The organism is Hydrogenobacter hydrogenophilus (assembly GCF_900215655.1).
GTDB classification, from domain to species: Bacteria; Aquificota; Aquificia; order Aquificales; family Aquificaceae; genus Hydrogenobacter; species Hydrogenobacter hydrogenophilus.
The window spans coordinates 1-56,151 of the sequence record NZ_OBEN01000007.1 but is presented as its reverse complement, the minus strand read 5'-3'; the positions used below and the strand labels follow the sequence as shown (position 1 = coordinate 56,151).

The 56,151-nt window shown below is 41.4% G+C and carries 62 protein-coding genes and 1 tRNA gene (1 of these 63 only partly in view); 34 read left to right on the top strand and 29 right to left on the bottom strand.

Annotated elements, in window-relative coordinates; genetic code table 11:
• The 4 genes from rlmN to CP948_RS06445 all read left to right on the top strand — a co-directional run.
• Nucleotides 1–852 carry the 3' portion of a dual-specificity RNA methyltransferase RlmN gene (rlmN, locus tag CP948_RS06460; protein WP_096602559.1) on the top strand. It extends 183 nt beyond the left edge of the window, so only the last 852 of its 1,035 coding nucleotides appear in the window; the start codon falls outside the window, past its left edge; its stop codon occupies nt 850–852.
• Nucleotides 853–859: 7 nt separating this feature from the next.
• Nucleotides 860–1,825 (top strand): flippase-like domain-containing protein, encoded by a 966-nt coding sequence (locus CP948_RS06455; RefSeq protein ID WP_096602557.1) that lies wholly within the window; start codon nt 860–862, stop codon nt 1,823–1,825.
• Entirely contained in the window at nt 1,797–2,792 is a 996-nt protein-coding gene (gene lpxK, locus CP948_RS06450) for a tetraacyldisaccharide 4'-kinase (RefSeq protein WP_338033537.1), read from the top strand. Before CP948_RS06455 ends, lpxK begins: the two co-directional genes overlap by 29 nt.
• A tRNA-Lys gene (locus CP948_RS06445) sits at nt 2,755–2,827 on the top strand. The genes lpxK and CP948_RS06445 overlap by 38 nt, the downstream gene beginning before the upstream one ends.
• Before the next feature lie 511 nt (nt 2,828–3,338).
• On the opposite strand, the gene pyrF is transcribed toward CP948_RS06445, so the two are convergent.
• Genes pyrF through CP948_RS06415 form a run of 5 tightly spaced genes read right to left on the bottom strand, consistent with a single transcriptional unit; the run spans nt 3,339 to nt 6,225 of the window.
• The gene (gene pyrF / locus CP948_RS06435; protein ID WP_096602555.1) at nt 3,339–4,007 is read right to left on the bottom strand and encodes an orotidine-5'-phosphate decarboxylase; all 669 of its coding nucleotides are present in this window, start codon (nt 4,005–4,007) and stop codon (nt 3,339–3,341) included.
• Nucleotides 4,000–4,608, bottom strand: coding sequence for an imidazole glycerol phosphate synthase subunit HisH (hisH, locus tag CP948_RS06430; protein WP_096602627.1), 609 nt, complete (start codon nt 4,606–4,608; stop codon nt 4,000–4,002). Before hisH ends, pyrF begins: the two co-directional genes overlap by 8 nt.
• Before the next feature lie 6 nt (nt 4,609–4,614).
• Nucleotides 4,615–5,454 carry a cytochrome c biogenesis CcdA family protein gene (locus CP948_RS06425; protein WP_096602553.1) on the bottom strand — a complete coding sequence of 280 codons (840 nt, stop codon included), beginning with the start codon at nt 5,452–5,454 and terminating at the stop codon, nt 4,615–4,617.
• Between the two features lie 2 nt (nt 5,455–5,456).
• Complete coding sequence (locus CP948_RS06420) at nt 5,457–5,972, bottom strand: TlpA disulfide reductase family protein (RefSeq protein WP_096602551.1); 516 nt, start codon at nt 5,970–5,972, stop codon at nt 5,457–5,459.
• Between the two features lie 16 nt (nt 5,973–5,988).
• Nucleotides 5,989–6,225, bottom strand: a complete 237-nt coding sequence (locus CP948_RS06415; protein WP_096602549.1) for a tetratricopeptide repeat protein — start codon at nt 6,223–6,225, stop codon at nt 5,989–5,991.
• A 16-nt stretch (nt 6,226–6,241) separates the two neighbouring features.
• On the opposite strand from CP948_RS06415, the gene CP948_RS06410 reads away from it, so the two are divergent.
• A complete protein-coding gene (locus CP948_RS06410) occupies nt 6,242–7,507 on the top strand; it encodes a nicotinate phosphoribosyltransferase (RefSeq protein WP_096602547.1) in 1,266 nt (421 codons plus the stop codon).
• On the opposite strand, the gene CP948_RS06405 is transcribed toward CP948_RS06410, so the two are convergent.
• The gene (locus CP948_RS06405; protein ID WP_096602545.1) at nt 7,455–8,213 is read right to left on the bottom strand and encodes a ChaN family lipoprotein; all 759 of its coding nucleotides are present in this window, start codon (nt 8,211–8,213) and stop codon (nt 7,455–7,457) included. The two genes, CP948_RS06410 and CP948_RS06405, sit on opposite strands and share 53 nt — an antisense overlap.
• 39 nt (nt 8,214–8,252) lie before the next feature.
• Here CP948_RS06405 and CP948_RS06400 point away from each other — a divergent pair, with 39 nt between their 5' ends.
• Nucleotides 8,253–8,492 (top strand): hypothetical protein, encoded by a 240-nt coding sequence (locus CP948_RS06400; protein WP_096602543.1) that lies wholly within the window; start codon nt 8,253–8,255, stop codon nt 8,490–8,492.
• Nucleotides 8,489–9,544 (top strand): histidinol-phosphate transaminase, encoded by a 1,056-nt coding sequence (gene hisC / locus CP948_RS06395; protein ID WP_096602541.1) that lies wholly within the window; start codon nt 8,489–8,491, stop codon nt 9,542–9,544. The genes CP948_RS06400 and hisC overlap by 4 nt, the downstream gene beginning before the upstream one ends.
• Here the strand turns inward: hisC and argH are convergent.
• Entirely contained in the window at nt 9,537–10,913 is a 1,377-nt protein-coding gene (gene argH / locus CP948_RS06390) for an argininosuccinate lyase (protein WP_096602539.1), read from the bottom strand. The two genes, hisC and argH, sit on opposite strands and share 8 nt — an antisense overlap.
• Nucleotides 10,862–11,194, bottom strand: coding sequence for a DUF2325 domain-containing protein (locus tag CP948_RS06385; protein WP_096602537.1), 333 nt, complete (start codon nt 11,192–11,194; stop codon nt 10,862–10,864). The genes argH and CP948_RS06385 overlap by 52 nt, the downstream gene beginning before the upstream one ends.
• A 111-nt stretch (nt 11,195–11,305) precedes the next feature.
• Here CP948_RS06385 and ygfZ point away from each other — a divergent pair, with 111 nt between their 5' ends.
• A complete protein-coding gene (ygfZ, locus tag CP948_RS06380) occupies nt 11,306–12,205 on the top strand; it encodes a CAF17-like 4Fe-4S cluster assembly/insertion protein YgfZ (RefSeq protein ID WP_096602535.1) in 900 nt (299 codons plus the stop codon).
• On the opposite strand, the gene cfiA is transcribed toward ygfZ, so the two are convergent.
• From cfiA to thiO, 4 genes are all read right to left on the bottom strand, one after another.
• On the bottom strand, nt 12,202–14,160 hold the full coding sequence (gene cfiA / locus CP948_RS06375; protein ID WP_096602532.1) for a 2-oxoglutarate carboxylase large subunit: 1,959 nt from the start codon (nt 14,158–14,160) through the stop codon (nt 12,202–12,204). The genes ygfZ and cfiA overlap by 4 nt on opposite strands.
• 30 nt (nt 14,161–14,190) lie before the next feature.
• Nucleotides 14,191–15,609 (bottom strand): acetyl-CoA carboxylase biotin carboxylase subunit, encoded by a 1,419-nt coding sequence (accC, locus tag CP948_RS06370; RefSeq protein ID WP_096602530.1) that lies wholly within the window; start codon nt 15,607–15,609, stop codon nt 14,191–14,193.
• A 13-nt stretch (nt 15,610–15,622) separates the two neighbouring features.
• Nucleotides 15,623–16,042: an OsmC family protein gene (locus CP948_RS06365; RefSeq protein WP_096602528.1), complete on the bottom strand. Its 420-nt coding sequence runs from the start codon at nt 16,040–16,042 to the stop codon at nt 15,623–15,625.
• A gap of 65 nt (nt 16,043–16,107) precedes the next feature.
• Nucleotides 16,108–17,151: a glycine oxidase ThiO gene (thiO, locus tag CP948_RS06360; RefSeq protein WP_096602526.1), complete on the bottom strand. Its 1,044-nt coding sequence runs from the start codon at nt 17,149–17,151 to the stop codon at nt 16,108–16,110.
• 15 nt (nt 17,152–17,166) lie between these two features.
• Between thiO and CP948_RS06355 the strand changes: the two genes are divergently transcribed.
• Nucleotides 17,167–17,613, top strand: a complete 447-nt coding sequence (locus CP948_RS06355; RefSeq protein ID WP_245810105.1) for a hypothetical protein — start codon at nt 17,167–17,169, stop codon at nt 17,611–17,613.
• The gene (pheA, locus tag CP948_RS06350) at nt 17,567–18,658 is read left to right on the top strand and encodes a prephenate dehydratase (protein ID WP_096602524.1); all 1,092 of its coding nucleotides are present in this window, start codon (nt 17,567–17,569) and stop codon (nt 18,656–18,658) included. Before CP948_RS06355 ends, pheA begins: the two co-directional genes overlap by 47 nt.
• Here pheA and CP948_RS06345 read toward each other — a convergent pair.
• Nucleotides 18,641–19,507: a DUF58 domain-containing protein gene (locus CP948_RS06345; protein WP_096602522.1), complete on the bottom strand. Its 867-nt coding sequence runs from the start codon at nt 19,505–19,507 to the stop codon at nt 18,641–18,643. The two genes, pheA and CP948_RS06345, sit on opposite strands and share 18 nt — an antisense overlap.
• Nucleotides 19,479–20,339 (bottom strand): slipin family protein, encoded by an 861-nt coding sequence (locus tag CP948_RS06340; RefSeq protein WP_096602520.1) that lies wholly within the window; start codon nt 20,337–20,339, stop codon nt 19,479–19,481. The genes CP948_RS06345 and CP948_RS06340 overlap by 29 nt, the downstream gene beginning before the upstream one ends.
• A gap of 69 nt (nt 20,340–20,408) precedes the next feature.
• Between CP948_RS06340 and thiS the strand changes: the two genes are divergently transcribed.
• From thiS to fsa, 4 genes are read left to right on the top strand one after another with little or no spacing between them, the layout of a single operon-like run.
• Nucleotides 20,409–20,615: a sulfur carrier protein ThiS gene (thiS, locus tag CP948_RS06335; protein WP_096602518.1), complete on the top strand. Its 207-nt coding sequence runs from the start codon at nt 20,409–20,411 to the stop codon at nt 20,613–20,615.
• A 27-nt stretch (nt 20,616–20,642) separates the two neighbouring features.
• Nucleotides 20,643–21,446, top strand: coding sequence for a thiazole synthase (locus tag CP948_RS06330; RefSeq protein ID WP_096602516.1), 804 nt, complete (start codon nt 20,643–20,645; stop codon nt 21,444–21,446).
• On the top strand, nt 21,443–22,768 hold the full coding sequence (gene hemG / locus CP948_RS06325; RefSeq protein WP_096602514.1) for a protoporphyrinogen oxidase: 1,326 nt from the start codon (nt 21,443–21,445) through the stop codon (nt 22,766–22,768). The genes CP948_RS06330 and hemG overlap by 4 nt, the downstream gene beginning before the upstream one ends.
• 20 nt (nt 22,769–22,788) lie before the next feature.
• Complete coding sequence (gene fsa, locus CP948_RS06320; RefSeq protein WP_096602625.1) at nt 22,789–23,442, top strand: fructose-6-phosphate aldolase; 654 nt, start codon at nt 22,789–22,791, stop codon at nt 23,440–23,442.
• On the opposite strand, the gene rseP is transcribed toward fsa, so the two are convergent.
• Complete coding sequence (gene rseP / locus CP948_RS06315; protein WP_096602512.1) at nt 23,439–24,734, bottom strand: RIP metalloprotease RseP; 1,296 nt, start codon at nt 24,732–24,734, stop codon at nt 23,439–23,441. The two genes, fsa and rseP, sit on opposite strands and share 4 nt — an antisense overlap.
• A 66-nt stretch (nt 24,735–24,800) precedes the next feature.
• Here rseP and CP948_RS06310 point away from each other — a divergent pair, with 66 nt between their 5' ends.
• From CP948_RS06310 to CP948_RS06250, 13 genes are all read left to right on the top strand, one after another.
• Nucleotides 24,801–24,998 carry a hypothetical protein gene (locus tag CP948_RS06310; RefSeq protein WP_096602510.1) on the top strand — a complete coding sequence of 66 codons (198 nt, stop codon included), beginning with the start codon at nt 24,801–24,803 and terminating at the stop codon, nt 24,996–24,998.
• Nucleotides 24,999–25,226, top strand: a complete 228-nt coding sequence (locus CP948_RS06305; protein ID WP_096602508.1) for a hypothetical protein — start codon at nt 24,999–25,001, stop codon at nt 25,224–25,226.
• Entirely contained in the window at nt 25,227–25,478 is a 252-nt protein-coding gene (locus CP948_RS06300; RefSeq protein ID WP_096602506.1) for a hypothetical protein, read from the top strand.
• On the top strand, nt 25,479–25,709 hold the full coding sequence (locus CP948_RS06295; protein ID WP_096602504.1) for a hypothetical protein: 231 nt from the start codon (nt 25,479–25,481) through the stop codon (nt 25,707–25,709).
• 80 nt (nt 25,710–25,789) lie between these two features.
• Entirely contained in the window at nt 25,790–26,230 is a 441-nt protein-coding gene (locus CP948_RS06290; protein WP_096602502.1) for a prepilin-type N-terminal cleavage/methylation domain-containing protein, read from the top strand.
• A 43-nt stretch (nt 26,231–26,273) separates the two neighbouring features.
• Nucleotides 26,274–26,669, top strand: coding sequence for a pilin (locus CP948_RS06285; RefSeq protein WP_096602500.1), 396 nt, complete (start codon nt 26,274–26,276; stop codon nt 26,667–26,669).
• Entirely contained in the window at nt 26,666–28,567 is a 1,902-nt protein-coding gene (locus CP948_RS06280) for a protein O-mannosyl-transferase family (RefSeq protein ID WP_096602498.1), read from the top strand. Before CP948_RS06285 ends, CP948_RS06280 begins: the two co-directional genes overlap by 4 nt.
• Nucleotides 28,564–29,151, top strand: a complete 588-nt coding sequence (locus CP948_RS06275) for a hypothetical protein (protein ID WP_096602496.1) — start codon at nt 28,564–28,566, stop codon at nt 29,149–29,151. Before CP948_RS06280 ends, CP948_RS06275 begins: the two co-directional genes overlap by 4 nt.
• Nucleotides 29,148–30,206, top strand: a complete 1,059-nt coding sequence (locus tag CP948_RS06270) for a glycosyltransferase family 4 protein (RefSeq protein ID WP_096602494.1) — start codon at nt 29,148–29,150, stop codon at nt 30,204–30,206. The genes CP948_RS06275 and CP948_RS06270 overlap by 4 nt, the downstream gene beginning before the upstream one ends.
• Complete coding sequence (locus tag CP948_RS06265; protein ID WP_096602492.1) at nt 30,203–30,910, top strand: polyprenol monophosphomannose synthase; 708 nt, start codon at nt 30,203–30,205, stop codon at nt 30,908–30,910. Before CP948_RS06270 ends, CP948_RS06265 begins: the two co-directional genes overlap by 4 nt.
• A complete protein-coding gene (locus tag CP948_RS06260; protein ID WP_096602490.1) occupies nt 30,897–31,631 on the top strand; it encodes a class I SAM-dependent methyltransferase in 735 nt (244 codons plus the stop codon). Before CP948_RS06265 ends, CP948_RS06260 begins: the two co-directional genes overlap by 14 nt.
• On the top strand, nt 31,628–32,686 hold the full coding sequence (locus tag CP948_RS06255; RefSeq protein WP_096602488.1) for a glycosyltransferase family 4 protein: 1,059 nt from the start codon (nt 31,628–31,630) through the stop codon (nt 32,684–32,686). Before CP948_RS06260 ends, CP948_RS06255 begins: the two co-directional genes overlap by 4 nt.
• Nucleotides 32,683–33,846, top strand: coding sequence for an MATE family efflux transporter (locus tag CP948_RS06250; RefSeq protein WP_245810104.1), 1,164 nt, complete (start codon nt 32,683–32,685; stop codon nt 33,844–33,846). The genes CP948_RS06255 and CP948_RS06250 overlap by 4 nt, the downstream gene beginning before the upstream one ends.
• On the opposite strand, the gene CP948_RS08990 is transcribed toward CP948_RS06250, so the two are convergent.
• The 10 genes from CP948_RS08990 to CP948_RS06205 are packed head-to-tail and all read right to left on the bottom strand — an operon-like array spanning nt 33,819 to nt 44,539.
• Nucleotides 33,819–34,469 (bottom strand): hypothetical protein, encoded by a 651-nt coding sequence (locus CP948_RS08990; protein ID WP_245810103.1) that lies wholly within the window; start codon nt 34,467–34,469, stop codon nt 33,819–33,821. The genes CP948_RS06250 and CP948_RS08990 overlap by 28 nt on opposite strands.
• The gene (locus tag CP948_RS06245; RefSeq protein ID WP_096602486.1) at nt 34,466–36,232 is read right to left on the bottom strand and encodes a type IV pilus secretin PilQ; all 1,767 of its coding nucleotides are present in this window, start codon (nt 36,230–36,232) and stop codon (nt 34,466–34,468) included. Before CP948_RS06245 ends, CP948_RS08990 begins: the two co-directional genes overlap by 4 nt.
• Nucleotides 36,229–36,447 carry a hypothetical protein gene (locus CP948_RS06240; protein WP_096602484.1) on the bottom strand — a complete coding sequence of 73 codons (219 nt, stop codon included), beginning with the start codon at nt 36,445–36,447 and terminating at the stop codon, nt 36,229–36,231. The genes CP948_RS06245 and CP948_RS06240 overlap by 4 nt, the downstream gene beginning before the upstream one ends.
• Nucleotides 36,444–37,136: a type 4a pilus biogenesis protein PilO gene (locus CP948_RS06235; protein WP_096602482.1), complete on the bottom strand. Its 693-nt coding sequence runs from the start codon at nt 37,134–37,136 to the stop codon at nt 36,444–36,446. The genes CP948_RS06240 and CP948_RS06235 overlap by 4 nt, the downstream gene beginning before the upstream one ends.
• Entirely contained in the window at nt 37,120–37,776 is a 657-nt protein-coding gene (locus CP948_RS06230; RefSeq protein WP_096602480.1) for an ATP-binding protein, read from the bottom strand. Before CP948_RS06230 ends, CP948_RS06235 begins: the two co-directional genes overlap by 17 nt.
• Nucleotides 37,773–38,648 (bottom strand): type IV pilus biogenesis protein PilM, encoded by an 876-nt coding sequence (locus CP948_RS06225; protein WP_096602478.1) that lies wholly within the window; start codon nt 38,646–38,648, stop codon nt 37,773–37,775. The genes CP948_RS06230 and CP948_RS06225 overlap by 4 nt, the downstream gene beginning before the upstream one ends.
• Nucleotides 38,645–41,206 (bottom strand): pyruvate, water dikinase, encoded by a 2,562-nt coding sequence (gene ppsA, locus CP948_RS06220; RefSeq protein ID WP_096602476.1) that lies wholly within the window; start codon nt 41,204–41,206, stop codon nt 38,645–38,647. Before ppsA ends, CP948_RS06225 begins: the two co-directional genes overlap by 4 nt.
• A gap of 2 nt (nt 41,207–41,208) precedes the next feature.
• The gene (glyS, locus tag CP948_RS06215) at nt 41,209–43,194 is read right to left on the bottom strand and encodes a glycine--tRNA ligase subunit beta (RefSeq protein WP_096602474.1); all 1,986 of its coding nucleotides are present in this window, start codon (nt 43,192–43,194) and stop codon (nt 41,209–41,211) included.
• Complete coding sequence (locus tag CP948_RS06210; RefSeq protein ID WP_096602623.1) at nt 43,195–43,764, bottom strand: tetratricopeptide repeat protein; 570 nt, start codon at nt 43,762–43,764, stop codon at nt 43,195–43,197.
• Between the two features lie 40 nt (nt 43,765–43,804).
• A complete protein-coding gene (locus CP948_RS06205) occupies nt 43,805–44,539 on the bottom strand; it encodes a ferredoxin reductase (protein WP_245810102.1) in 735 nt (244 codons plus the stop codon).
• A gap of 43 nt (nt 44,540–44,582) precedes the next feature.
• Between CP948_RS06205 and CP948_RS06200 the strand changes: the two genes are divergently transcribed.
• Complete coding sequence (locus CP948_RS06200) at nt 44,583–45,269, top strand: SIR2 family NAD-dependent protein deacylase (protein ID WP_096602469.1); 687 nt, start codon at nt 44,583–44,585, stop codon at nt 45,267–45,269.
• On the opposite strand, the gene CP948_RS06195 is transcribed toward CP948_RS06200, so the two are convergent.
• Nucleotides 45,256–45,714 carry a TIGR00725 family protein gene (locus CP948_RS06195; RefSeq protein ID WP_096602467.1) on the bottom strand — a complete coding sequence of 153 codons (459 nt, stop codon included), beginning with the start codon at nt 45,712–45,714 and terminating at the stop codon, nt 45,256–45,258. The genes CP948_RS06200 and CP948_RS06195 overlap by 14 nt on opposite strands.
• A gap of 79 nt (nt 45,715–45,793) precedes the next feature.
• Between CP948_RS06195 and CP948_RS06190 the strand changes: the two genes are divergently transcribed.
• From CP948_RS06190 to CP948_RS06165, 6 genes are read left to right on the top strand one after another with little or no spacing between them, the layout of a single operon-like run.
• Nucleotides 45,794–46,885: a type IV pilus twitching motility protein PilT gene (locus CP948_RS06190; protein WP_096602465.1), complete on the top strand. Its 1,092-nt coding sequence runs from the start codon at nt 45,794–45,796 to the stop codon at nt 46,883–46,885.
• Nucleotide 46,886: 1 nt separating this feature from the next.
• Nucleotides 46,887–48,110 carry a type II secretion system F family protein gene (locus CP948_RS06185; RefSeq protein ID WP_096602463.1) on the top strand — a complete coding sequence of 408 codons (1,224 nt, stop codon included), beginning with the start codon at nt 46,887–46,889 and terminating at the stop codon, nt 48,108–48,110.
• Between the two features lies 1 nt (nt 48,111).
• The gene (gene tilS / locus CP948_RS06180; RefSeq protein ID WP_096602461.1) at nt 48,112–49,062 is read left to right on the top strand and encodes a tRNA lysidine(34) synthetase TilS; all 951 of its coding nucleotides are present in this window, start codon (nt 48,112–48,114) and stop codon (nt 49,060–49,062) included.
• A gap of 30 nt (nt 49,063–49,092) precedes the next feature.
• Nucleotides 49,093–50,970, top strand: coding sequence for an ATP-dependent zinc metalloprotease FtsH (ftsH, locus tag CP948_RS06175; protein ID WP_096602459.1), 1,878 nt, complete (start codon nt 49,093–49,095; stop codon nt 50,968–50,970).
• Nucleotides 50,971–50,974: 4 nt separating this feature from the next.
• Nucleotides 50,975–52,261, top strand: coding sequence for a 3-isopropylmalate dehydratase large subunit (leuC, locus tag CP948_RS06170; RefSeq protein WP_096602457.1), 1,287 nt, complete (start codon nt 50,975–50,977; stop codon nt 52,259–52,261).
• On the top strand, nt 52,245–52,700 hold the full coding sequence (locus CP948_RS06165; RefSeq protein ID WP_096602455.1) for a Mut7-C RNAse domain-containing protein: 456 nt from the start codon (nt 52,245–52,247) through the stop codon (nt 52,698–52,700). The genes leuC and CP948_RS06165 overlap by 17 nt, the downstream gene beginning before the upstream one ends.
• Here the strand turns inward: CP948_RS06165 and CP948_RS06160 are convergent, their stop codons facing one another.
• The 3 genes from CP948_RS06160 to argS are packed head-to-tail and all read right to left on the bottom strand — an operon-like array spanning nt 52,701 to nt 56,011.
• Nucleotides 52,701–53,753, bottom strand: coding sequence for an SPOR domain-containing protein (locus CP948_RS06160; protein ID WP_096602453.1), 1,053 nt, complete (start codon nt 53,751–53,753; stop codon nt 52,701–52,703).
• Nucleotides 53,750–54,343 carry an SPOR domain-containing protein gene (locus CP948_RS06155; protein ID WP_096602450.1) on the bottom strand — a complete coding sequence of 198 codons (594 nt, stop codon included), beginning with the start codon at nt 54,341–54,343 and terminating at the stop codon, nt 53,750–53,752. Before CP948_RS06155 ends, CP948_RS06160 begins: the two co-directional genes overlap by 4 nt.
• Nucleotides 54,344–54,355: 12 nt before the next feature.
• On the bottom strand, nt 54,356–56,011 hold the full coding sequence (argS, locus tag CP948_RS06150; protein ID WP_096602448.1) for an arginine--tRNA ligase: 1,656 nt from the start codon (nt 56,009–56,011) through the stop codon (nt 54,356–54,358).
• Between the last annotated feature and the right edge of the window lie 140 nt (nt 56,012–56,151).

Here is a 56,151-nt window from a genome sequence, read left to right as displayed (position 1 = left end):
CATGCTCTTGAGTTCCAAAAAGAGATACCTGCGGAAGATTCTACCAAATACCTTTTTAAAACCAAAGACGGACATACTGTAGAGACAGTACTTATAAGAGAAAGAGATCACCTTACTCTGTGCGTATCTTCCCAAATAGGCTGTGCTGTAGGATGTAAGTTTTGTGCTACCGCAATAGATGGACTTGTGAGAAATCTTAAAACGGAGGAAATAATAGACCAATTCTTGCAGGTTCAAAGGAGGGTCATGCCACAAAGAATAAGAAATGTGGTGTTCATGGGAATGGGAGAGCCTCTTGCTAATTATGAAAATGTCAGAAAAGCTGTTGAGATCATGGTAAGCCCGTGGGGTATAGACCTTTCAAAAAGAAGAGTCAGCATATCCACAAGCGGTCTCATCGCTCAGATAAAGAGAATGTCAAAGGATCCCATTCTGAGAGATATAAACCTTGCTGTTTCTATAAACGCTCCTTACGAAAAACTCAGAGAAACCCTTATGCCCATATCAAAAACCAACGGTCTTTTGGAACTCATCCAGACACTAAAGGATTATCCTTATCCAAAAGGTAGAAGGATCATGTTGGAATACGTGCTCATAAAAGGAATAAATGATACAAAGGAATGTGCTGTTGCTCTTGGAAGGCTCATCGGAAGGCACAAAAATAAGTTTAAGGTAAACCTTATACCTTACAATCCAGACCCAGACCTTCCCTACGAAAGACCCCAGTTGGCACAAGTTTACGAATTTCAGAAAATACTTTGGAGCATGGGTATATCTACTTTCGTTCGACTCAGCAAAGGTATAAGTGTGTTTGGGGCTTGTGGACAGCTCAGAAAAAGAGAAATGGTATAATCCTACTATGTACAAATCCATCTTTTACGGCTCTATCATCACTGTATGCATAATAATTGCAACCGCTCTTTACATACTTAAAAAAACCTTTCCAAAAGACATCATAAGCGTATTCTTCCTTTTAGAAAAGAGATATCTTTTGTTTGCCATGCTGAGTATGTTCTTCTACCATACTTTTGATAACATAAGACTTTTTGTGCTTTCAAGAGCCATGGGTCTTAGGTATTCTTTTTTGTACGGTTATGTAATATCCTTGATAAATACCTTTGGTGCCACTGTCACACCAGCACATGTAGGTGGTGAGTTCATATCCATATACACTCTAATGAGGAAAGGTGGGAGGCTCCACAAAGTTATGAGTGTTGTAACTATGAAGACAATAACCGGTATGTCCTTTTTCATCTTAGCTTTACCTATTACTCTTTACGAAATGTTTAAGAACCCTTCTCAGGCAAAGGATCTTTTTGAACTTATTGCGGTAGTTCTTCTCTTGACAGCCGTAATTTATATATTTTTGAGAGTTTTTTTCAAGAAGAATTCTAACAACGGAAAGTTTATAAGTAAGGTTAAGAACATATTCAAAAGGTATGTAGTAGCTATGAAGATATTCTTAAGGGACAAAAAGATATACATACTTGGAGCAGTAGTTAGCAGTATTTTGCTATATATATGCTTTCTCTTGGTAGGTGTGTTTCTTGTGAAGGCTTTTAATACATCAGCTGACCCACTGAGCGTGTTTTTACATCAGCTTTTATTGGTTTACGCTCTTTTTATAAGTCCTACTCCGGGTGGTAGTGGTGTAGGAGAGCTGGGAGCTCTTTCTGTATTTGCCCCGTTTCTGGAGCCATTGTTGGTTGGAGTGTTTGCTCTCCTTTGGAGGTTTTTAAGTCAGTATCTGAGTGCCATTTTTGGAGGTATTTTGCTATCTATACTTTTGCTCATTGATGCCAAGAAGTTTAAACATGAGGCTTAACTTTTTGGACCTTTTGAACCCTTATAGTTTTGCAGTGATGTTGAGAAACTCCCTTTATGACAGAAAAGTATTCAAGGTGTGCAAGCTTAGTATTCCTGTTATTAGTGTAGGTAATCTGTGCGTAGGCGGTACAGGAAAGAGCAGTCTTGTCAGATACATTGCAGAGCACTTTTCGGAAAAGTTCCATGTGTGCATTCTTTCTAGAGGTTATAAGAGAAAAAGTAAAGGTACCCTGCTCGTATCTCACAGAGGAGACATAAAAGCAAGGTGGGAAGAAGCAGGAGACGAAGCTTTTATGCTCGCTAAGATCCTCAGGAACGTAAGTGTAGTAGTTGATGAGAACAGATGCAGAGGGTCTTCTTATGCCATCAATAAGCTGGGTGCAGAGCTTATCATACTTGACGATGGTTTTCAGCACAGAAAGATGCATAGGGATTTAGACCTCCTTCTTATAAGAGAAAAGGATCTAAAAGACCATCTTTTACCTTGGGGTAGGCTAAGAGAGCCTCTTTCTTCTATTGTTAGGGCAGATGCTATAATCCTGTCTTACCAAGACATAAAAGAGTGGGACATAGAAGTTCCAAAACCTGTGTTTAAACTTTACAGAAGGGAATGGAAGGTTAGGGATATTTGGGGAAATCCGCTAAAAAAAGTAGAAGATTTTGAGTTTATAGCTTTTGCTGGGATTGGAGATAACGAGCAGTTCTTTAACACATTAGAGAAGATGAGGATAAAAATACTCAAAAAGATTTCCTTTAGAGATCATTACCATTATAAAAATTTTGAGATCTCATCAAAACATCTTTACATAACTACCCTTAAGGATGTGGTAAAGCTTCCACCTTATGAAAACATTTATTATCTTGATTACTCCGTGGATGTTCCGGGTTTGTTAGATTTTGTTGAGCATGCTATAATTAAATTTAATAGGGCTGGTAGCTCAGCTGGCAGAGCAACGGACTCTTAATCCGTGGGTCGCGGGTTCGAATCCCGCCCAGCCCACAGTTGCCAGGTACCATCTTTGAATACATAAGCCTTACCTATCTGTGTCTCTTTTATGTTCAACCTTCTTATCTTGGCATAGTCCTGTGGCGCACTCAAGAACTTCTTTAAGTGCTCTTCCTCATCAAAAAAAAGGTAAGTGCTTCCCACTTGAAGGGCAAAGGCTCTCTGCGGTTTTACAAAAGCACTACAGACGGGACACCTTACACCTTCTGGCAGAATTATGTCGGCACTTGCTTTTCTTAAAGCGTGTAGTGTTATCAATACCATACTGACAAAAGATGCGAGCGTTATTAAAAAAGACACTTTTAAGGCGTGATCACCTTTGAGGAACAAAGACACTACAAAAGACAAAAGGCTCAAAACGGTTAACAGAAGCACTGCGTATATATACCTTGTAGGAACACCTTTCACCGCAAAAAGGAAGATCACTCCAATGTTTACAAATTCCAACAACCTTGAAAGTATAAAAAGCACACCATCAAGTATTGGTACTTCCACGGATCATAATTTAAGCCATCTTTTTGAGTATGTAATCTACTTTTTTTATGGGGTTTTGGTCTTGGACTATGTCTCTCCCTACTACTATTATGTCCGCTCCTTTTTCCAAGGCTTCTTCTAAACTAACAGACCTCTTTTGGTCTGCTTTCCCTCTGTCTAAGCTAACACCAGGCACAACTGCCAAAAACTCTTTTTTTATACTGCTTTTTAAAAAGCTTACTTCTTTTCCTGAACACACAACACCGTCGAGTCCTTCTTCTACGCTCAACTTGGCAAGTCTGTAAACAAACTCCGCAACAGGAATGTCAATTCCTAAATCTGTGAGAAAGTTTTCATCTAGACTTGTCAGGAGGGTCACCGAGAGAAGTTTCATATTTCCCTTAACTTGGTTTGCCATTCTTAGGGCATCTCTTCCACACAGAGCGTGAATAGTAAGATAGTCTGCAGATAAGTCTAAGGAGGATACTACAGCGTTTTTAACTGTATTGGGTATATCATGAAGCTTAAGGTCCAAAAAAAGCTCAAAATTCATCTCTTTTACTGTGGAAGTTATGGCTTTGTGATGGCTTATGAAGAGCTTATAACCCACCTTAAAGATAACAGGGTAGCCTATCAGGGCTTTAAGGATTTCCTTTGCCTTAGCGTAATCCGTATCCAAAGCTATACACAGCTTAGCCATAGACTACCTTTTTGAAGTTTTCAAGAACTTTGAGTCCCAACTTCTGACTTTTCTCTGGATGAAACTGAACTCCAAATACATTTCCATACTCTACAGCAGAAACGAAGTTTATTCCATAGTCAGTCAGTGTAGCTATTACCTCGCCTTTCTTAGGTACTACATGGTAAGAATGTACGAAATAAAAGTAATCTCCATCCTTTATGTTTTCGAAAAGACGGCTGTCTTTTTTCTTCCACACTTGGTTCCAACCTATGTGGGGTACTTTGACAGTAGTAGGCAACAAGACCACATCACCTTCTAAGAGGCCAAAGCCTTCCTCTGTCCCAAATTCATAACTTCTCTCAAAAAGCAGTTGCAAACCAAGGCAGATACCTAAGTAAGGTTTACCTTTTTCTATATGTCTGATCACGGCGGAAAAAAGTCCAGCTTTCTTTAGGTTTTGAACCGCATCTTTGAAAGCTCCAACCCCGGGTAATACTACCGCTTCAGCCTTTGACACTATATGAGGGTCCGAAGTAATCAGAGGTTTAATTCCTACTTTTTCTAATGCTTTGCTAACACTTCTGAGATTACCCATACCGTAGTCTATGAGAGCAGTTATCAAGGTTTAGACTCCCAGAAGTGCTGATATTTCGCTGAGTTTTCCTGTTGTCAGAAGGACACCGAGAATTACAAGTAAAACGCCTCCAATGAGCTCTACTATTCCAAAGAACCTACTGAACTTTTTCACAAAACGCAGAAAGGCAGAAAAAAGAGCCCCTGCCAGTATAAAAGGTAAACCAAGGCCCATGGAAAATACAAAGAGAAGCATGGCACCTTTAGCTACCGTCTCTTGCTGAGATGCATACAGAAGTATAGAACCAAGTACGGGACCTATGCACGGACTCCAGCCAAAGGCGAAAAACACACCTACAAGAAAGGCACCAATTAGGGGAAGCCTACTTTTGGTATCTTTCCTCGTCTGCCTGTATAAAAGTTCGTGGAGTCCAAAGAGGTATAGAAACATACACACAAGCAGAATACCTATAAGATCAAAAAATAACTTCTGAGAGATAAAACCCAAAAAGTAAAGACCAGTTATCAAAGACCCTAATCCTAAAGCTTCTTTTAAGAAGTTTTCTCTTAGAAAAACTCCAGCAAAGTGAAGACCAAAGAATACTACCACCGCACCACCCAACTTTGCTATGAGCGCTTGGTAGTCTCTCAGCACCTGACCTATAGCGCTTGCTCCTGCTCCAAGCAAGGTAAAAACCAAGGAAAATCCTAACACAAAGAGTACGGATGCAAAGAGTATGTGCCAGTTAAAGCCTTCCTTTTGTTCTTTTACTTCCTGTGCACCCATACCGGATATGTAAGAGAGGTATCCAGGTATTATAGGAAGCACGCAAGGCGAAAGGAAGGCAAGAACACCTGCTGTAAAGGCCAGAAAGAAAGATACCTCAAACATGGTTAGCACCTCTTATCAGGACCGAGTAGTTTTTCTACATCTTCCTTGACTTCTCTATAGACTCCAAGTTTTATCTTGTAGAGCTTTCCATCCTTGTCTATCAAATAAGAAGTGGGAAGACCTATGAGCTTCACATTATCATTTCCTTCAAGGATCAAAAAGGAGGGTTTTAGCTTCTTTAAATAATCGTCCCTTGCGGTGCTGTTAGTATCCATGCTTACCGCTAAGATAACAAATCCGTACTTTTTGCAATCCTCATAAACCTTTTGAAAGATAGGCATCTCTTCCCTACAGGGTGGACACCAGCTTGCCCAGAAGTTTAGAAGCACTACCTTTCCCCTAAAGTCCGAAAGACGGTATACCTTCCCATCCAGACCGGTGAAGGTAAAGTCCGGAAGACTTTGAGGTACAGAAGGTTTGACACTGTAGGTTTCCTCATCTTCTTTTTTGTGCATAAAAGCAAAGAACATTAAACCACCAAGAAGCAAAAGAGCCAAAAGATAAGATATCCTTCTCATATCTTTTAATTATAATTCAAACTTCGTAGATGATATCCAGAAGCTCCTTTGCAAGCTGAGGGTCAAGACTTTTGAGTTTTTTATATACATTGCGTGCTTCATCTATCCTTTTAAGCCTTACATAAGCCACACCCAACTTAAAATTGAGTTGTGGGTCATCAGGCTTTTGTTCTAATTCCTTTTTTAGGTCTTCTATGTACTTCTCAACAAGTCCTTCTCCCATTTTGCTGAAAGGTCCTCTGTAGTCCTTCATAATATAATAGAATAATATGTTCTTCACAGCTCTTATCACAGACCTTTACGAGCTTACTATGGCTCAGAGTTATTTGGAAAACGATAAGGTTGGTAACGCGGTTTTTAGCCTTTTTGTGAGAGACCTCCCTCCCAACAGAAACTTTTTGGTTTCTTGCGGACTTGAAACATTACTTGAGTACATCCAAAGGTTTAAATTTGGCGACAAAGAACTTAAATACCTAGAAAGTCTTAACATATTCAAGGATAGTTTCCTTGATTACCTAAGAGAGTATGAATTCACCGGAAATATTTACGCGGTGCCAGAGGGAAGGATAGTTTTTCAAAACGAACCCCTTGTGCAGGTGGAAGGTCCTCTGCCAGATGTCCAGATACTTGAGACTTTAGTTATAAATGTCATACACTTCCAAACATTGATAGCTTCCAAAGCAGTAAGAAGTTATCTGGTTTCAAAGGGTAGAACTCTTATTGATTTTGGACTCAGAAGAGCTCACATGCCAGAAGCTGGACTTTACGCAGCAAGAGCGAGCTACATAGCAGGTTTTGAAGGGACTTCTAATCTTCTTGCAGGTATGAAGTTTGGCATACCTGTTTTTGGTACTATGGCTCATTCTTTCGTGATGGTGTTTGAAGAAGAGCTATCCGCCTTTAGAGCTTTTGCAAGGTCTTTTCCAGAAAGAACCATACTGCTTATAGACACATACGACACTCTTGAGGGTGCAAAAAAAGCACTCAAGCTCATGAAGGAAGGTGTAAAAGTGGTGGGAGTCAGATTAGATAGTGGAGATATACAGGAGCTTTCAAAAAAAGTCAGAGAAGTATTTGACAAAGAAGGCTTTAAAGATGTAAAGATAGTGGTAAGTGGAGGTGTTGACGAGTGGGACATACAAAGATGGCTCACTGCAGGATGTCCCATAGATGCCTTTGGCGTAGGCACTAAGTTCATAACTTCTTACGATGCACCCTACCTTGACATAGCCTACAAGCTCGTTGAGTACGAAGGAAAGCCTAAATACAAACTGAGTCCCGGAAAAGCCACCTTCCCTTACAAGAGGCAGATTATAAGACACTATGCAGGTGGAAAGATGGAGTATGATCGCGTAGTAAAATACACAGAAGGAGGGCTTGTGGAACTAATAGTAGAAAAAGGTACACTAAAAAAGAACCTTCCTACCTTACGCCAGATAAGAGAAACCCTGATGGAAGAACTCAAGAGTTTACCTGAGCATCTTACATCCCTTGAGAAGTCCCACTACCCTGTGATAGTGGAAAACAACTCTTAGGTGCGAGTATGACCTGTTTCAAAGAAGGGTCTAATTTTTTTACCCTGTAAGGTATGCCCATATCCATTCTTCCTATGTGTCCCCTGCCTGCAAGTACTACCACCTTTGTGTTGGGATTTTCTTTTATGATCCTGACTATAGCGTAAGCCATAACATTGTCCCACAGGTTTTGAACTTCAAGGAAAGACTTTTCGTCCACCTTAGGATGGGACTCTAACACTTTGAGAAGATCCTCCTTTTCTTCTTCTTTCTGCTGTATAAGGGGTTTGGGTATGATGGGATTTTCCACTTTTTGGACACCGTAGAGTCTTACCTCTTCAAGAAGCTCCGAGGGTACATTCAGGGCATAAAGCCTTATACCCTTCTCTCTGGCAAACCTCCATATGGAAGAGTAAAGGGAGGGTTCATATCCCCATCTTTTTCTATACTGACTTTTTTCAAGCATCTCTTCCTCAGATATCTTTCCATCTACATAATCATCTAAATATTTCTGAAAGCTCTGTTGAAACATTTCCATTCCTATGACAAGTTTGTATCCTTTGGTATACATGTGTTTAATAACCTTCAGTTGAAAGTGATGATCGCTTTCAGAAGTATGCTCTTCAGGTATGTAAATAATATCTGCTTCTTCTATAAGCTTTTCAAAATCTCTGTTATCCGCTATGAAAAAAACTGTTAATAGAAGCGCTAAAACCTTTAAGAACATGCTAAAATAGAATTATAAATTCAGTAAAGGAGGAGTATGATGGCAAGAAAAGGTAGAAAGAAAGGAGGACCTAGATACAAAAGAATAGTGCTTTCACTTCCTAAAAGGCTTTATTATGTACTTAACGGTATAGCTATGGGTGATGAGAGGAAGCTAAATAGGTTAATAAAGGGTATACTTGAAGACAAACTTATGGAGTCTACAGTTGCTGAGCTTGAGCTATACTTAGGAAGAATGGAGGAAGAGGAGGAGAAAGAAGAGGAACAAACTCAGTCGTGATAAGCGATAGAATAAAGAAACTATCTCCTTATAAAACGGAAACTGCACAAGCAAAGATCAGGTTATCTTCTAACGAGCTACCCCTACATCTACCTGAAGATGTGCGCATCAGAATAGCCCAAGAGGTATCAAAAATTCCCATAAACAAGTATCCAGATCCAAACGCCAGCGAGCTCAAAGAAGTCTTATCCGAGCACCTAAAGGTGAAAGAAGAAAACATAGTTTTGGGAAACGGCTCTGATGAACTCATTTACTACCTTAGTGTAGCAGTAGGTGAGCCAAACAGGGGAGTGTTTTATCCTGTTCCTACTTTTCCCATGTACGAGATATCCGCAAAAGTTTTTGGAAGAGAGAGGGTAGAAGTACCCTTAGATGAAAACATGGACATAGATCTGCCCTTATCTCTTAATGCTATCAAGACACACTCCCCTGTACTTGCTTTTATATCCTATCCTAATAACCCAACGGGTATGTGCTTTACCCAAAGCAAGATAGAGAGTATAAGACAAGAGGGACTTTTCACGGTGATTGATGAGGCTTACTTTCACTTCTCAAAGAAAACCTTTTTAGAAGACGCTATAAAGAGAGAGGATACTGTGGTCCTAAGAACACTTTCCAAAATAGGTATGGCTGGGTTAAGAGTGGGCATTCTTATAGCAAAAGAAGAGATTGCTTACGAAATAAACAAGATGAGACTGCCTTTTAACATTACCTATCCTTCCCAAGTGATAGCTCGCCTTATGCTCACTGAGTTCTACCCACTTATAGAAGAGAGCATAAACACGGTTATCAAAGAAAGAGATAGGCTTTTCGGAGAGCTCTCTCAGATGGAAGGCATAGAGGTTTTTCCATCAGATGCCAACTTCATACTCTTTAGGTCTAACTTCCCTGCAGAGAGGCTTTATAAGGAGCTTTTAGTTAGGGGCGTTCTTGTCAGAAATGTCTCTTATCTTCCCAGATTAGAAAGGTGTTTAAGGGTAAGCGTTGGGCTTCCACAAGAAAACGATGCTTTTCTTGAAGCATTAGAAGATTCTTTGAAAAGTTTTACCTAACACCTTCTTCTCTTTTGGCTATCTGTATCTGTCTTATAACTTCTTGTTTTGATGTGCCTCCGTATGTTTTTCTTCTATCTACAACCACACGAGGGTCAAGAAGCTCAAAGACATCTTCTTCAAAAAGTTCTGAAAACTCCTTAAACTCCCTCAGGCTCAGATCACCGAGGTTTTTCCCCTGAGATATTGCATAAGCTATTAGATTCCCCACAATACGGTGAGCTTCCCTAAAGGGTATTCCCTTCATCACAAGGTAGTTGGCAATATCTGTGGCGGTCATGGGATCTCCAAAGGGAGGTGTTGTTCTATCCGCTTTTACGCTTAAGCCTTCAAGGATAAGGTTCATAGCTTCTATACACTTTTTTGTAGTGTCAATACTATCAAATAGGGGCTCTTTATCCTCCTGCAGGTCTCTGTTATAGGCGGTAGGGAGTCCCTTTAGAGTGGTCAGAAGAGACATGAGGTTTCCGTAAAGTCTTCCCGTCTTGCCTCTTATGAGCTCCAACACATCTGGGTTTTTTTTCTGAGGCATTATGGAACTACCAGTGCAGAGCCTATCAGGAAGTTCCACAAAGCTAAACTCTTGCGTAGACCACAAGATAAGGTCTTCCGAAAGTCTGGAGAGGTGCATGCCTATTACTGCACACGCATAGAGAGTATCCAGTAAGTAATCTCTGTCTGATGTGGCATACATGGAGTTTCTCACCAATGACCTAAAGCCAAGCTCCTGAGCGGTAAAGAACCTATCAAAGGGAAAGTCAACTCCCGCAACGGCACCAGAACCCAAAGGTGATGCATCAGCAAGCCTGTAAGCGTTTATTAGTCTTAGTTCATCGCTTAAAAACATCTCTCTGTACGCCAAAAAGTAGTGAGAAAGCCTTATAGGTTGAGCTCTCTGCAGATGTGTATAGGCAGGTACTATTATATCTATGGAGTTTTCCGCAAGCCTTACAAGTTCTTTTCTGAGGTTTTTAAGCAGGATCACACATTCCTTTATTTCCCTCTTTATATAAAGTCTTTCGTCTGTAGCTATCTGGTCATTCCTTGACCTACCCGTGTGGAGTTTTCCGCCAATTTCACCTGCTCTCTTTATAAGCTCTGCTTCTATATTCATATGCACATCCTCTAACTCTTTTCTGAAGGGAAAGCTCCCCTCTTGCACCTCTTTTAATATGTCCAGAAGGTGCTTTTCAAGAAGATGTGCTTCCTGCTTTGTAAGTATACCTGCTTTTAAAAGAGTCTTTATATGAGCAAGATTTTGCCGTATGTCTTCTTCCGCAAGTCTTCTGTCAAAACTTACTGATTGGGTAAATTCCTCTACAAATTCTTCGGTTTTTTCTCTGAACCTTCCTTCCCAAGGTTTGTGCATTCATACAATTTTATCAGTTCTTTTATCTTTTTTTCTAAGGTACAAACTCCGTGAGAGTTGCAAAAAATGCACCTGTCTTTTGCATACCTTTTGGCGAGTTTGACCATGTTGTGTCCACTAAGGGAAGTGAAGATTATTACAAAGTCTGCGCACGCCAGAGCACTGTCTATGTTCTGTTGTGTTTCCTGATTTATGAACTTCACAGTCAGGTTGTACTTTTTTGCTAACTTTGTCGCTCTTGACCTTAGCCTATCATGACCTCCAAGAACTACGAGTTTCATCCTTACCTCCTTTTATTGATATTTGATTTCAATTTTAATATTTTAAACCTTAGGAGTCAATATGACAAAAGTCAGCACATAAAATCAAAAAAGCTTTAGGATTATAAAACCATGAAAGGCATTCTGCTTGAGAGACGTAAAATAAAGGTTTATGGAAAGCAAGGTAAGATTTTACCTAAAGGTATTCAAGAAGAACATACTGCCTTTTTGCACAACCTTTTGAGCAACGACATAAAGGGTATGAAGGAGAGTAGCCTTTCTTACAACCTGTGGCTAAGACAGAACGGGACGCCTATAGAGGACTTTTTCGTTTACAAGTTAAGCGACCACTACATACTGGACACAGAAGGAGATGTAAAAAACATATTAGAAGAGTTTAATAAGCTCAAGCTTTCCATGAGGGTTTACTTTGAAGACTTAACAGAAAGACTTAGCCACGCTTTTATCTTTGGTGAAGGTGCAGGAAAGTTTGTAGAAGAATTTTTTGGGATGTCTTTTGAGGATGGACAGGTCAGAGAGTTAAATGGACTGATAGTAGCCAAAAACAACATGCGCTTGAGAGAAGAAGGATATGACATACTCGGGAGTAGAGAAAAGTTAGAAGAAATACTCAACCGCGTAGGTAGGATAACCCCACAAGAGTTTGAAGATATAAGAATAGAAAAGCTAATCCCTCGCATAAGGAAGGAGCTAAGGGAGGGCTTTTCTCCTTTAGAAGCAGGACTGCTTTCTTATGCTATAAGCCTTACAAAAGGCTGTTATGTGGGACAGGAAGCTATAGCGAGGGTGTATTACAGAGGTAGAACCCCAAGAACTCTGGCAAAGTTTGAGGTAAAGAATGTTAAGGAAGGTGACAAAATTAGAGAAGATAACAAGGATATAGGCTTGATCACTTCTGTCAATTCTAAGGGAGATAAAGCACTGGGATACATTCTAAGGGCAAAGGCGCAAATAGGTAAAACCCTCCCCTGCGGTGCAGGAGAGGTTAAGCTTTTAGAAGTAGTTTCTTAGCCGTAGCTGATCTCTTCCTCTACAGGTTCTATTCTCAGAAGGGCATCGTCGGGCGTTACATTATCACCGGGTTTTACGAAGATCTTCTTTACAACACCACTTATGGGAGCGTGTATCTCGTTTTCCATCTTCATAGCTTCCACTATGGCTACTGTTTGCCCTTCTTTTACGCTTTCGCCTTCCTGTACGAGAACTCTAACTACCCTTCCCGGCATGGGAGCGGTGGCATCTCCGGGTTGTGTAGCTTTTGGTATGCCTTTCTCTTCTGCCTGAACTGCTACCGCAGATGGACCACCCGAAGGTACCGCCTCTACTATGGGTGTTAACTGAACCTCTTCCAGTCTTCCATCCACCTTTATGTAGTACTTTCTGGGTTTTCCTGGTTCCTGATGAGCGCTTACACCTTCTATCTTTACCTTAAACTTCTCACCGTGATAGATTATTTCAAATTCAACGGGTGCAGCACCAGGCACTGTGCCGGGTTTGACTTCTGTAGCTTCTGCAAGCTCCTCAACAGGTTCTGGATGAAGCTCTCCTTTTTCTCTTGCTATGAAAAAGTCTTTTGCCTGCATGGGGAACAGCGCATACAGTAGCACCTCTTCATCTGTGGGTTCTCTTCCAAGAATCGCCTTTGTCTCTTCGTATGCTTTATCCCAGTCGTTAGGGTCTGCAAGGTCCGCTGCTCTTATGGAGAAATCTGGTTCTTTTCCAGGTCCAAGGATCTTCTCTACAAGCTCCTTGGATATGGGACCTGGTGGCTTTCCGTATTTGCCTTCCACATAGTCTCTTACTTCTTTTGTTATAACTTTGTAGCGCTCACCGGATATGACATTCAAAACAGCCTGAACGCCTACTATCTGTGAGGAAGGTGTCAGAAGTGGTGGGTATCCTAAGTCCCTTTCTACATTAGGTACTTCCGCAAGGGCTTGTTCTATCTTGTCCAAAGCGTTTGCTTCTATGAGTTGGGCTACCATGTTGGATATCATGCCACCGGGTATCTTGTGTATGAGCACTTTTGCGTTGACTCCTGCGTACTCGGTTTCGTACTTTTTGTACTTCTTCCTTATCTGCTTGACTATTTCCGCAAGTTCATCTAACTTTCTCATGTCCAGACCTGTGTCAAAGGGCGTGCCTTCAAGCATGGCAACCACAGATTCTGTAGCTGGATGAGAGGAACCAAAGGCGAGGGGAGAAAGCACCGTATCCAACATATCAACCCCTGCAAGCACAGCCATCATGTGATTGACTATGGCTGTCCCGCTCATGTCGTGGTTATGAAGTAGTACAGGCAATTTTCCACCGGTAGCCTCCTTTATACCTTTTATGATGGCATAGGTCTCAAAGGGCATAATAATACCTGTAGCATCTTTGAAGGAAAGCCAATCCGCACCCATTTCTGCTATTTCAAGGGCATACTCTATCCACTTTTGGTATGTGTGGATAGGGCTTCTTGTGTAGCTTATTTCCGCGTGAGCTTCACCACCAAACTCTTTTATGGCTTTTACAGCGGTCTTTATGTTTCTGTTGTCATTTAGGGCATCAAACACTCTAAAAACGGTTATGCCGTTCTTTATGGCTCTTTCTACAAACTTATAAACGAGCTTGTCAGATTTGGGCCTGTATCCTACTATGTTCTGTCCTCTGAATAGCATCTGGAGTTTTGTGTTGGGCATAACCTCCTTTATACGCCTTAACCTTTCCCAAGGGTCTTCTTTGAGGTATCTAAGAGACACATCGTAAGTGGCACCTCCCCAAACCTCAACCGCATAAAACCCCACTTTATCCATAGCCTCGCAAAGAGGCAGTAAGTCTTCCGTTCTAACCCTTGTAGCTAACTTACACTGTTGGCCATCTCTTGGTGTGAGGTCAGTTATGAGTATTTTTTTTCTAAACCCTCCCTTCTCAAACTCTTTCATCTTTTCTCTTATCTCTTCCATAATCTCTACTACATGCATACCTTATACCTCCAGACCAAGTTTTTTATATCAAAGTCCGTGATAACTTGCTATGGCAGCGGATATAAAGGCTACAAAATCTTCTTTATCTCTGTGCTCTGCGTAATCAAAAACTTCGGGGTGCTCCTCCAAGTATTTGGTAGTAAACTTTCCGCTTCTAAAGTCCTTTTCTTTCATGATGTTTATCAAAAGGGGTATGGTGGTTTTTACACCGGATATTTCGTAAGTCTCTAACGCTGCCCTCATCCTATCCACCGCAACCTCCCAAAGGGGAGCCCACACTATAAGTTTGGCTATTAAAGAATCATAATAGGGTGTGATCTCGTAGCCCTTTGAAGCTGCATGCTCCACCCTTATACCAAAGCCTCCCGGCACATAGTACCTTTCTATGGTACCTATGCTGGGTGCAAAGTTCTTCTTGGGATCTTCTGCGTTTATTCTGCACTCTATGGAAAAACCGTTGAACTTTATGTCTTCTTGAGAGTACCTGAGTTTTTCTCCTGCTGCTATCCTTATTTGCCACTTTACTATGTCTATGCCCGTTATCATTTCCGTCACAGGATGTTCTACCTGTATTCTTGTGTTCATCTCAATAAAGTAAAGGTTTCCTTTCTCGTCCGCTATGAACTCCATAGTTCCTGCACTGTAATAACCTATCTCCTTTGCCGCTTTTACCACCAAGCTTCCGTAATACTCCCTCTGCTCAGGAGTCAAAAGTAAGGAAGGAGCTATCTCCACAAGCTTTTGGTTTCTTCTCTGTATGGAACAGTCCCTCTCTCCTAAGTGTATGACATTACCGTACTTGTCCCCAAGAACTTGAAACTCTATGTGCTTTGGGTTTTCTACATACTTCTCAAGGAGAAGATCACCTCTTCCGAAGGCTTTGACCGCTTCGTTGTACGCGTTTTCATAATTTCTAACAAGCTCCTCCTCGTTCCTGCATATCCTTATACCTCTTCCTCCACCACCTGCGGAAGCCTTAAGAAGCACTGGGTATCCTATCTCTCTTGCTATAGCTTTTGCCTCTTCTACATCTTTTAATATTCCATCACTGCCAGGTACTGTTGGGACACCCGCTTTTTTCATAACCTCCTTTGATCTTGCTTTATCTCCCATAAGTTCTATAACCTTCCAGTGGGGACCTATGAACACTATGCCCTTTTCTTCACATAGACGCGCAAAATGTTCGTTTTCCGCAAGGAAACCATAACCGGGATGTATGGCATCAGCCCCTACTTCAAGAGCGAGATCCACTATCCTTTCAGCATTAAGATATGTGTCTAAGGGGTTTACGCCTATCATGTAGGCTTCATCAGCCATCTTTACATGTCTTGCGGTAGCTTCTATCTCGTTGTATATGGCTACTGTCTGTATGCCAAGTTCTTTGCAAGCCCTTATTATCCTACAGGCTATTTCTCCTCTGTTGGCTATAAGGACTTTTTTAAACATGGTCTGCCTCCGCTCAGCTTATGAGTTCCACCTTATACTCTATGGGTGCCACTTGGTTTATCATGTAGGCTATGGAGCAGGTACCAGGGTTGTAAATCACCTTGTCCAGAGCCTTTTTAACGTCCTCTTCACTTACATCTCCTTTAACTTTTACAAAGAGGTATATTTTGGTAAAAACTTTTGGATAGCCCTCAGTTATTCTCTCCGCGTCTGTTTCTATCTCTATGTGTTGTGTGTGCTTGCCTTCCTTATGAAGAGCCTCGTAAAGGTGTATGCCTACGCATCCTGCTATGGAATGAAAGAGAAGTTCCGGTGGCCTTACACCCCTTCCTTTACCACCCACATACCCAGCAGCATCTATGAGCACTTCCCTTCCGGATTCACCACTACCCACAAAGTGAAAGTCCTCTTTTTGCACCACCTTTACCTTCATACACACCTCCTTTTGTTAGTGGATCATTTATTATAACTTCCCCTTACAAAAAGTGCTAACTTAAATCATGGGTTTTTGAACCTTTCTGGGGAAAAGTAGTCCAAGTAGTAAGACCTCTCACCTTTAAGTAAGTAATCCTGTAATACTCTTACAGTCATAGGAGCATGAAGTATGCCGTTTCTGTAGTGTCCTGTCAGTAGCATGTAGTTCTCTCCAAGATCAAAGATGGGAAGTTCATCAGGTGTGGCTGGTCTGAAACCTACCACAGCGGATAAAAACTGAGCGGAGCTTATGGTAGGCATTATACGTATAGCGTTTTCCGATAGCGTCTTTATGCCTTCAAGAGATACCTGAGGGTCTGTGTTTTGTTTTTCGGTGGTTGCACCTATATAAACATACTTACTCCTTGGAATTATGTAAGAAATTAAAGAGTAGTAAACCCTATCCACATGAGGATACTTTACCTTAAGAGCCTGACCTTTGACAGGAAAGACGGGAAGGTCAAAAAGCTCCCTTGTCCATGTGCCGGTGCAAAACACATAAAAGTCCGCTTCGTATCTGTTTTTAACGCCTTCTAACCTGATAACCCTTCTGTCTTTGGTAATCACTTTGTGTATTCTGTCTGTTATAAACTCCACACCCTCTCTGTTTATCGCAAACAGAAGAGCATCCATAAGCATAGGTACATCTACCCAACCTTCCTCCGCGTAATGTATAACGCAGTCCACACAATCAGAAAGCTGAGCTTTAGGCGTTAATATCTCAAGCTTAAAACCCTCTTTAATGTACCTCCTTGCCTTTCTAAGGGTATCTTCCTCTCCCTTTAGCACCACTCTGTTTATACCTTCCATCCACAGATCTATCTTTTGCCCAGACACTTCTCTGATGAGTTCCACATAGGACGGATACTCCTTTAGACTACGGTAAGAGAAATCAAATAGCACACCTTCGAGCCCCTCTGAAAAAGGTGCCAACATGCCTCCTGCCACCCATGATACCGCTTCCTCAGGATTTTTGGTTATAAGACTTACCCTAAAGCCAGAAAGAGACAAAAAAAGCGCACTACTAAGACCTATAATTCCGCTTCCTACCACAATGATTTTTGTCATGTTATAATAAGTTATATGGGAGAGTTAAAAAGGAAACTTGATACAGATTATGTTTATTTTGCAGAAGTGGAAATGCTTTTGAACTACGGTATAGGATACCCAGACCTTATAATAAGGCTCAGAGAAAAGATACATCAGGAAGGACTTGATGATAGCGTGTATGTAAGAAAAACGGACAGGAAACTTCTTCAGAATGTACACAGGTTTATAGACCTTCTTGATAGTTCTGATGAACCTCTAACGGATGATCCTACACAACCTCCCGAAAAGTGGTGGTGGCACCTTCGCAGTATAGCAAAGGGCAGACATCCAAGCTTAACCCTTCCGGAATATCTAAGAGAAGTCTACAGAAAAAGGCGCAAATACTGGAAACAGAGAAGTAAAGAAAATCCCTATTTTTATATAAACTATTCTCATGGACGAGATATGGGCTTTACGGAAGGAAATAGACCGTATAGATGAGGAGATCCTAAGACTCCTTAACGAAAGGATAAGTATAGCTCAAAGGATAGGCGAGCTTAAAAAAAACGCAGGGCTTGATATACACGCACCAGAAAGGGAAAGAGAGGTATTTGAGAGGCTCCTAAAACTAAACAGAGAACTTTACGGCGGAAAGTTTCCCGAAGAGGCTCTTTTTCATGTATACAGGGAAGTTATGTCTGCGTGTTTATCTGTTGAAAAACCACTAAGGGTTGCCTATTTGGGACCAAAAGCCACTTTTACCCATCAGGCTGCTCTTGAGTATTTTGGTTTTTCCGTACATTATGTACCTGTAAGTACCATAAGGGATGTTTTCAGTGAAGTGGACTTGGACAGAGTAGATTACGGCGTGGTGCCTGTAGAGAACACTATAGAAGGTGTTGTCAATTACACCCTTGACATGTTTTTAGAGTATGACCTAAAGATAGTAGGTGAGGTAGTCATTCCTATAAGGCTACACCTCCTCTCTAACCTCTCAAACCTAAAAGATGTGAAAAGAATATACTCTCACAGGCATGCCTTAGCTCAATGTAGGACTTGGTTAGATAAAAACTTACCAAATGCTCAGATCATAGAAACGGAAAGCACCGCAAGGGCATGTGAGATAGTTCTTGAGCTTGAAGATGCTGCAGCCATAGCCAGTGAAGTGGCATCTTACACTTATCATCTGGGCATCCTTGCAGAAAACATACAGGACAGTTCTAACAACTTCACCAGATTTCTCGTTATAGGAAAGAGAAGTGTGAAACGAACAGGGAAGGACAAAACGAGCCTCATACTTGCAGTCAGAAACAAACCTGGTGATCTTTACAAAACTTTAGAAAGCTTTTACATATACGGAGTTAACCTTACTAAAATAGAGTCAAGACCTTCTAAAAAGAAGGCGTGGGATTATGTCTTCTTTGTTGACTTGGACGGACACATGGAAGATGAGAATGTCAAAATGGCGCTGGAGTCCCTTTCCAAAAACAACCGTATCATAAAGATCCTTGGTTCTTACCCTAAGGCTCTATTTGAGGAGAGCTAAGGCGGTAAGAATCTCCCTTTTGTGCCTTTCACCAGTAGCAGGAGGTATTATGTCCTCACCTATCTTTAGCCCTACGGGATAGCCTTCACTTATCAGCTTTATCACAAGATAAGCCAGTTTAGAGACTTTTTCTTCTTTGCTACCATCAACTAAATCAAGGGAAAGCACTATAGGGCTTTTTTCCTGCGAGTAGGTATCCTTTACATAAAGCTTGCCTGTTTTGGCAGAAGCTTTCCAGTGTATAAGCTTTACAGGTTCTCCTCTGTACTCCCTTATGGAATGCACCTCGTCGTATCCTCTGGTAAGACTCTGGAAACTCTCTCCCATCTCCTTGGTAGATGAGCTTTCTAAAAAGCTTAGCTTTGTAGGAATTGGCTTAGGAAAAACCACTAAGTTTATAGGCACAACTTCTACATAGTATCTCTCAAAAAGTCCCACAGGAAAGCTTGTTGCTATAACAACTTGCACATTTTGATAAAGACCTCTCCTTTCAAAAAATAGACTTACATTAGTTTCTCCTCTTTTGAAGATTATTGGCAGGGTTTCATCTTTTAGTTTAGAAGGGAATCTTATGAGGAAGGAGGGTAGTCTCTTTCTGTTTTCTACTAATAGCCTAAAATTTTCGTACCTCATGGCATAAACTTCCGCAGGTGGGATAAGCTTGATACTGAGGCCACGCAGGTTATAAAGAGAGATCAAGCCAGATACTAACATAAAGGAAAGCATAGAAGACACAACTAAGTAAAGGAGGTTGTTTGCTGTGTTTACCGCTGCAACACCAAAAAATACCGTTATGCCTATGAAGATGATTCCTGAGCGATTAACTCTTACCCTGTATCTTTTCCTCATCTTTTGTGAAAAACTTCATCATCTCCAAGGGAATGGGTATTAGGATGGTGTTGCCCGGCTTTGAACTAACTGTCTGTATTGTTTCCAGATATCTAATTTGCAAAGCTAAGGGTTCTGATGCTAAGATCTTGGCAGCGTCTGCAAGCTTTTGAGCCGCCTGATACTCTGCTTCTGCGGTTATGATCTTAGCTCTTCTTTCTCTTTCTGCTTCTGCCTGCCTTGCCATAGCACGCCTGAGTTCCTCAGGAAGGTCTATCTTTTTTAGCTCTACCGCCACCACCTTGACGCCCCATGGGTCTGTTTGCCTGTCTATTATCTCCTGCAGTTGTATGTTTAGCTTTTCCCTCTCTGCAAGAAGCTCGTCAAGTTCCACAGCACCGCAAACGCTTCTTAAAGTAGTTTGAGCTATCTGCGATGTAGCATAGTAGTAGTTTTCTACTTCCACCACAGCCTTTACCGGATCTACAACTCTGAAATAGACAACCGCGTCCACGCTGACAGACACATTGTCCTTAGTTATTATGTCCTGAGTGGGCACATCAAGAGTCACAGTTCTGAGGTCCATTTTGACCATTCTGTCTATTATGGGTATGAGTATAAAAAGCCCTGGACCCTTTGCTCCTATAACCCTTCCCAGCCTAAAAATAACCGCTCTTTGGTATTCGGGAACTATCTTAACACTTACTGATAAAAAGATAACCACTAAAACCAAGAGAATAACCAAAGGCATATTAGCACCCCCTACGATTTTTAAAAGGTCTACTCCAAAGATAGCACCAAACACTACCACAAGAAACAGCAAAAAAGGCAAAACCTCTAAAATCCCTCTCATGGCATGTAGGAAAGAATTATACAACGCTCCCCTTGATGATGAAGCTTTTAAAATGTATATTTTATACACATGGTTCTTTACATAAACGGTGAGCCAAGAGAAGTAGAGAGAGAGCTTAACTTGAATGAACTTCTGAACTACTTGGGTATAGCCTTTAGAGAGGTAGGGCTTGCCATCTCTGTTAACGGAGAGGTAATTCCTAAGAGTAAATACACGGATGTAAGGTTAAAAGAAGGCGATAGTGTTGAGATCATACACTTGGTAGGTGGCGGTTGATATAAAATCTATTCACGGAGGTTTTATATGCTTGATGTGGAAAAGCTCTTAGAGGAAGACCCACTTGAAATAGCAGGAAGGACATTTAGGTCAAGGCTCATAATAGGCTCTGGAAAGTTCAAAAGCTTTCAGCAGAATAAGGAAGTCCTTGAAGCGAGCGGTGCGGAAATAATAACGGTAGCAGTCAGAAGAGTTAACATTACAGACCCAAATAAGGAAAACTTGTTAGATTATATAGACCCCAAAAAGTACCTAATACTTCCCAACACTGCTGGTTGTTATACTGCAGAAGAGGCCATTAAAACCGCCATGCTTGCAAGAGAAGCCACAGGCATAAACTGGATAAAGCTTGAGGTTATAGGAGACCAAAAAACACTCCTTCCGGACATGGAAGAGACCCTGAAAGCTGCTAAAATTTTGGTGAAAGAAGGTTTTGTGGTACTTCCTTACATATTTGATGATCCTGTTTATGCCAAAAAGTTTGAAGATGTAGGCTGTGCAGCGGTTATGCCCTTGGCAGCACCCATAGGATCAGGACTTGGACTTCAAAACCCCTACAACATTATGTTTATCAAAGAGTCTGTTTCTATCCCCGTTATAGTGGACGCTGGTATAGGAAGCGCCGCTGACATACCACCCGTTATGGAGCTTGGCGTTGATGCCATTCTTACCAACACTGCTCTTGCAGAAGCAAAGGACCCCATAAAGATGGCAGTAGCCATGAAGTACGCAGTGATAGCAGGTAGGCTCTCTTACCTTGCAGGTAGAATGCCAAAGAGAACATACGCAGTTCCCTCTTCTCCTTTAAAGGGTGTTCCTTACAAATCATGATGGAAGTTGCGATAATAGGAAGCGGTATATCTGGTCTTTCGGTAGCTCATCATCTAAAAAAAGCTGGTGTAGAAGTAAAGGTCTTTGAAAAGGAAGAGGTTTTGGGAGGAAACATACAGAGTGAATACATAGATGGGTATCTGTGTGAATTGGGACCTCAGACAGTTCTTGCAGATAGTAAGATGGAAGATTTTTTAAAGGACCTGCATTTAGAACCCATATATGCCAACCCATCTTCCAAAAAAAGGTACATATATAAAAAGGGCAGGCTCGTTGCTCTTCCCCTTTCTCCTTTGGAGTTTATCACATCACCCTTCCTGTCCTTTAGTGGAAAACTCAGGCTCCTGAGAGAACCCTTTGTGCCCAAATCTCCCAAAAAAGAAGAGAGTATAGCGGAGTTTGTAAGGCGCAGGTTTGGAAAAGAGTTTTTAGATTATGTGGTTGCACCCTTTGTGTCTGGAGTTTATGCGGGAGACCCAGAAGAACTTTCCGTAAAGTATGCGGTCAGAAAAGTGTATGAGCTTGAAGAAAGGTACGGAAGCGTTATAAGGGGTGCCATAAAGTTAAAAGCCTTAGGTCCTTCTGGAAAACTCATATCTTTTAAAGATGGCAATAAAACCTTAATAAACAAACTTTCAGAAAAACTTGAAGTGCTCAAAGGAAATGTAGTCCTAAGAATAAGAAGGAAAGATGAGTTTTTCCTTTTGGACACCAAGGAGGGTAAGTTTTCAGCCAAAGCGGTAGTAGTTGCTACACCCTCTACATCCGCAAGCTACCTCCTCAGAGATCTCTCTTGGAGCGTGTCAGAAGAATTTGATAAGATTTACTATGCGCCTGTACTTGTGATGCACATATCCGTAAATGCGGGTAGTCTGCCAGAGGGCTTTGGCTTTTTGGTGCCAAGAAGGGAAGGCAAAAGAATACTTGGTGTGATATTCTCCTCACAGCTCTTTGCGGGTAGAAGCCCCAAAGGAAAGGACCTGCTTACCTTATACTTAGGTGGAGCTACAGATCCGCAGATAGTAGATTACTCAGACGAAGCAGTGGTGAGCATTGTAGAAAAAGAATTAAAGGAAATACTAAAAATAGAGCATTTTGAAATTATAAGGATAACGCGCTGGAAGAAGGGAATACCTCAGTACACGCTGGGATACGGTAGGTACTTGGACTTGGCAAATTCCATAGAAAAGGAACAACCAGGTCTATTTCTAACGGGCAATTACCTTTACGGTGTATCCGTAGCAGATTGTATTAGAGCATCTTATCAGGTAGCACAGAGGGTTTTAGAATTCCTTGAACTCAAAAAAGGTGCTGTGGTATAATTATTATGGAGGCGGACAAGATGCAGTTCTTTTTGGATACAGGAAATGTAGACGAAATAAAGCAAGCGTTAGAGTGGGGTATCCTTGACGGCGTGACCACTAATCCCACGCTTATAGCCAAGACGGGTAGATCCTTTATGGAAGTAGCTAAAGAGATAGTTAAACTCGTAGATGGTCCTGTGAGCTTAGAAACTGTTTCCCTTAACGCGGAAGGTATGATAAAAGAGGGAAGGATGCTTGCTGAGCTTGGCGATAATGTGGTGGTAAAGATACCCATGACTCCAGAAGGTGTAAAAGCCATTCAAGTACTTGAATCTGAAGGCATACCTGTAAATGTGACTCTCATCTTCTCACCCGCTCAAGCTCTCATTGCTGCAAAGGCAGGTGCCACCTTTGTCTCCCCCTTCATAGGAAGACTGGATGATATATCTGGAGAAGGTATGAAGCTCATAAGAGAAGTCAAAACCATCTTTGATAACTACGACATAGATACACAGATCATAGTAGCAAGTGTGCGCCACCCCATGCATGTGGTGGAGGCTGCTCTCATAGGTGCTGATATATGCACCATGCCCTTTGAAGTGATGAAAAAGCTCTTCAATCATCCTCTAACTGACAAAGGATTGGAGCAGTTTCTCAAAGATTGGGAAAAGGTTCCAGGCAGGCCCTTTTAAACACCACTACCGGTTATAAGTCTCACTATATCGTTGAGTATAACAAAAGCTGAAAGAGCTATAATGATGGCAAAGCCTACTTTTTGCCAGTTTTCTTTGAACTTCTGCGAAAGAGGTCTTCTCCTAATAGATTCTATAAGAAAGAGGAGTATTAAGCCACCGTCAAGTACAGGAAGAGGAATGAGATTGAAAACTGCAAGCTGAACGGATATAAAAGCCATCATACCAAGAAAAGCTATGAGCCCCTGCTGGGCAGATTCTCCAGCCAACTGAGCAATAGCTATAGGACCACCAAGCGTTTTTAGGGAAAGACCACCGGTAATTAAACCCCAAAGAGCTTTAATGGACAAGACTGTTAAATCCTGTGTTTTCTTAAAAGCTTCCAAGACAGCTTCACCTAATGGCTCTTTTACGCTTATGAGTTCTATGCGCGGTGATACACCCAAAAGAGGAGTGCCCGTCCTTTTATCAACCATAGGTATCACATGCTTCTCAAGAACCTGTCCGTCCCTTTTGATCTTAAGCTTTATAATCTCCCCCTTTGTACTTCTTATGAGGGCTACCGCATCGTACCAACTTTTAACCTTTTTGCCGTTTATTTCTAATATTTCATCTCCTTCTTTTATACCTACTTGCTCCGCTGGGCTTTTTGGAAGAACCTTGCCTATGACAGGTTTAATGTAAGGCTCAACACCAAAAGAGTGAGCCTTAGAAAGCTCCACACTTCCAGAAAGTTGCAGTACCTGACCGTTTCTGAGTACCACTATGTTCCAGTTCTTTTTCAATACACTCTCAAGCACAACATTTTCAAAGTCCTTCCATGTGTTTACCTTCTTACCGTTTATCTCTAATAAAAGATCTCCTTCTTTTAGTCCAAGCTTTTGTGCTGGGCTGTTTTCCACCACATGTCCTACAAGAGGTTTTTCAAGTACATAGGAAGGTGTAGGTTTTCCTACAGAAAAGATGAGAGCAAACAAAAGAACCGCCAATATAAAATTAAAAAGAGGTCCTCCACTGGCTATAAGTATCTTTTGATAATTCTTCTTTGAAGAAAAAGCTCTTGGGTCATCTGAGTTTTCTTCTTCGCCGTAGAGCTTGACAAACCCACCCAAAGGTATGGCAGATACCCTATACTCAGTCTCTCCCCACTTCTTACTTAAAACCACTGGACCAAAACCTATAGAAAAAACCTCTACCTTTACACCGAAAAGTTTGGCAAAAAGAAAGTGTCCAAACTCATGAAACCACACAAGCACACCTATGAGTATCAAAAAAGCTAAAAGTGTCTCCATGGGTCATAAGTATATGTTATACACTCTCGTTTGTCAAAGATTTAAAGCTAAGATATATTTAACGCTATGGAATGGGTACAAGCCCTTACAGTAATAGCCAGCCTCACTGCAGTTATTGGAATAGTTGCTCAGTTGTTAAACAAACGCATAGACGACCTTAGACAAGACATGGACAGGAGACTGGATAGATTGGAGCAAGACATAAGAGAGATAAGACAGCTTCTTTATAAGATATTTGAAGTGCCTCATAAGGAGGACAAGTAAATGGAATGGATACAGGCTCTTACTGTGATAGCCAGCTTAACAGCTGTTATTGGAATAGTGGCTAACCTTTTGAACAAACGCATTGAGGACACAAATAAGCGTATAGAGGACACAAACAGGCGCATAGATGACCTAAGGGAAGACATGAAAGAGATAAGACAGGAACTAAGAGAAATAAGACAGCTACTTTACAAGGTGTTTGAAATACCTCACAAAGAGGATAAGTGAATGGATTGGACACAAACCATAACCATCATTGCAAGCTTTGTGGGAATTATAAGTATAGTAGTAGTCTTACTTAACAAAAGGATTGATGACACAAACAGAAGGATTGACGACCTAAGGCAGGACATAGATAGAAGACTGGACAAGATGGAGCAAGAAATAGACAGAAGGCTTGATAAGATAGAACAAGACATAAGAGAGATACGCCAGCTTCTTTATAAGGTGTTTGAAGTGCCACACAAGGAGGAAAAGTGAATGGAATGGATACAAGTTATCACCATCATAGCGAGCATAATAGGGGGTAATGTGGTGCTAATGGGGATCATTGCAAATGTGCAAAACAAACGCTTTGATGATATCAATAAGCGTATAGATGACTTACGGCAGGATGTGGACAGGAGACTAGACAGACTGGAACAAGACATAAGAGAGATAAGACAGCTTCTTTATAAGGTTTTTGAAGTTCCACACAAGGAGGATAAGTGAAGTTTTCGTGAAGAACCTTGCCATTATACGCAACCTGCGTTAACATTAAAACTTAATAACCTTTAAAGGAGGGTTTAGCCATGAGACAGCTCTATCAAGCCACGAGCAGGTCCGCGAGGATGAACAGCTCAAGGGGTTTCACCCTCATTGAGCTACTCATCGTCATAGCCATCATAGCCATACTGGCATCCTTGGCAATACCGCAGTACCTAAAGTACCAAAGGAAAGCCAAAGTAAGCTCCTACGCAGAACCCATAGCCAGAGGTTGTATGTTAGACATGGTAGCGTGGTGTACAGAAAACGCAAGCGGTGCACCTCCAACAACTCAGCTGGCTAACTGTTCTACAACGACCATAACAACTGGTGGTGGACAAGTAACGCTGTCAGTTACTCCCGGTACCTGCAATCCCGACGGTACTTTATCTAACAGCAGTGCGACTGCTACACTTGATACCGCTACTGACTACACTGCGGTTTGCACTTACGACAAACAAAGCGTCAAGTGCACCATACAGGGTTAATCTAAGCTGAAGCTCTTAGCCCCCTTTGTGGGGGGCTTTTGCCATGAAAAAAGGCTTTACTCTTGTAGAGCTTCTGATAGTTATAGCTCTTTTGGTTATACTGGCTTCTATGGCTATTCCTTCTTATCTTATGTATCGCGACAAATCTAAGGTGGCTAACTTTGCCCTTTCTATAGCTTCAGCATGTGCCAAAGATGCCATGGCGAATTGCGTCTCTAAGTTTGTAGAAGCTCCTACACCTTACAGCCTCAATGGTCTTCCTAATTGCTCCAATGTCAATACCGCTATGGGAAATGTTGAGGTTTTGCTTGATGGAAGCTATACATGCACGCCAAACGGTATAGCAAGTGGTACTGTAAGAGGTATGCTTGCAGGAATAAACAACTATACAGCGGTGTGCGAGTTTTCGGAAAACAACCTGAGGTGTAGCGTCAGGTGATATTCCTTCTTTTGTCTCTTTTTGCCTTTTTTTATACCTTCTCTTCCAGCAAGGTTATAAATACGGGGGATGCAGGAGAGTTTGCGGTAGGAGCTATAACCTTAGGTCTTGCACACCCTTCTGGATATCCTCTGTACATGGAAGTTTTAAAGCTTTTTAGCTTTTTACCCTTAGGAAGCGTTCCCTTCAGAATGGTTTTAGCATCTGTAGTGTTTTCTTTACTGTCTCTTTATATGCTTTATAGACTTGTGCACACTTTGACGGGAAACGCTTTAGTTTCTTTGTTCCCTGTGGCTCTTTTGGGTGTCTCTTACTCCTTCTGGGGACAGTCTGTAGTTATGAAGTTCTACATGCTTAATCTTTTTATAATATCCCTGCTTTTGTATTTTGGTCTAAAAGTCATTCTTGAAGGTTATGACAGAAGGCTTAGTTTCCTTGGAAGCTTCTTGTTGGGGCTTTCTCTTGCCAATCACCACACAGCTGTTCTTGTGGTTATACCCCTTGTGTATGTTTCCATACTTTATTTTAGACCATTCCTAAAAAACCTACCCTTTAGCATCTTCTTTTTCTTGCTTGGCTTTTGGGCAAACCTGCACATGTTCATCAGGGGTAACAGGGTGTTCGTACCCAATCCAGTTTATGACCTAAATAGCTTTTGGGAAGTGTTTCTTAGAAAACCCTACCAGCAGGGGTCATCTCCGGAGGTGGCAAAGGGTCTGTTTGCAGACCCAATGGGCTACTACTACGCGCTGAAAAACCTTTTTATTATCTTTAAGACTAACTTTCCTATTTACGCTTTTCCCCTTTTCCTTTTGGGTATCTTGTGGGCTTTTAGGTTCTCAAGAAGGGTAGGCATCTACCTTAGCCTTTTCTTCCTTGCTTACTCCCTCCTGCTTGCTAAGATGACCTTCTCTTTTCCTCTCATAAAGTCTGATGGATGGTACATAGGTGCGCATCAGTACTTCCTACCTGCACTCTTTGGATTTGCTCTTTTCTGTGGTCTTGGGCTCTATTGGGTGGTGGATCTTCTTAAAAGAACGGAGCTTTTGAAAGTAGCACTTCCTGCATCTCTTTCTGTATACGCTTTGGTGGGTGTCTTTGATAGGCTTATAGACCAGAACTTTAATGACAACTATGTGGCTTATTCTATTTCCAAGAGCATCATCTCTTCCCTTCCAGTAGGAAGCCTGTACCTAACTTACGGAGATAACCATACCTTTGGCTCTTGGTACTTTAAGTACTTGGCACGCTACAGGCAGGATATCTGCTCCAACGACTACCTGTCACCAGATAGCAACACCCTCATACCCAGAGGGTGCTATCCCCAAAAGCTTTACAAAGACAGTTACCTATTTTCCAGCTTCTTTAAGGGTAATTTTGCAGAGTTTGCTTCATCTGGAAGGCTTTACAGTATAGTGTTTTTAAAACCTCCCAATCCTTTGGCTGAGTTTTTCAAAAACGAGTTTTGGGTGTTTTCCTTTGCCTTGATTCCCAAAAACCTACAAGTTCCTGAGAATGTTTGGACAAAGAGGTTATTGCGCTACGAGGAACTTGAAAACCTTAGCATGTTAGACTGCGCCAACTACATGACTGATGATAGGTTTTCTGCAACTCTTTGCAACTACTCTCTGCCTATGTTTGCTTACCTTATTTCCAGAGTGGAAGTCAGCAAACAAACTGGACTTTTGAATTATGACGTGAGATATATGGGAAACACCTTTAGAGTGTCCGTAAACAGACCGGGAGATAAGAGCCATCCCGGTGCGGAGTTTGAGATAAAGGTAGGACCAGAGAACAAGAATCTTATAGACCTTTATAACAGGGTGATGCAAAATAACAAATTGGAGAGGTTTATCTATTACCCTTACACTGCGGAGGCAAGGGGAAGCTTAAGATGAAGTGGCTGTTGGTTATCTTTGTCTTGGTTATGAGCGCTGTGTTTGTGCTTTTTCAAAACCAGAAAAGACTTATTAGAGAAGGTGATGCTCTTTTGGTATCTGGAAATCCCCTTATGGCTATATCCATGTACGAGAGGACACTTCTAAATTATGTACCCTTTAGTCCTTACAACCAAGAAGCGGTGGAGAAAATAGAAAAGCTATGTCCCAAGCTCAAGGAAAAGGAGCACAGGCTTTTTTGCTATGAGACGCTAAGGTCTGCTATATACCAAATAAGAGGCATATACACTCCATACTCGGAAAAACTCCAAAAGTTAGACAAAGACATAGTGCTCCTAAAGACGGAGCTCTACATACAGAACAACCTTCCACCAGAGGACAAGTATCAGCAGATATACAAAGACCTAAAAGCCATGCAGGATTATGACCCGTATCCTTCTGTCTTTTGGAGCATTCTTGTGGTGCTGTCCCTTTTGGGATGGATAGGGTCTGTAGTTTTTATGATTTATAGATCTTTTAGGGTAGGTTTGTTATCCTTTGTGGTCTTCTTTTCTTTGTGGGTGCTGAGCCTCTACAAGGCATGAAGGTGCTTTTTCTCAATAGGAGGTGCATAAAGCATCCAGAAAAGGGTGGGGCGGAGGTCTATACAATGGAGCTGGCAAAGGCGCTAATTAGCGTAGGCGCGCAGGTGGAGTGGTTTGCCTCAAGACCCAAAGGACTATCCGCAGAAGAGCATCTTGAAGGTATAAGGTTTATCAGGAAAGGCAACGAGCTTACCACACACCTTTATGGCTTTCTGTACGCTCTTAAAAAGCCTAAGGACTGGCTCATAGTGGATGAGTTCAATGGCTTGGGATACACGACCTTCTTTTTGAAAAACTCCATCCTGCTTATACACCAGCTTTATGAAGAGTTTTGGACCGCAGAGCTGGGACCTTTGGGCTATCCTTTCAGACTCTTGGAGAAACTCCTTCTGAGACTATACAGAAAAAAGCCCACTATAACCGTGTCTGAATCCACTGCAGAAGACCTCAGAAGCATAGGCTTTAGGGACATCACCATCATACACAACGGTCTTGATATAGAACCCAGTATTTCAGAAAAAAGTAAAAGTTTGACTTTGGCTTACATAGGAAGGCTCAAAAAAACCAAAAATCCAGAAGACGCTCTAAAAGCTTACCTGATAGTCAAGCAAAGGGTAAAGGATGCGAAGATTTATGTCATAGGCGATGGTCCCCTTAGACCCTATCTGCAGAACAAATACGGAAATGTAGAGGGTGTGGTATTTACAGGGTACATAGAAAGTCAAGAAAAGTACCAACTTCTAAGGGAGTCTCATGTGCTTTTGGTTCCAAGCATAAGGGAAGGGTGGGCTCAGGTGGTGATCCAAGCCAATGCAGTGGGCACACCAGCCATAGGCTACAGGGTCCAAGGCTTAAAAGACAGCATAAAAGATGGCACAACAGGGTTTTTGGTAAAGGATTACCAAGAGATGGCACAAAAAACCCTCTTGCTTTGGGAAGATAAGGGGCTCTACAAGAGACTCTCCACAAACGCTGTGGAGTGGGCAAGGAACTTCTCTTGGGAGAAGACAAAAGCAGAGTTTATAAGCTATCTCAAAGACAGAGGACTGTTATGAGAGCGCTGGTAGTCCTACCCACTTATAACGAAGCGGACAACATAGATAAGGTACTTGAGAGGGTTTTACAACATCCTTTTGTAGATGTGCTCGTGGTAGATGACAATTCCCAGGATGGCACACAGGAGAGAGTCCAAAGGTGGATGGAGAAGACCCAGAGAGTGAATCTCCTAAAAAGACATACAAAGCTTGGACTTGGTACTGCGTATGTGGAGGGCTTCAAGTGGGGACTTGAGAGAGACTACGATCTTTTCTTTGAGATGGATGCGGACCTCTCTCACGATCCTTCAGACATACCAAGGTTTGTAGAAAAGGTAGAAGAAGGGTGCGACCTTGTGATTGGTTCAAGATACACAAAAGGGACTATAAGTGTAGTAGGTTGGGACTTTAAAAGGCTTCTCATATCTAAGTTTGCAAACTTCTATGCAACTACTATACTTGGTGTAAGACAGTTTACAGACATCACCAGTGGATACAGATGCTACAAAAGGGAGGTACTAGAGAAAATAGACCTAAAGGCTATAAAGTCCAACGGTTATGCTTTCCAAATAGAGATGTTCTACAAGACTTACAAACTTGGCTTTAGAGTTTGCGAGATACCCATAATATTTTACGAAAGAAACAGTGGTGCTTCAAAGATGAGTAAAAAAATAGCCTTAGAAGCGGCAATTATGGTGTGGAGGCTTAAGCTTGCAAAAACATAAAGGTTATCAGGAGTATCTTGGAAGCATTAGAGAGATAGGACTAAGACCCTTTGTTAGGAAGCTTTTTGAAAAGTACGCCATCACAGAAAAGCTCTACTACAGGCTTACCAACATATCCGTGAAGAAGTTAAGCAGTATACCCAACATAAAGACCGCTTCTAAGATCCTTGATGTAGGCTGTGGAACGGGAGAGGCACTATACTTTATAAGGAAGTTCCTCAACCCTTCTGCAGAGCTCTTTGGAGTAGACCTTGAGAAAAACTCTTTACTGCCAGATTATGTTAGCTTTTCTGCATGCGACATAGAGGAGCAGAATCTTCCCTTTGAGGAAGAAAGCTTTGATGTGGTCATTTCTACCTTTGTGCTGGAACACCTAAGAAATCCTCAAAAGCTCTTCTTGGAAAGCCTCAGGGTCCTGAAAAAAAACGGATACTTCTACTGTGCTACTGACTATTACACTTCCCTTTTCTGCCAAGGAAGCTATAACTTCTACTCAGACCCAACTCACATAAGACCTTGGACCAAAAAGAGTCTAAAGATCCTTGCCAAGATGTGCGGTTTTGAGGTCCATCAAGTGAAGGTTTTAAGATGGTGGGAATACCTGCCTCTTCTACCCATCTATCCTCTGCTTCAGCTTCTTACACCCAAAGCCAACGATTTTTCCTTTATACCCTACGAAATATTTGGAAGATTCGTTTATATAATAGCGAAAAAACCATGAGGATAATTCACTTCATCTACGATCACATAAATAACCCTTGGGTAGGTGGCGGTGGAGCGGTAAGAGCTTTTGAAATATACAAAAGGCTTGCCAAAAAAGGCTATCAAATAACAGTGGTAAGCGGAAATTATCCAAAGGCTCAAGAAGGCGAAAAAGAAAGCATAAAGTTTTTGTTTTTAGGTTCTGACAAAAACTATATTATTAGTACCTTCTCTTACGCTTTAAGAGCCAAAAGTTTTTTGGGCAAACATTACAAAGATTACGACCTAATAGTAGAAGACTTTGCACCTTGGAATCCCATTTTCGCATACAGGTATCAAGATAAAAAGCCTGTGGTTCTCCAACTCCAAAACTACGAAGGGATAAACATCTTAAAAAAGTATTTCCTTCTTGGATTACCCTTTTTCTTAGTGGAAAGGTTTTACCCAAAAAGATACAAACACATAATTTCCCTTTCTGAATTTTTAAACAGAGCTTACAAGATCAAAGCTCAGGTAATACCCAGCGGTGTTGATAAAGTTGAGAATGGTTTTGAGTTGGGACATTATGTTGCTTACCTTGGCAGGCTTGATATAACTCAAAAAGGCTTGGATCTTTTAGCAAAGGCTATAAAGGAGTTAAAACACATAAAATTTAAGATAGCTGGTGATGGAAAAGACAGAGAGAAGTTTTTAAAAATGGTAGATGGTTGTAAAAATATGGAGTATTTGGGAAGACTAACGGGAGAGGAAAAGGTTAATTTCATCAAAGGTTCAAAATTTTTAGTCATGCCTTCAAGGTACGAAGGACAGGGGATAGTAGCTCTTGAGTCTGCGTCCTGCGGAAAACCTGTGATTGTTAGCGACATTCCCGTGTTCTCTTATGTGGTGCAGGCAGGGTTTGGTGTTAGCTTTCGCAAAGATGACCCTAAGGACCTTACGGAAAAAATAAAGTTCTTGTACGAAAGAGATGATCTGGTGCTTGAGATGGGCAAAAAAGGCGTAGAGTTTGCCAAAGAACACACTTGGGACAAGATATCCGAGCGCTACGAGGAGTATATAAAGAGTTTAGCATGATAAAAAATCTTTCTTTTGTAAGCTTTGCCTTTTTGTATGCCAACGCTGTAGGCTATGTCTTTCACTTTTTTGTAAGTAGGCATTTGGGAGTGCATGGATACGGTGAGTTTATGGTTATTTATGCCCTGATGCTAAGCGTAGGAAACTTCATAAACCTACTCGCTACTCCCGTGGTTAAAGAACTACTAAGGAATTGGCAAGAAACGAAAAGTGCACTTTCTTATATGAGATTTTTAGGTTTATTCCTGGGATTTTTTATTTTTATACTTGGAATAATATTTGCTGAGCCTATAAAAGATTTTTTAAGGATATCAAAGGCTCAGTATTTTTGGGCAGTAGCCGGTGTGTGGTTTCTTCAACAGATGCTTGTCATAGAAAGAGCTTATCTTCAATCATTAGAAAGGTTTAGCCTGCTTGCTCTTTCCGTGGTTTTTGAACAGAGCGTAAGGCTCCTGACCGTGGTCTTCTTAGCAAATTTAGGGATTATTGGTGTGCTCTTCTCGTTCATCGTTAGCACTTTTTCCGCTCTTAGTATGCTTTTTGGTGTAAACGGAGTGTTTTTTACAAAACCCAAAAGAGTATCCCTTTTGGGTCTTATTAAAGCCTCTCTTTTTACCTCCCCTGTAGGCTTTTTTGTGTATGCAGACGATCTTTTTATAAGACGCATTTTTGAACCTTCTGTTGCAGGGCTTTATGCCTCAGTGTCCTTGGTAGGTAAGGTGTTCGTATGGCTTATTCTAACATTTATGACTGTGTTCTTTCCCAAATTCGTAATGTACGCACAGAAGGGAAAGCTAATGATAAATTTTCTAAAAAGAGTACTGTTTTTGGTGTTTTCCGCATTTATATTTTTTGAAGTTTCTTTAATCTTTGTAGGTAAATATCTTTTTGTGTTTCTGTTCTCTGAAAAGTTCCTTCCAGCTTTTACTTACCTGCCTTTTTATCTTTTTACAGCGTTCTTTTTAACTTTAACATTGGTCTTCATTTATTTCCTTACCGCTTTAGGTATTATGCTCTGGTTGCCTTATTTGCATCTTTTTGTTTATTACACAGGATTTTTAATCCTCCCTTTTGGGAGTGTTTGGTGGTACATGTTTTACATATTTTTCCTAAATTTATGCTTTTTACCCCTTTATGCTCTTTCTATACGCAATCGGTAATGAGAAGTTAGTAATCCAGAAAGACAGCCACCTACAAAGAAGGCAAAGAGAAATAAGCCAAAAAGCTTTGCAAAACTTCCGAAAGGCGAGCTAACCAGCAAAATGCCTGCTATGGGTATGAGCATAAAGGAAATAAATACTTTTGTATCTTTGTTGCTTACCCTTATCTTCAAAAGGTATCCCACGGGTGTTGTCTCAAGATTCTGTCCAAACCCTGCGTACAAAAGGAAGGCAATAAAGAGCTTAAAGATGGAGATAAAGGACCACAAAAGCATCTGAGATGCGAAAAACCCAGATGCTACACCTTCCAAGTTTAAACTTTTTGAAAACCATTCAGAGAGTGAAAAAACGAAAAAAGTATCCAACAAAGCCACTGCGGTAAAACCTAAAGGGGATAAGCTTTCTACATGGGGTTCTTCTTGGTAGTAGCAAAGCTTGTCAAGAGTATTTTTCCATCTTCTGTATGCTTCTCTTTCTGCCTCAAAAACAAAAGGCTTACCTGCACTTACGGACCTGAAAAATTCTGATATGCTTACTCCAAGGTTTTCTAAGGCTTCAACGAGCTTTTCTATGTTTTCCTCCTCTCTTAAAGAGATTATCTTTATCCTTACCTTATCACTCATTCTCTTATAAGTACTGGAGTTAGGAATATGAGAAGCTCGGACTGGGTGTTTTGCAACCTTTCCTGTCCAAAGACCCACTTGAGTATGGGCACTCTCACAAGACCCGGAATCCCTTCGTTAGTCTTAGATTCTTGATTGTCTATTATGCCTCCTATAACTAAGGTGTCTCCATCGTTGACTACCACTTTTGTGGAGGCTTCTTTGGTGTTTATAGCAGGTCCCTGGGGAGTTTGCTGTCCTGGTGTGTCCCTCTTGAGGTTTATGTCTAAGAGTATCCTACCGTCTGGTGATACAACCGGCGTGACATCAAGCTGAAGTACCACATCTTTAAACTGTATGTTGACAGCTTGAGCACCTCCTGCAATCACAGTGGTTTGATAAGGTATCTGTACTCCCTGTTTTATGGTTGCTTTTTGAGCGTTGATGGTCACTACTGTAGGTTTGGCTATGTTTTTTGCCAAGGATATGCGTTCAAGAGCGGATAGTCTTAGGTTTAGGGCATTTAAAATTCCCTTCTGGAAGGCAAAGGTGAATATACCACCCGGCGTGGGAGAAAGCCCTGGCGTGTAGTATATAGGAGAGCGCACACCTACTCCTGTGTCTGGTGGTACGTATATATTACCAAGAGGTGGCGGAGTGCCTATATTGGCTCCTTGTCCTGCCCCACCGCTCCAAAACTGGGGTACTCTTGCCTGAGAAAGCAAAACATTCCAATTTATACCCAGCTCCCTTAAGGCTTCCTCTCTTATCTCAATTATCCTTGCTTCTATCTTCACTTGAACGGGTGAATCACTTATGTAATCTTTAAATCTTTCTCTTATCTTCTCTATAACTTCTGGATAGTCTGTAATCATTACAGCGTTGAACTCTTTGAGTATGGGTGAAGGAGGAGTTTGTTGTTGTTGAGATTGTGCCATTTGTGGCTGTTGTATGGGTGCTTGTACCTTTAAAGCTCCACCGCTTAATATGGTGCCAGCTTCCGACCTGAGGGGTTCTATCATCTTTATGAACTCGTCCGGGCTTATGTACTTAAGATAGAAGATCTTGGTTATGGGTCTTCTTTCCGCAGGTGTCATGGTGAGAAAGTTTTTAAGCACTTCCTGATACTTTTCCATCTGCTTGGGACTGTCTGTTATCACAAGAGCTGAAAAACTCTGCACTTTAGTGATTACTGTATCTGGCTTTTTATAGGCACTTAAAAGTCTTTCCGCTTCGTCTAAGGATATGTTTTTAAGATAAAAAACTCTTGTGATGCGTTCTTCTGCAGGGGCTACTTTTTCCACTATCTTAGCATAGTCCTTGAGTATGGGCTCAAGCTTCTTTATGTTGCGTTCTTCATCTCTTATGTAAACCGTCTTGAGGGTTTTGTCTATGACTATTTCCGCAGAGGGGCTTACTCTTGGCTTTAGAAACTTTACAAACTTCTCTATTTGACTGTCATCAAGTCCAGAAAGGCTTATACTTATCTCTCCAGCTTTGGTTATTCTATAAACTTTCTTGTCTATAGGTACTGCTATAAGTCCGTACTCCTTGAGTATTATGTTCATAGCTTCTCCAACAGGCACTGGCTTGTATATGGCTATGCTAACGGTTTTGGATACTTCTTGGGATACTTGAGGGTCAAAGATGACGTTCATATCAGCAACCTGAGACAAAGCTTTTAGCACTGTTTCCAGTTTTACATTTTCAAACTTCATCTCCTTTATGGTTTGTGCCAAAGACAAGCTCAGCAAGAGAAGCATTGACATAAGTGCCTTTTTCATTTCTTCCCTCCTTCTTCAGTCTTTTTTAGAAACTGCGATGGGCTTTGCTCCACTCTGATAGTTTTTACCTTTCCGTCTTTCTCCTCAACAACTACATAGTTTTCTGTTTTTCCGTGTTTTTCAATAACTATATAACCCACCACACCTTCCATGCTTTCAAAGGCTTTCTGCGAAAAGGATACGCTTACCAACGCCAGTAAAAGTAGATTCCTCATTTTTCCTCCTCCTTTATAAGAACAAAAACATCAAGCTCTCCGCGTAGTTTTCCGGCTTCTGCCTGAGATAGCTGTATACCTGAAGGGTAGGATATAACACCACCCTTTGACATACCTTCCATAAATTTTTCAACAGCTGGGTAAGTTCCCGTAAAGCTCACCTTTATGTTCTGTTTTATGTATTTCACACCTTCTGGTTTCTGTTGCTGTTTTTTCTCTTGTTGTTTCTGTTGTTGTGCTTGTTGTGGCTGTGGTTGAAGTTCCTTAACAAATTTTTCATTTCCTACGCTTTGAAGTACATAAAGAGTTTCCTGACCGGGTTGTATCTGCACGTTAGTTATGGTGAGTCCACTCCTCTTTGCTAAAAGACCTATGCTTTTGAGTATAGTGCTTACATCTTTTTTTGTAGGTATAGTTCCCACTATGGCGGAAAGCTCTTTCTCCTTCTCTTCTAAAAGTCTTCTTGTTTCCTCTTCTTTCTTTTTGAGGTTTTCAAGGAGCTTTGGGTTTGTAGAGCGCTGTAAGTTTTCTATCTCCGCTTGTATGTTCTTTTTCTGATCCTTTAGTTTGTCTACTTCGTCTTTTGTAGGTTGGAAAAATAGAAAGTAAAGAAAAATGATAAGGATAATGGGCATTACCACAAAGAGAAACACTCTCTGCCACTGGGGAAGTTCATTGATTTTCCGCATTCCCTTTCCCTCCGTGTAGTGTCTTTGCTGTGGAAAGTTTTGCGCTATAGTATTCAAATCCGTACTGGTTTGTCTTTCTTTCTATACTTGATACTTCTATCGCTTTTGATAATGATGCGAGCCTTTTGGTGTAATTACTTATTCCGTAGTAATCAAGAGATTGAAGTTCCAGTTCTGCCTTTATGAGTAAGGTGTTAATATCCAAGCTCTCTTTATAAGAAGATATCCAAGAAACTGATGGTACTGATTTAACATGAAAGAAAAGAGTGTTGTTGAAAGGCGAATAGTAAGATTTAAGCCCTACTATTATATCTTTGCTTTTATCTATGTCCTTTATTTTGTTCTCAAGGTCCGCTATGTTTTTTTCTATGTTTTTTTTCTCATCAGCGAACTTCTTTGCCTTTGCTTGCAATTGCACCTTCTGTGCATTAAGTTCGTCCAGCTGTTTTCTAAGATTCTCCATGTCTGAGCGAAGCTTGAGATAATAAAGCAGTGCTAACACAAAGCTCAGCCATAAGATGACTGACAGATAGTAAATAGCATTTTCTTTTGGGGTGGGAAGAGCTATCTGTGGTACTCTCCTCGCTGTGGGCTTTAATTCTTTCTCCTCCTTCTTTCTTACAAGGTTTATCTTTATCATCCCTCCATACCTCTTAGACTAAGTGTGTACGGAATAAAAAAGTTAGGTTTTAAACCTTCTATATCAAGAAGACCAAGTATGGGTAGGTTTTCAAGTATGCGCGTAAGGAGTTCTTCCTCAGAAAGGATGGGTCCTGCTATGTAGATATTAGTTAGATCATTGATAATTAAGATGTTTCTTACCTCTGCAAAGAAATTTTCCAAGTAGTGTTCGTCTTTCGTCTTGAGGTATTCCGTATAGTCCCAAGGTGTCACGAAGTAAGCTACATTCAAAGGCGAATAGGTTACCAGCAAAACATAACCGTAGTCTATGTAAAGTACGGAGAAAGGAATAGCTACTTTGTTATAAAGTCCATAGTTTATTATGGTTATAACTTCGTAATCAAGTATTTTCAGTCTCATACCGGCGGATTCTATGAGCTTTTTCAGATTGTTCACCGCTTCTTCCCTTGCAAGCACTAAAAGCATGACAACATTTTTAGCATCTTTTTCCCTTTCAAGCACAAAGTAGTCGTGCAGGGTACCCTCTTTTATCATAGAAAGCTCTCTTTTAACAGCCCAATCTATGGCGTGTTTAAGGTCTTTCTGGCTCATGGTGGCAGGGTATTTGTAAAACTTTAAAAGGCCGTCGTTAACAGGTAGGCAGGATATTACAGCTCTGTCTTTTAAGTTGTATCTTTCCACATAAGTTTTTAATATGCTGAGTTTTTCGCTTTCGCTTTTACCTTCCCAGCGAACTTCTAAATCAAAAATTGGCTTTTTCTCCTCATTTAGGTCTAACATTCTGAGCACTCTATCCGTTATTTGCACAGATAGAGAAACCTTGGTTTTTCTCAGAGTGGGAAGTTTTAGCTTTGGTAATGTTAGTTTCATTTTACCACCCCCCTGAGCTTCTCTTCCGCTTTACTTACCACAAGCATGGTCTTTAAAACAGAGTCTGGGTTTAAGGATATGCTGTCTATACCTTCTTCTACTAAGAAAACTGCAAATTCAGGAAAGTCAGATGGTCCTTGTCCACATATGCCAACTTTTTTCCCTTTCTCTTTTGCTACCTTGATAAGCTGTGATATGAGTCTCTTTACTGCTTCATTACGCTCATCGTACAGATGCGCCACCAAAGCGGAATCTCTGTCTAAACCTAAGGTGAGTTGGGTAAGGTCGTTAGAGCCTATGGAAAAACCGTCAAAGATCTCCGCAAACTTATCCGCAAGGAGTACATTGCTGGGAAGCTCTGCCATCACATAAACTTCTAAGCCGTTGTCCCCTTTCCTAAGCTTGAACTCTTCCATGACTTTGAGTACCCTCTGTCCTTCTTCGGGTGTTCTGCAGAAAGGGACCATAACTTTAGTGTTAGTAAGCCCCATCTTGTTGCGCACTCTTAGGATGGCTTGGCACTCAAGCCCAAAGGCGGGTTTGTAGGTGTCTGAATAGTACCTTGATGCACCCCTCCATCCGAGCATAGGGTTCTCTTCCTCGGGTTCAAAAAGCTCTCCACCAATGAGCCCTCTGTACTCGTTAGACTTAAAATCAGAAAATCTCACTATCACAGGATTGGGATAAAAGGCTGCAGATATCTTAGCAATTCCGTAAGAGAGCTTTTTCACAAAGTACTGAGCTTTGTCTTCGTATCCAAAGGTAAGGTTTTCTATATCTTCTATGATCCTCCTTAGTGGTATAGCTTTTTTGTCTCTACCTTTGACTAACTTTTCCGCAAGTTCTCCTCTGGCGTTATTCTGAATAGCGGACATTAGGCAGTAGCCTTTTTCATCAATTAACCCTTCCTTCTCAAGCTTTAAATACAGTTCTTTTAATTCCTCGTAATGTATAAGAGCCAACGGATGTATCTTTATGTAGTTGGCTATTATGAACTCTTCTCTGGCAAGTCCAACACCATCGTTGGGTATAAAGGAATACTTAAAAGCTGACTCTGGGTTTCCTACATTCATCATTATCTTTGTCTTGGGTCTTGGTAGATGTTCAAGGTTTATTTCCTCCACCTCAAAGGGTATATGACCATCATACACATATCCTATCTCACCTTCTGCGCAGGATACAGTAACTTCCATACCGCTTTTTAGTATTTCGGTAGCTTTGTGGGTGCCTACCACTGCAGGTATGCCAAGCTCTCTTGCTACTATAGCTGCGTGAGCGGTTCTGCCTCCTCTGTTGGTTATTATGGCGGATGCTTTTTTCATTATGGGTTCCCAATCTGGGTCTGTGATGTCTGTAACTAACACTTCACCTTCCTGAAACTTGCCTGCATCCTTAAGGTCGTATATTACCCTTACCTTACCTACCGCTATCTTATCACCTACCGCTATGCCGTAAACCAGTCTTTTCTTCTCCCTTTCTTCTATGGGCTCTACAAACTTATAAACTTTGAGTACCCTCTCTTCCTTCCTTGAATGCACCGTTTCTGGTCTTGCCTGAACTACAAAAAGCTCGTTTAGAATGCCATCCTTTGCCCACTCTATGTCCATAGGTGTCCATCTTCCGTTTTTCTTCGAGTAATGTTCTTCTATAAGTATTCCCCACTTGGCGAGTTTTAGGATCTCGTCATCTGTTAGTGCAAACTGCTTTTGTTCTGATATGGGTACATTGACTATTTTTGTTCTCTCCCCACCTACACCGTAGACCATTTTTCTGTCTTTACGCCCAAGCTTTTTTTCTATTATTGCTGAGTAGCCTGCTTGAAGGGTGGGTTTAAAAACCATGTATTCGTCAGGTGTTATAGCTCCTTGAACTATAAGCTCACCAAGTCCGTAGGCAGCGTTTATCACCACTACATTCTTAAAGCCAGACTCGGTGTCAAGGGTGAACATAACACCCGAGGCTCCCATGTCTGATCTTACCATCTTTTGCACGCCCATAGCCACGCCTACTTTGAAGTGATCAAAACCGAAAGACTCCCTGTAAGATATAGCTCTGTCTGTAAATAGAGAAGCAAAGCCGTTCTTTATGGCAGTCAGTACATTTTCCGCACCTACTACATTTAGATAGGTCTCTTGCTGACCCGCAAAGGAGGCGTGAGGCAGGTCTTCTGCGGTTGCAGAAGAGCGTACTGCCACATCTACCGCAAAAGAGCCGTATTTTTCTGAAAGCTTAGCGTAGTATTCCTTTATAAGTTCCTCTATATGTGAAGGAAACTCCCCACCTCTTATAAGCTCTCGTACCTGATGACCTCTTTTAGCCAAGTCCTCTATGTTTTTTGTATCGAGCCCTTTTAAAATCTTCTTTATCTCCTCCTCCAGCTTGTTATAACGCAAAAACTCGTAATAAGCTTCTGATGTCACTACAAAGCCGTAAGGTATGTTTATTCCCAGAGAGGATAAATTCTTTATCATCTCGCCCAAGGATGCGTTTTTGCCACCTACTAAGGGTATGTCCTCTATACCCACCTCGTCAAGCCAAACTAAGTAGCGTTCAGCCATTTTTATACCTCCTCGTACACCAATTTTTCAAAGTCTGCAAATTTATTGAAAAGTTGTTTTACATTTAAAAGCAAAGCTAATCTGTTCCTTCTTATCCACTCGTCTTTATCCATAACGAGCACCTTGTCAAAGAAGTTGTCTATGTACTCTTTCAAAGGCTGAAGATCAAGAACATCTTCTACCCTCAGTCCCTTTAGCTTTTCCCAAAGGTCTTTTTCCTCCTCTTCTTTGAGAGCCCTTTCATCTACCATGTTGTCCCCCCAGTCCTTAGGAAGGATCTTCACCACCCTCCTGTATGTGCTTACTACATCTTTAAATTTTTGCTCCTCTTTCAAACTGGCAATCCTTTTGGCGGTATTTATACTTTTAAGTGGTTTCAAAGGGTCATGTACCTCAAGCACAGCTCTTGCCACATCATACCCGTAAGGTTCAAGGTAAGCCTCAAGCCTGTTTCTCAAAAATTCCTCCAATGTATTATCTACACCACCGTAGGTCTTTTCTATCAACTCTCTCAAATTTAGATCCCACTGGGTGTCTTCAATTATAGAAAATACCGCATAAGCGTATCTTCTAAGACCGTAGGGATCAGAACTACCAGAAGGAATCTCACCTGCTCTTATCAGTATCACAAGGTTATCTATTTTGTCCGCAAGGGAGAGCACTTTGCCTACTGTCCCTGATGGCAGAGGGTCAGAGGGAGACTTGGGAAAGTAATGCTCGTATATGGCAAGAGCTGTCTCTTGGTCTTCACCCTGAAGAAGGGCATACACATATCCCATGTATCCCTGAAGTTCGTCAAACTCCCTTACCATGTGGGTAAGAAGGTCCGCTTTTGAAAGGTAGCTTGCTCTTCTTAGCTTTTTAAGAGTGTTTTCGTCTAAGTTTAAAGCCTTTCCTATTTCTTCTGAAAGAGTTATAAGTCTTTGGGTCTTTTCTAACATACTACCCGCTTTTGGATGGAAAACTACTTGGGAGAGTTTTTCCACAAGGTCCTCAAGTCTTACCTTTTGGTCTTCTTTGTAGAAAAAGAGGGCGTCCTCTAACCTTGCCTTTACCACCTTTTCGTAGCCTTTGACTATAAGGCTATCTTTGGGAAGATTCCCGCTTATGGCTATAAAGTTGGGAAGGAGCTTGTCCTGTTTTTTCACGCAAAAAAACCTCTGGTGATGGGCAAGTACTGTGACTATAACCTTTTGAGGAAGTTGAAGGTACTTTTCGTCAAAAGTACCTACTACCGCAAAGGGAAACTCCACAAGGTTTGCTACCTCTTGGTCAAGTCCCTCTGGATACTCAGCAACACCACCCAAAGCGTAGCTCTCTTCTTTTAGAAAGCTCAAGATCATACCCCATCTCTCTTTAAAGTCAGGTACTACATAATGCTCTTTGAGTTTCTCTTCGTATTCAGAAGCAGACCTTAACTCTATCCATCCTTGTGATAGAAACCTGTGTCCCTTTGTTTTCCTTCCTGCCTGAACACTACCGAAACGCAGAGGAACTACCTGCTCACCGTAAAGGGCACATATCCACCTTACTGGTCTTGAAAACCTCACATGTGTCTTGTCCCAGCGCATACTCTTTGGTAGTGGTGCGGAAAGGAGAATACCTTCAAACTTTTCTACAAGAAGGTCAAGGGGCTTTTTACCCTCTTGGACTTTCTTTACCGCAACATACTGGGCTGTGCCTTTTTGGATAGTTATCACATCCTCATGGGAAGCTTGGGTTCTCTGAAGAAAGCCTAAGAGAGCCTTTGTAGGTCTTCCCTCTTGGTCGTAAGCTGCGCTCAGTGGTGGTCCTATAAGTAGTTCTTCGTGCGTTGTGCTAATGTTTTCAAAGTCTTTGTAATAGAGAGCTATCCTTCTGGGAGTTGCGTAAGTTTTTGCGTCCTTTCTTCCTAAAACATCTCCTACCGCCTCTTTAAGATATTCCGAAAGGGGATTTATCACCTTAGCAGGGAGCTCTTCTGTGCCTATCTCTATAAGCAGATCCATCTATCTTTCCTCCATCAGAAGAGCTCCTGCGAGGTTTCCAAAGTAAGTGCCTTTAGCTAACTTCTCCACCTGTGTGTAGACCTCTTTAGCCTGATCCTTTTTTCCCATCTTTTCTAATACCATACCCTTGAGAATCTGTGCGGAGTAATAATTGAAACTGTCCTTACCGATGTTATTTAGAAGCTCAAGAGCTTTTTGGTTGTTTCCTACAAGGTAGTAAGCATAAGCCAGTCTCTCTTTGTATAAAGGCACAATATCCTTATCTTTGAGGGAACTTATCAGGTCCTGAAGAATCTGAACCTCATCTACTTTAATGCCTTCTTCTTTCTCTAAGTAAAGCCTGTAAGAAAGCACGAGGGGTTTATAAGGAGAGTCATCCGCTTGGATCTTTTTTATGAGCTCATCTGCTCGCTTGTAGTCTCCAGATTGTATGGCGCGCCTTATCTCGTACTCTTGATAGGAAAGTTCTGAAAGCTTTTTGTCCTTCCACCACTTTAACCCCCAAAAACCCCCCATCACAACAAGCAGAGCTAAAACTAACGGCACTATCCTTATGAGATAATATCTCATCATAAAACATTATAACAAAAGCTAATGTGGTTCCAATAAGTCAGTCGTACTTTTCCTTTTTTATCCTTTCCTTATCAACACCCAACTCTAAGAGCATAGAAGTTATATCATCAACAAACTTGGGAGGACCACACAAGTAATAGAGGTTTAAGGGTATGTCCTGAACTTCTTTGAGGATCATATCAGGGTTTATCCTACCAGTATAACCCTTCCAACCTTCTGGCACAGAGCGTGTGAGAGTGTGTACTACCTTTATGTTAGGATAATTTTTCATGCGTTCTAACTCTTCTCTGTATATGATTTCCTCGTAAGATGTATTGGAATAAAGCAAAGTGGCTTTTACATGATAAAGTTTTGCGGAAACTATATACCTGAGTATGCACATAAGAGGAACTATACCGCTTCCTGCGGATATGAGGACTATTCTGTCAGACATCTCAGGGAGCCATACAAACTTTCCGTAAGGACCCTTTATCTTAAAGGTATCGCCCACCTTAACATGCTCTGTCAGTATAACTGATGCTTTACCGTTAGGAGTTTTCTTTACGGTTAGTTCAAGGCGATCTTTTTGTAAGGGAGAGTTAGCTATGGAGTATGCCCTTTTGAGCAGTTCTCCGGTAGGAGGATAAGGGACTTCTAACATTACATACTGCCCTGGATAGAAGTCAAAGTTTGTACCCCTTATGTCAAATACCAGTGTTTTGGTACTTGGTGTTTCTGTTATGATCTCCACAATGGGTGCCTGAAACTCAAGTATGGGTTTTTTCTCAATCATGTTAAGGATTATATCCCGTCTTTAGGTAATATTATAAACCATTATGAAGTTGGCTGTTCTTACTGGTGCGGGTATTTCCGCAGAAAGTGGTGTTCCCACCTTTAGAGGTTCTTCTGGCCTTTGGAAAACCTTTAAACCTGAAGAGTTAGCAACGCCTGAAGCTTTTAAAAATGATCCTAAGTTGGTTTGGGAATGGTACGATTGGAGAAGAGCTATCATTAACAAAGCGGAGCCCAACAAAGGACATCTCCTTATAGCTAAGTTAGAAGACCTCTTTGAGGATTTTCTTCTCATAACCCAAAATGTGGATGGACTGCACCAAAAAGCGGGTTCAAAAAAAGTAGTTGAGCTTCACGGTAATATATGGCGTGTATTGTGTACAGCTTGTGGTAGAAGGTATTACGACTACAGAGTGCCCTTAGAGGAGATCCCACCAAGATGCAAACATTGTAAAGGATTGCTAAGACCAGATGTAGTATGGTTTGGTGAGAGCCTACCCCAAGAAGAATGGGAAACAGCCATAAAGTTCGTAAAATCCTGTTCCATTCTTTTGGTTGTTGGCACATCTGGAGTTGTTTATCCTGCAGCACAGCTTCCCCTTTTGGCAAAACAGGGGGGAGCCAAGCTGGTAGAGATAAACCCAGAGGACACACCTATATCAGAAATAGCAGACATAATGATAAAAAAGAAAGCCTCGGAAGGCATAGAAGAGTTTATTAAGCTCCTCTAAAATACTCATCAACCTTTCGGAGTATCTCTTCTACACTCTCAACATGGTCTACTCCCTTTATAGGATGGGTCTTATATCCTACTACATACTTTTCAAGTATCATGGCATAGGCTATCTCTGAAAGGGTGCCCCAGTGTCCACCTATGGCAATGACCATATCACCGCTTGCTACCACTATAGGATTCCTGTTCCAGTTCATACCCGTCTTTATCTTTATATCCACAAAGGGATTGGCTTCTTCTCCCGTGTAAGAAGGAAGAATCCCTATGCTCATACCACCGCCTTCTTTAACTCCTTTGCAAACAGCTTCCATAACACCACCCCTTCCCCCACACACCACCAATATGCCACGCTTTGCAAGTTCAAAACCCACAAGGTAAGCCACATGGTACTCTTCCTCTGTGGCTTGTGAAGACCCAATAACGGACACAACTTTGTTTTTCAAAACTTTCAGCCTCCTAATTTATATAATAAAACTTCTCATTCAAAGGAATTTGCATATACTATTTAATGAGGAGGGAAAAATGACTCCAAGCGCCCAGTCCCAAGAAGTTAAGCTCGTTGACCTTTTGGTAAAGACAGTACAGCTTGGTGCCAGCGACCTTCACATTACACCTGGTGCCAAACCTTCCGTGAGGATAGATGGAAGGATCACACCCCTTTCTGATTACCCTGTGCTGACGCCAGAAATGACTCAAAAGCTCGCCTACTCTGTTATGTCTGAAAGACACAGAAAGGAATTGGAGGAGAAAGGTCAGGTGGATTTTTCCTTTGGAATCAAGGATGTGGGGCGGTTCAGAACCAATGTATTTCTTCAGAGAGGTTCAATAGCTGGTGCTTTCAGAAGGCTTCCTTACAAGATCATGAGTGTCAAAGAACTTGGGCTTACTGAAAAGGTGCTTGAGCTTTGCCATAAGAGTATGGGGTTAGTTCTGGTGACAGGTCCTACGGGTTCAGGAAAAACCACAACCTTGGCATCCCTTATAAATTACATAAACGAAAACTTTCCTCATCACATAATAACTATAGAAGACCCTATTGAGTATGTTTTTCAACACAAGAAGAGTATAGTAAATCAGAGAGAGATAGGTGAAGATGTAGACAGTTTTGCAAGTGCTCTTAGAGCAGCTCTCAGAGAGGATCCAGATGTCATTCTTGTTGGTGAAATGAGGGACTTAGAGACCATAGAAATAGCTCTAAGAGCTGCAGAAACAGGACACTTAGTGTTTGGAACTCTTCACACCAACACCGCCATATCCACAATAACGAGGATCATAGATGTGTTTCCTCCTTCACAGCAGGAGCAGGTAAGAATACAGCTGTCCTTTGTTCTTCAGGGAGTTATAGCCCAAAGACTTCTGCCAAAGGTGGGGGGTGGCAGAGTGCTAGCTTACGAGCTTATGATTCCCAACACAGCCATAAGAAACCTCATAAGAGAAAACAAACTTCAGCAAGTTTATGCCATCATGCAAAGCGGTCAGGCAGAAACGGGTATGCAAACTATGAATCAGTCTCTGGCAGGTCTATACAGGATGGGACTTATCACCCTTGACGATGCCTTCAAGTACTCTCCTGATGTGAAAGAGCTGGAGAGAATGATAGGCAGGAGCATATAACATGCCCCGTTTTAGATACAGAGCCTTTGCAGAAGATGGGAGCTTTGTGGAGCAAGAAGTTACATATCCCAGCCATGAGCTTTTGATTTCTGAACTTCAACAGAAAGGTTTTGCCATAGTTGAAGTGCAACAGTTAGAAGAAAAGAAGGAAAGAAAGTGGTCTTTTGAAATTCCCCTGTTTGGAGGTGTAAAAGACAGGGATATATCCATATTCTGCAGGCAATTGGGTACCATGATAAACGCAGGTGTTAACATAATAGATGCTATAAACATACTTGCAGAACAACTTCCTAACAAACAGCTCTCTACAGCAGGAAAGGAAGTGGCAAAAATGGTAAGTGAAGGTATGTCTCTTTCTGCTGCCATGAGAAGGTTTCCAAAGGTTTTTCCCGATCTTGTAATAAACCTCGCTAAGGTGGGTGAAGAGACAGGTAATCTTGATACCGCACTTATAAGAGCTGCAGATTACTACGAGAAAATGGCAATGATAAAAAGCAAGATAAAAAGTGCCTCTTTTTATCCCATCTTCGTTGTGGTTATAGCTACTATCATAGTTACAGGTATACTCTACTATTTGGTTCCTACCTTTGCGGAGCTTTACAAAAGCTTAGGTGGAGAGCTTCCTTTGCCTACTCAGATGCTGGTAAATGCTTCAAACGCTTTGAGAAACAACCTCTTACTTATAATAGGTGTTGTAATACTATTTTCCGTTGTCTTCAGACTACTTTACAAAAACAACTACGCTTTTAGAAAGTCCGTTCATGCCTTTTCTCTTAAAGTACCCAAGATGGGAGAACTTGTACTCAAAAGCTCTATGGCAAAGTTTGCGCGCACCATGGCTACGCTCTTTGCAAGCGGTGTATCCCTTGATAGAGCCTTTGATATAGCAGGTCAGGTTACAGGAAATGTGATCATAAAAGAAGCTGTTGATAGAGCAAAGAAGAATGTTATAGAAGGAAAACCCATGCACGCTTCTTTAGAAGAGACGGGCATATTTCCTAAGCTTGTGATAGCCATGGTGAGAGTAGGCGAAGATACAGGAAGACTTGATGAGATGCTTGATACCATAGCCAGGTTCTACGAAGATGAGTTTGACAGAGCGGTTGAAGGCATGATAAAGCTTATAGAACCTGCTCTTATGGTGTTTATAGGTGGTATAGTGGGTCTCATACTTATAGCTCTTTACCTGCCCATATTCAAGATGGGTGAGCTCATCAAAGGTTAATATGGCTCAGCAACTCCTCAGAAAAGTCATAACCCTTCAGAGAAAGAAAAGGCTTTTACCTGAAAATACATCATTGCTGGTAGCTTTTTCTGGTGGTATGGACTCTGTTGCTCTCACCTTAGCTCTGATAGAACTAAAAGACTTTTTTAAGCTAAAAAGACTTGCCTTGGCGCACATAAATCACGGTATAAGGGAAGAATCTGACAGAGACGAAGAGTTTGCAGTAGAGTTTGCCAAAAGAAAAGGTTTGGAGATATTTGTTGAGAGGTTAAAAATCAAAAAGATGGCACAGGAAAGTAAGGAAAATCTTGAAGCTTTAGCCAGAGAACTCAGATATAAGGCGCTCAGAAGCATCAAGGATCGTGAAGGATTTGACCTGATAGCTACCGCTCATCATCTTAATGACCTTGTAGAAACCATAATACTGTGGCTTGTCCGAGGCAGTGGTCTTGAGGGACTCACAGGATTTGACGAAAAGTTAGAGGATCTGGTAAGACCCCTCTATTGGGTGACTAAAGAGGAAATAAGGGCATTTGTATTATCAAGAAAGGAAAGTTGGGTAGAGGATAGCACTAACTACGACATCCGGTATGCGAGGAACAGAATAAGACACCGTGTAGTGCCAGAACTTAAACACATAAACCCACATCTTGAAGCTTCCTTTTTAAGGCTAAGAAACATTCTCAAAGAAGAGAACGCATTTATCCATCAGCAAACTCTTATGGCTTTAGAAAAATGTGTAGAAGGACAGGCTCTGCGCAGAAAAGAATTAAAGTCCTTGCATCCAGCCATTCAAAGGAGACTACTTTCCATATGGTTGGGTATAAAGGACTTTAGAAAGATAGAACAGGCTTTGTGTTTGATAGACAAAGGGGGAAGTATCTACCTTGGTGAGGGTAAAGTTTTAAAGTCTGAAGGAGCATACCTATACTTGCAAAGGACAGAATGTTGATTATGTTTAATCCTTATTAGGAGGTAAATAATGCAGTGGGTAAAAAATCTCTTTGTATGGATACTCATACTAGGATTTATGATACTTGCTTTTAATCTTTTTGAGGGAAGCAAGGAGACGGTAGTTAAAACTCCTCTAAATACAGTTCTACAGTTGGCAGACGAAGGTAAGCTCAAAGAAGTTAAAGTAAAGGACAATGTGCTAATAGGCGTTACCACTGACGGACAGAGGATAGAGACAGGCATCCCTCCTGGGTCTGATATAGTGGGCAAGCTCATAGACAAAGGTGTAAAAGTTGAAGTTCCAGCTCCAGAGCACAGCGGATGGTTTGTTAGCTTCTTAGTATCTTGGCTACCTATTCTTTTCTTCATAGGCATATGGATATACATGATGCGTCAGGTAAGCGGTGGTGGAAACCCAAACTCAAGAGCTTTTAGCTTTGGTAAAAGTAGGGCAAAAGTTTACATAGATGAAAAACCCAAGATAACACTAAACCATGTGGCAGGTATGGAGGAGGTCAAAGAGGAGGTAAAGGAGATCATTGAGTACCTCAAAGACCCTGTAAAGTTCCAAAGGCTTGGTGGTAGACCACCAAAAGGTGTGCTCTTTTACGGAGAGCCGGGAGTAGGCAAAACACTTCTTGCCAAAGCCATAGCGGGTGAGGCACACGTACCTTTCATATCTGTCTCTGGTTCTGATTTCGTTGAAATGTTTGTAGGAGTAGGTGCTGCAAGAGTCAGAGATCTCTTTGATACTGCTAAAAGACACGCTCCTTGCATCATATTTATAGATGAGATAGATGCGGTAGGAAGGTCAAGGGGTGCTGTAAACTTAGGTGGCGGACACGACGAGAGGGAACAGACTTTAAATCAGCTTCTTGTGGAGATGGACGGCTTTGATACATCAGAAGGCATCATAGTCATAGCAGCCACTAACAGACCGGACATATTAGACCCAGCACTTCTAAGACCGGGAAGATTTGACAGACAGATATTCATACCAAGACCTGATGTGAGGGGAAGATACGAAATACTCAAAGTCCATGCAAAGGATAAGAAACTATCACCTAATGTAGACCTGGAACTGGTAGCCAGAGCCACACCGGGCTTTACAGGTGCAGACCTTGAGAATGTGCTCAACGAGGCAGCTCTTCTTGCAGCAAGAAAGGGCAAAGATTACATAGAAATGGAAGACATAGAAGAAGCCATAGACAGAGTTACTATGGGTCTTGAGAGAAAGGGAATGGTAATATCTCCAAAAGAGAAAGAGAAAATTGCGTACCACGAGGCAGGACACGCCATCATGAGCCTTATGGTGCCTGGCTCAGACGCTCTTCATAAGGTATCCATAATACCAAGAGGTATGGCTTTAGGAGTGACTCAACAGCTTCCCATAGATGACAAACACATGTACGATAAAGAAGACCTCATGGGTAAGATACTGACCCTAATGGGTGGGCGTGCAGCGGAAGAGGTGTTTTACGGGAAGGAAGGCATCACTACTGGTGCAGAAAATGATCTTCAGAGAGCAACAGAGCTTGCCTACAGGATGGTTTCCATGTGGGGAATGAGCGAAAGAGTGGGACCCTTAGCAGTGAGAAAAACGGTAAATCCTTTCTTAGGAGGCATAACCACATCGGTAGACATAAGCGAGGACTTAAGAAGGGAGATAGATCAGGAAGTAAGAAACATACTCTTGTGGGCTTATGAGGAAACAAAAAAAACAATAGAAACTTACAAGGAGCCTCTAAAAGCTGTTGTGAAAAAACTTTTAGAAAAGGAAACCATATCCTGTGAGGAGTTTGTAGAAGTTCTCAAACTTTACGGAGTTGAGATAAAGAACGAGTGCAAAAAAGAAGAACTAAACCTTGAAAAGAAAACCCAGGAAGAACCTTTGGTAAGGAGGTAAAGGCATGGGTATGACCATAACAGAAAAGATACTTGCAGACCACTCAGGAAAAAAAGAAGTCTATCCGGGAGAGCTCATTACCGCAAAGATAGACCTTGCTATGGCTAACGACGTGACCGCACCTTTGTCTATAAAGACCCTTGAGAAGTACGGTATAGATAGGGTTTTTGATCCAGATAAGGTAGCTTTGGTGCTTTCTCACTTTGTGCCTGCAAAGGACATAAAGTCCGCTGAACAAGCAAAGATAGTAAGAGAATTTGCAAAAAAACATAAAATAAAGTGGTTCTTTCCGGAAGGAGAAGGTATAGAACATACCATACTACCTGAGCAAGGTATAGTTGTACCCGGAGACTTGGTCATAGGTGCTGATTCTCACACATGCACTTACGGAGGTATAGGAGCTTTTGCTACGGGTGTAGGTTCTACTGATCTGGCATACGCCTTAGCTACAGGAGAGATATGGTTAAAAGTTCCACATTCTATGAAGTTTATCTTCTACGGGAAACTAAAACCCTGGGTGATGGGAAAAGACCTTATCCTTCACACCATAGGGCAGATAGGTGTTGACGGTGCTCTCTACAAGGCTATGGAGTTTGAAGGTGAAGCTATAAGAGATCTTTCTATAGAACAGAGGCTCACTATCGCTAACATGGCTATAGAGGCAGGAGGCAAGAACGGTATAATAGCACCTGATGAAAAGACCATAGAGTATGTATCTGCAAGAGCCAAAAAACCTTGGAAAATTTACCAGAGCGATCCAGATGCCCAGTATTTAGAAGTTTACGAATGGGATGCAAGTAAGATAGAACCTCTCGTTGCATGGCCCTATCTGCCTTCTAATGTCCATCCAGTGAGCGAATCAACTCACATAACCATAGATCAAGCCTTTATAGGTTCTTGCACCAACGGGAGAATAGAGGACCTTAGGATAGCAGCCACCATACTGAAAGGCAAAAAAGTACACCCCTACGTGCGCTGTATAGTAATACCAGCCTCCAAAAGCGTTTATCAACAGGCCCTCCGTGAGGGTCTCATAGACATATTCATAGATGCAGGATGTGTCGTTTCTGTCTCTACTTGCGGTCCTTGTTTAGGAGGACACATGGGTATACTTGCAGAAGGAGAAAGGTGTATCTCTACTTCTAACAGAAACTTCCCTGGAAGGATGGGACATCCAAAAAGCGAAGCGTATTTAGCAAACCCTGCAGTAGTAGCAGCAAGCGCAGTGCTTGGAAGAATAGCGCATCCTGAGGAGGTAGTAAGCTTAGAAGAGCTTGAAGTTTCTACTTGAGGCGGACCTGGAAAAGTTAGCTAAGTGGCTGAGGTTTCTGGGTCAGGATGTTCTTGTACTCAAAGGTACTATAAACAAAAGGAGCATTATGGAACAAGGAGACAGGGTGTTTATCACCACATCAAGGAAGTGGGAAAGGCATCTAAAAGATTGGGGGGTTAGTTATCTTGTCCTTCCAAGAGATGACTGGGAAGTTCAGCTATGTCTCCTACTCAAGCACTTCCGAATAAGACCCACGCTTTTACTAAGCAGGTGTCCCTACTGCAACACTGAGCTTGAACGTGTAAACAAGGAAAAAATAAAAGATCTGGTTCCACCTCTCGTTTACGAATTTGGCTACGACTTTACCCAGTGTCCCAAGTGTCAAGGTGTATTTTGGAAAGGTAGCCACTTCCCAAGAATGAAAAAGATGCTAAGGGACATTCTTAAAAGATGCTAATTACTGCTCCACTATGAAACCCAGTATATTAAAGTTTTTCATGAGGTTTTTTTGTTCCTTTTCTGCCTCTTCTCTTGTTGAAAACCTTCCGTAGAGAACCTTATAAATTCCCGACTGCTCCACTATCCTTACATCCTTTAGATATGTCTCTATCTTTTTCTTGTAAGCCTCGGCTCTTGCGTAAGAGGAGAAGCTTCCCACTTGTATGGTAAAAACTTTACTCACAGTTGGATTTTCTTCCACTTGCCTTTTCTGCTCCTCTTTGGGCTTTTCCTGTGCAAGGGAGTGTATGTACCTTTCCTGCTCTTTGATAAGCACTTTGTTGAGGAGTTCATAAGCTTGGTTTTTTACTAAGCTATCTGTGTCTTTTCTTTCTATAATGGTTTTTATTATGTTCTTTGACGCATCGTAATTACCTAGCTCAAAATTCACCCTTGCAAGGCCTAAAAGCACTATAGGACTATCCACATTGTTGTTCAAAAGCGTGTTGTAAACATCTCTTGCCTTTATGTAATTACCTTCTTTTTCGTACTCTTGTGCAAGTTCCATCTGAGCTTCTAAGAAAAGAGGATTGTAAGCAGTTGCCTTTTCTAAGCTGTCTAAATACATACCCTTATCTCCAAGCTCCTTGTATACCTTAGCAAGATAGTAGTAAGCCATGTGCTTCTGAGAAAAGGCTTCATCTTTGAGCGCTTCCAAAAGAGTACTTTTTGCCCTTTGGTAGTCTTTTGTATTGTAGTAGAGTATGCCTAAATTCATCTTTGCTTCAGTATAAGAAGGGTCAACCTCAAGAGCTTTTTGGAAAGCGCTTTCTGCCTTTTGGAACTCCTTAGCCTCCATATAGGCAAGCCCCAAAGCGTTCCATACCTTTGGCTCTCTCGGTGAAAGCTGAACTGCCTTATAAAAGTTGGCTATGGCATCTGAATAATTCTTTGCTACATAAGAAGACATGCCAAGATCATAGTAGTACTGCCACTCCTTTACTTCCCTCTGCTCTTGAACCGCACAGGATAAAACTAAGAGGAAGACGAAAAAGGCAAAACACTTTTTCATCGTTTAACGAGCACACTTCCAAAATGGCTTTTCAGCTTACCTAAGTCCTTATTTATGTCTGCGGTGATTACCTTTAACCTCACTTTATAAAGACCTCCTTCTTCTACTATAACACCTTTATAACCTAAGCTTTTTGCCTTTCTCAGAGCTTTTTGCGCATTTTCCATACTTGAAAAGGCTCCTACTTGAACTATGTAAGTTTTACTTTTTACCTTGGTGGTTTTCTCTTGTCTTTTCTCTTCCTTTATCTTCTCTTCAACAGCCTTTTCAACTTTTTCCTCTTTCTTTTGGGGTTCTTTCTCCTCCTTTATCCTCTCTTTAATAAACTTTTCAGCTTTTTTCTCTTCCTTTGGAAGCTCTTTCTTTTCCTCCACTTTTACTTTCTGCTCAGTGCTTTTCTCTTCCTTGGGTTTCTCTGCAGGTGGAGTGGGCTCAACCTGCTTTGGTATCTCCTTGGGTTGAGGTTTAATCACTACCGGTGGTGGTGTTATTTTCTCTTCTTTATTTTTCAACCAAGCGTTAAAGCCAAGATAGAAAAAAATTATGGCAACGAGTGTACCTATCAGAACAACGAGCCTTTCCTTTTTCATATTTTTCCTCCTTCACATCCTATCGGGTGCGCTGACTCCCATTAATTTTAGTGCAAATTTTACTGATATTTCAATACCTTTGAGCAGTGCAATACGGGCAAACATTAGGTCTTTGTCTTCAAGGATCACTCTGTAGTGATTATAGTAGTTGTGAAATTCCTTAGCAAGGTCTAAAAGTTCGTAAGTTATTATGTGAGGATGCAACCTTAGGACTGCTTCTTTTATGTTATCTTTCAAAAACAAAACTCTTTTTATAAGCTTTATCTCCTGACTCTCTTTAAGAAAGGGTACGAAAGTTTGAAGATGCTCTTTATCTATATCTATTTGATACCTTGCGTAAACTTCCCTAAACACACCCATTATCCTTGCGTGCATGTATTGGACATAAAAAACAGGATTTTCTGAACTTTTTCTTTTGATAAGCTCTATGTCAAAATCCAAAGGTGTATCGCTCCTTTTTGTAAGGAACACAAACCTCACAGCATCAGACCCTACCTCTTCTATCAGTTCTTTTAGGGTAATAAACTCTCCTGTCCTTTTGGACATTCTTATCTCCTGACCTTCGCTAAATAGTCTGACCATCTGGACAAACTGTACATTAAGCCAGTTTTCTGGAATACCTAAAGCTGTCAGCGCTCCTTTCAACCTGGGAAGATAGCCATAATGGTCTGCCCCCCATATGTTTATTACTTTGCTAAAGCCTCTTTGGTACTTCTCCCAATGGTAAGCTATGTCTCCTGCAAAGTAGGTGTACGTCCCGTCAGACCTTATGAGCACTCTGTCCTTATCATCGCCAAACTCTGTAGACTTAAACCACAGTGCCCCATCCTTTTCGTAGGTATAGCCCCTTTCTTTAAGCAAATTCACTACCTTCTCAACCTTTCCTTCAAGGTAAAGAGACTTTTCGCTGTACCACACATCAAACCTTATGTTAAGAAGTTCAAGGGTGCTTCTTATTTCCTCTAAGAGCCTTTTTACTCCGTAATCTTTTAGTAGATTTATAGCTTTGTCTCTATCCTCTTGCAAAAGGGAAGAACCGTAAAAGGCTTTTGCATCTTTGGCAAGTTCATCAATGTATTTACCTTTGTAGCCTTCCCTTTCGTACACCTCCTTTAGTTGTTCATCCTCTTCACCAAAGAGCTTTTTGTATTTGTAAAGTATGGAAAGTCCAAGTAAATAAACTTGGTAGCCAGCATCGTTTATGTAATATTCTCTGACAACTTTATATCCGTAGGTTTCCAATAGATTTGCAAGCACATCACCTACTACCGCCCCTCTTCCGTGTCCCAAGTGAAGAGGACCAGTAGGATTGGCGCTTACAAACTCCACTTGCAAACTTTCCCCTTTGCCTATGTTCTCCACGAAATACGTTTCGCCTTTTCTAAGTAGCTCAGTAAACTCTCTTTTAAGATAATCATCTGAAAAGGTGAAGTTTATAAATCCCCCTACCGCCTCTGCAGAAAACTGTTCATTACTTAAATGCTCTGCTATCTGCTGTGCAATACCTTTGGGGTCGCGCTTGAGATTTTTTGAGAGTAGAAAAGCAACATTGGTAGCCAAATCCCCAAGATTGTTGTCTTTTAGCTTTTCTATGGTAAAGTTTTCTGACTCTAACCCGTATATTTCCTTTACCTTTTGTTTTATGGCGATCTCTAAAACTTCTTTCACGCATAAGAATACTACACCAAAACATAAGAATAGTCAAGATCACTCGAGACTGTTTAAAAAATAGCAAAAAAGCTCCCCACAATGGGGAGATAATATTAGAATGAGAAACAAAAAACACAAACAGATCGTAAAGTTCATAG

Coding starts and splice junctions, on each gene's coding strand:
- leuC (WP_096602457.1), top strand. CDS start 50,975: ATGGGTATGACCATAACAGAAAAGATACTTGCAGACCACTCAGGAAAA.
- ppsA (WP_096602476.1), bottom strand. CDS start 41,206: ATGGCTGAACGCTACTTAGTTTGGCTTGACGAGGTGGGTATAGAGGAC.
- CP948_RS06365 (WP_096602528.1), bottom strand. CDS start 16,042: ATGAAGGTAAAGGTGGTGCAAAAAGAGGACTTTCACTTTGTGGGTAGT.
- CP948_RS06290 (WP_096602502.1), top strand. CDS start 25,790: ATGAGACAGCTCTATCAAGCCACGAGCAGGTCCGCGAGGATGAACAGC.
- lpxK (WP_338033537.1), top strand. CDS start 1,797: ATGCCAAGAAGTTTAAACATGAGGCTTAACTTTTTGGACCTTTTGAAC.
- CP948_RS06190 (WP_096602465.1), top strand. CDS start 45,794: ATGACTCCAAGCGCCCAGTCCCAAGAAGTTAAGCTCGTTGACCTTTTG.
- CP948_RS06455 (WP_096602557.1), top strand. CDS start 860: ATGTACAAATCCATCTTTTACGGCTCTATCATCACTGTATGCATAATA.
- CP948_RS06270 (WP_096602494.1), top strand. CDS start 29,148: ATGAAGGTGCTTTTTCTCAATAGGAGGTGCATAAAGCATCCAGAAAAG.
- CP948_RS06310 (WP_096602510.1), top strand. CDS start 24,801: ATGGAATGGGTACAAGCCCTTACAGTAATAGCCAGCCTCACTGCAGTT.
- CP948_RS06250 (WP_245810104.1), top strand. CDS start 32,683: ATGATAAAAAATCTTTCTTTTGTAAGCTTTGCCTTTTTGTATGCCAAC.
- CP948_RS06295 (WP_096602504.1), top strand. CDS start 25,479: ATGGAATGGATACAAGTTATCACCATCATAGCGAGCATAATAGGGGGT.
- ygfZ (WP_096602535.1), top strand. CDS start 11,306: ATGAAAGGCATTCTGCTTGAGAGACGTAAAATAAAGGTTTATGGAAAG.
- accC (WP_096602530.1), bottom strand. CDS start 15,609: ATGTTTAAAAAAGTCCTTATAGCCAACAGAGGAGAAATAGCCTGTAGG.
- CP948_RS06160 (WP_096602453.1), bottom strand. CDS start 53,753: ATGAAAAAGTGTTTTGCCTTTTTCGTCTTCCTCTTAGTTTTATCCTGT.
- CP948_RS06210 (WP_096602623.1), bottom strand. CDS start 43,764: ATGAGATATTATCTCATAAGGATAGTGCCGTTAGTTTTAGCTCTGCTT.
- rseP (WP_096602512.1), bottom strand. CDS start 24,734: ATGGAGACACTTTTAGCTTTTTTGATACTCATAGGTGTGCTTGTGTGG.
- CP948_RS06235 (WP_096602482.1), bottom strand. CDS start 37,136: ATGCGGAAAATCAATGAACTTCCCCAGTGGCAGAGAGTGTTTCTCTTT.
- CP948_RS06420 (WP_096602551.1), bottom strand. CDS start 5,972: ATGAGAAGGATATCTTATCTTTTGGCTCTTTTGCTTCTTGGTGGTTTA.
- CP948_RS06330 (WP_096602516.1), top strand. CDS start 20,643: ATGCTTGATGTGGAAAAGCTCTTAGAGGAAGACCCACTTGAAATAGCA.
- hemG (WP_096602514.1), top strand. CDS start 21,443: ATGATGGAAGTTGCGATAATAGGAAGCGGTATATCTGGTCTTTCGGTA.
- CP948_RS06275 (WP_096602496.1), top strand. CDS start 28,564: ATGAAGTGGCTGTTGGTTATCTTTGTCTTGGTTATGAGCGCTGTGTTT.
- CP948_RS06340 (WP_096602520.1), bottom strand. CDS start 20,339: ATGAGAGGGATTTTAGAGGTTTTGCCTTTTTTGCTGTTTCTTGTGGTA.
- CP948_RS06265 (WP_096602492.1), top strand. CDS start 30,203: ATGAGAGCGCTGGTAGTCCTACCCACTTATAACGAAGCGGACAACATA.
- pheA (WP_096602524.1), top strand. CDS start 17,567: ATGGACGAGATATGGGCTTTACGGAAGGAAATAGACCGTATAGATGAG.
- ftsH (WP_096602459.1), top strand. CDS start 49,093: ATGCAGTGGGTAAAAAATCTCTTTGTATGGATACTCATACTAGGATTT.
- CP948_RS06245 (WP_096602486.1), bottom strand. CDS start 36,232: ATGAAAAAGGCACTTATGTCAATGCTTCTCTTGCTGAGCTTGTCTTTG.
- CP948_RS06415 (WP_096602549.1), bottom strand. CDS start 6,225: ATGAAGGACTACAGAGGACCTTTCAGCAAAATGGGAGAAGGACTTGTT.
- CP948_RS06155 (WP_096602450.1), bottom strand. CDS start 54,343: ATGAAAAAGGAAAGGCTCGTTGTTCTGATAGGTACACTCGTTGCCATA.
- CP948_RS06230 (WP_096602480.1), bottom strand. CDS start 37,776: ATGATAAAGATAAACCTTGTAAGAAAGAAGGAGGAGAAAGAATTAAAG.
- fsa (WP_096602625.1), top strand. CDS start 22,789: ATGCAGTTCTTTTTGGATACAGGAAATGTAGACGAAATAAAGCAAGCG.
- CP948_RS06355 (WP_245810105.1), top strand. CDS start 17,167: ATGGGAGAGTTAAAAAGGAAACTTGATACAGATTATGTTTATTTTGCA.
- argH (WP_096602539.1), bottom strand. CDS start 10,913: ATGCACAAACCTTGGGAAGGAAGGTTCAGAGAAAAAACCGAAGAATTT.
- CP948_RS06205 (WP_245810102.1), bottom strand. CDS start 44,539: ATGATTGAGAAAAAACCCATACTTGAGTTTCAGGCACCCATTGTGGAG.
- CP948_RS06405 (WP_096602545.1), bottom strand. CDS start 8,213: ATGTTCTTAAAGGTTTTAGCGCTTCTATTAACAGTTTTTTTCATAGCG.
- CP948_RS06305 (WP_096602508.1), top strand. CDS start 24,999: ATGGAATGGATACAGGCTCTTACTGTGATAGCCAGCTTAACAGCTGTT.
- CP948_RS06385 (WP_096602537.1), bottom strand. CDS start 11,194: ATGAAACTCGTAGTTCTTGGAGGTCATGATAGGCTAAGGTCAAGAGCG.
- CP948_RS06410 (WP_096602547.1), top strand. CDS start 6,242: ATGTTCTTCACAGCTCTTATCACAGACCTTTACGAGCTTACTATGGCT.
- CP948_RS06300 (WP_096602506.1), top strand. CDS start 25,227: ATGGATTGGACACAAACCATAACCATCATTGCAAGCTTTGTGGGAATT.
- CP948_RS06425 (WP_096602553.1), bottom strand. CDS start 5,454: ATGTTTGAGGTATCTTTCTTTCTGGCCTTTACAGCAGGTGTTCTTGCC.
- thiO (WP_096602526.1), bottom strand. CDS start 17,151: ATGACAAAAATCATTGTGGTAGGAAGCGGAATTATAGGTCTTAGTAGT.
- CP948_RS06185 (WP_096602463.1), top strand. CDS start 46,887: ATGCCCCGTTTTAGATACAGAGCCTTTGCAGAAGATGGGAGCTTTGTG.
- CP948_RS06400 (WP_096602543.1), top strand. CDS start 8,253: ATGGCAAGAAAAGGTAGAAAGAAAGGAGGACCTAGATACAAAAGAATA.
- glyS (WP_096602474.1), bottom strand. CDS start 43,194: ATGGATCTGCTTATAGAGATAGGCACAGAAGAGCTCCCTGCTAAGGTG.
- CP948_RS06285 (WP_096602500.1), top strand. CDS start 26,274: ATGAAAAAAGGCTTTACTCTTGTAGAGCTTCTGATAGTTATAGCTCTT.
- CP948_RS06225 (WP_096602478.1), bottom strand. CDS start 38,648: ATGAAACTAACATTACCAAAGCTAAAACTTCCCACTCTGAGAAAAACC.
- tilS (WP_096602461.1), top strand. CDS start 48,112: ATGGCTCAGCAACTCCTCAGAAAAGTCATAACCCTTCAGAGAAAGAAA.
- cfiA (WP_096602532.1), bottom strand. CDS start 14,160: ATGCATGTAGTAGAGATTATGGAAGAGATAAGAGAAAAGATGAAAGAG.
- CP948_RS06200 (WP_096602469.1), top strand. CDS start 44,583: ATGAAGTTGGCTGTTCTTACTGGTGCGGGTATTTCCGCAGAAAGTGGT.
- pyrF (WP_096602555.1), bottom strand. CDS start 4,007: ATGGCTAAGCTGTGTATAGCTTTGGATACGGATTACGCTAAGGCAAAG.
- CP948_RS08990 (WP_245810103.1), bottom strand. CDS start 34,469: ATGAGTGATAAGGTAAGGATAAAGATAATCTCTTTAAGAGAGGAGGAA.
- thiS (WP_096602518.1), top strand. CDS start 20,409: ATGGTTCTTTACATAAACGGTGAGCCAAGAGAAGTAGAGAGAGAGCTT.
- CP948_RS06240 (WP_096602484.1), bottom strand. CDS start 36,447: ATGAGGAATCTACTTTTACTGGCGTTGGTAAGCGTATCCTTTTCGCAG.
- CP948_RS06255 (WP_096602488.1), top strand. CDS start 31,628: ATGAGGATAATTCACTTCATCTACGATCACATAAATAACCCTTGGGTA.
- CP948_RS06345 (WP_096602522.1), bottom strand. CDS start 19,507: ATGAGGAAAAGATACAGGGTAAGAGTTAATCGCTCAGGAATCATCTTC.